This window comes from Actinomadura meridiana, from assembly GCF_039537545.1.
GTDB classification, from domain to species: domain Bacteria; phylum Actinomycetota; class Actinomycetes; order Streptosporangiales; family Streptosporangiaceae; genus Spirillospora; species Spirillospora meridiana.
The window spans coordinates 345,679-401,272 of record NZ_BAABAS010000004.1 but is presented as its reverse complement, the minus strand read 5'-3'; the positions used below and the strand labels follow the sequence as shown (position 1 = coordinate 401,272).

The window sequence follows — 55,594 nt, the reverse complement described above, 5'->3', positions numbered from 1 at the left end:
GTCCGTGGTCGCTGGTGCTGTCCTGGTCGCCGATGTAGCGGCCCTGCTCGTCACGGTCCGCCGGGTCGTATTTGGTGACCCGGTACCCGAAACGCAGCACGTTGGTCATCGTGTCACGGTGGTCGGGGCTGTGGTGCGGCATGCGGGAAGTCTCGGACGGTGAAGTGCCTAAGCCCGTCGAACGCTGTGGACGCGAGCTTCTCGGCGTGCTCGTTCGTAAGGTCGTTGTGGCTGATGCGCCTGCGGAAGATGGGGGGCGAAGGTGTCGTCCGCGTCGGTGTCGGGTGAGGATCATCCGGCGGGACGTCCCTGGACGAGGTCAGTGTCGCTGTCAGCCGTTGTTCGCGGGCACTTCGTTTGAAGGGGTGGTCGCGTCTGGATCGGTGGAACGGCGCGGCGTCGCTGGCTTGGACGTCGCCAGCCACAGGCCGGTGAGCACGGCGGTGGCCAAGGTGATGACGCCGGCCGCGACGAAGGCGCTGTTGAGGCCGTTCTCGAAGGAGGCGCCGCCGGACTGCCGGGTGCGGACGATGGCTCCGAGTATCGCCACGCCGAGCACCGCGCCGATCTGCCGGGTGGTGCTGCTGATGCCCGACGCGAGGCCGCCTTCCTGCGAGCTGACCGCCTGGATGGCGGCTCCCGTCAGCGGGGACATGGTCAGGGCGAAGCCGACGCCGATCACTCCCAGCCGCCACCACACGTTCGCGTAGCCGGTGTCGGCGTGGACCATGCCGAGCGCCAGCAGTCCCAGACCGGCCAAGGTCAGGCCGGTGGTGACCACGATTCGGAAGCCGTACCGGGCGGCGAGCCGAGCCGCGTACGGGCTGACGACCACCATGGCGAGGGACGCGGGCAGGGTCTGTAGTCCGGCACGCAGGATCGAGCTGCCCTGGATGTACACGAAGAACTGGGAGAAGAAGAACGACGAACCCATGAGCGCGAACCCCACCACGACCATCGCGGTGTTGGACACGGTGAACAGCCGCTGCCGGAACAGCCGCAGCGGCAGCATCGGTGCGGAACGGCGCGCTTCGACGGCGACGAAGGCCGCGAGAAGAATTACGGCGACAGTGAAGCTGCCCAGGATCAACGGCGACGTCCAGCCACGCGCGCCACCCTCGATCAGCCCGTAGGTCAGCGCCCCCACCCCCAGAACGGACAGAACCGTCCCCGGCGTGTCGATCGCGGGAGCGTTCGGATTGCGGGAATCCCCCAGGACGCGCAGACCGACCAGCAGAAGAACCACACCGATGGGCAGATTGACCAGGAAGATGGCGGGCCAGCCGAAGGCATCCGTCAGCACGCCGCCCGCGACGGGACCCGCGGCCACACCGATTCCGCTGAATCCGGCCCACAACCCGATCGCCTTGATTCGTTCGTGCGGGACGGGATAGGCGGCGACGAGCAGGGCCAGCGAGGCGGGGCTCAGCGCAGCGGCTCCGATGCCTTGCAGCACCCGGCCAGCGATCAACCAGCCGACCGAGGGCGCGAGGCTGCACAGCACCGATGCGGCGGTGAACACCGCCACGCCGGACAGGTACACCCGCTTGCGGCCGAACCGGTCGGCGAAGATGCCGCCCGACAGCAGCAGCATGGCGACCAGCAGGACGTACGCGTCGACGATCCACTGGAGACCGGTCAGCTGAGTGTGCAGCCGGTGCTGCATGTCGGGCAGTGCCGCTCCAACAACCGTGTTGTCGAGCAGCACCATGAACTGGCCCACGCAGGTCACCGCGAGCAGCACGGCCCGGTTCGCTCGGCTGCCTACGTCCGCAGGCGATGCGGCCATGGGGGTTCCTCTCGATCAGTGGTGGCGCCGCTTCATGGCCGACGCGGTCAGCCTCCGGGCACCCTAATGCAGTCATCGACTGCGTTAATCGACTGTAAGGAGGTTCGTTCCATAAACGCAAGTCGCTACTGCGTTAAGGTGAGGGCATGGACGAACGGCAGCGAGCCCGGCGACCCGGCGGGCGCGGCGCCCGTGTCGGCGCGGCGGTGCACCAGGCCGTCACCGACCTGATCAGCGAACGCGGCTACGGCAAGTTCTCCGTCGGCGACGTCGCGGACCGCGCGGGCGTGGCCGACAGCAGCATCTACCGCCGGTGGGGCAGCCTGGAAACCCTGCTCACCGACGTGGCGCTCACCCGCCTCAACGCGCGGTCACCGATGCCGGACACCGGGAGTCTGGCCGGCGACCTGCGCACTTACGCGGCGACCGTGGCCCGAGAGATCACCGGACCCGACGGCCTGGCGTTGCTGCGCCTGGCCGTCGCCCTGTCGAGCAACGGTCAGCAGGGACTTCGGGCGCGGGACGACCTCCTCGCCGAACGCGCCCGGCAACTACAGTCCATGCTCGATCGCGCCAGCGAACGCGGCGAGAACGCGCCCGACGCGTCCGACGTGCTGGATCACGTGCTGGCGCCGATGTACGTCCGCGTCCTGCTCGGCCTGGACCCGCTCACCCCGGACTACGTCGACGGGCTGGTCGACCGCCTGCTGTGACCACGACCTGATCCGCGGGATCAGAGCGGGATCAGAGCACGAAGGCCCCGACGAGTCCGGCGTGAATCGCCGATTCCAACTGGTCGCGGGCGTCGGGCCGTCCGACCTCCTGCTCCGCGTCGGTCAGCTCCTCCAACGTCCGGAGGTGGGCGCAGCCGTGGACGCACTCCGGATATCCGGGGCGGGGACGCAAGCTTGGCCGCAGCCAGGCTTGCGTGGCTGCGACGGGTGCTGGGCCTGCGGGTTGTCAGGCCGTGTCGGGTTGGGTGCGGCGGGCGTAGGCGCGGGCGGCGCGGGCTCGGTCGCCGCAGCGGGTGGAGCACCAGTGGCGGCGGCCGTGGCGGAGGAGGTAGCGGTTGCAAGGGGTCGAACCGCAGGCGGTGAGGCGCTCGGCATCGGGCCCGGTCAGGAGGTCGGCCGCGTTGGCCGCGAGGGTGGCGAGGGCGCGGTCGAGGATCTCGTTGGTGGGGCACGGGGTCGCGCGGTAGGGGCCGTTCTTGTCGTCCCATTGCAGGAGGGCGGCCGTGGGAGCGCCGCTCAACGCGTCGTTGACGGCGGACAGGGCCGCGGGCAAGGCGGGCAGCCCGGCGACATGGGCGTCGAACAACGACTTGAGGTGTTCGCGCAGCGAACGCAGCTGCGCCGCGCACATCTCGCGGACTCCGGCGTCGGCCAGGGCGAGGCCGCGTTCGGTGAGCCACTCGTTCGCCGACGCGGGGGTGCTGAGGAGATCGACGAGGTGCCCCCCGGGGAGCGCGATGGCGCTGTTCACGAAGTCGAGGGCGAGATAGTCCGCCGCCCCCGGCGCGGGCGGAAGCGCGGACTCGGTGGCCAGGGTCTCACTCATGGCTCTCATGGTACGACTTGCGCTCTTCCGTGAGAAATCGCTACCGTCGTTCACGGATAAATCACTACTCATCCGTGAGGTGGCTGGATGTCCGGCAGCAGAGCGACCATCGAGCAGATCCCCGTCCGCGTCCTCGGCGGGCCGACCGCGTTCTTCGAGTACGGAGGTGTGCGGATCCTGACCGACCCGACGTTCGACTCTCCCCGCGAGTACGTCGTGCCGGGCGGTCAGTTGACCAAGCTGACGCCCTCCACCGCCGCACCGGACGACCTCGGACGTATCGACGTGGTGTTGCTCTCTCACGACGAGCACCCGGACAACCTCGACGAGTCCGGCCGGGCGCTGCTCGCCGACGTGCCGCTCACCCTCACCACGCCCGGTGGCGAGCAGCGTCTGGGGAACGGGGCCAAGGGACTGGCCGACTGGGAGTCGATCGAACTGGACCGGCCCGGCGGCGGCACGATCACCGTGACGGGCGTCCCCGCCATCCACGGGCCCGGCGCGCGCGAGGACGTCGAACCGGTCACCGGGCCGGTCGTCGGTTTCGTCCTGACCGGAGAGGGCCTGCCGACGATCTACGTCAGCGGCGACAACGCCTCACTCGACCTGGTCAGGCAGATCGCCGAACGCTTCGGCCCGGTGGACACCGCGATCCTGTTCGCCGGGGCGCCCCGCATCGCCGTCCTGTTCGACAACGCGCCCATCGTCCTGGACAGCGTCCAGGCCGCCGAGGCCGCCGGGATCCTCGGCGCCCGCCGGGTGGTTCCCGTCCACTACGACGGCTGGGGGCACTTCACCGAGGGCCGCGACGACCTGGTGGCCGCCTTCACCGACGCCGGGCTGGTCGACCGCCTGGACTTCGGCGGCCTCAACTGACCGCGCAGATCGCGCAGACCGGACGCGGGCCTGTCCGGTCAGCCGGTTCGCAGCCGCGACGGGTTCGGCCTGCCGCGCCAGACGATCACGGGGCCTTGAGCCCGGGGGCTCGGTCCGTTGACGCCGACCGGACCCGGGCCCACCCCTGGGATGACCTCGCACTTCGGTGCTTGTCTACTGTTGTCCGCGCTCGTTGAAGCTGCGCCGATGGGGCTGTTCGGGCGGTCCGCGCCTATCGAAAGAACTCTCTCGTGACGAAAACCGTGTCCGCCCGGACCGAGGGCCCCTCGCGTGCCGAGGTTCAGCGTCGCATCCTGATCGTCCTGGTCGGCGCCCAGGTCCTCAGCGGTGCCGGACTGGCGGCCGGGGTGACCGTCGGTGCCCTGCTCGCGCAGGACATGCTCAGCTCCACCAGCCTCGCCGGTCTGCCCAGCGCGCTGGGCACGGCCGGTTCCGCGCTGGCGGCACTGGCGGTTGGGCGCGTCTCGCAGGCTCGCGGCCGCCGTCCCGGTCTTGCCGCCGGGTATCTGACCGGTGCCGTCGGCAGCGCGGGTGTTATCGCTGCGGCCGTCGTCGGCAACGCCGTCCTGCTTTTCCTCTCGCTGTTCATCTATGGCGCCGGGACGGCCACGAACCTGCAAGCGCGCTATGCCGGAGCCGATCTGGCGTCTCCGGCGCGCCGAGCCAGCGCTGTGTCCACCGTGCTCGTCGCGACGACCCTGGGCGGTGTGGTCGGACCCAATCTCGCCGCCCCCACCGGCGATCTTGCTCATGCCCTCGGCGTCCCCCATCTGGCCGGGCCGTTCCTGCTGGCGGGCGCCGCCTACGCGATGGCCGCCTTGATCCTGGCCATCTGGCTGCGTCCTGACCCGTTGCTGCTGGCCAGTGCGCTGGAAGCCGAACGCACCGCTGTGGTGAACGCGCAGCCGGGGGACGCCACCGGGCGACCGGACGCGGCGGTCGAAGGGAATCGGTCCCGCCTGGTGGTCGGTGCGCTGGTCATGGTGCTCATCCAGCTGGTCATGGTCGCGATCATGACGATGACGCCCGTCCACATGCACGATCACGGCCACGGCACCGGCGCGTCCGGCTTCGTCATAGCCGTCCATATCGGCGCGATGTACCTGCCCTCGCCCCTGACCGGCTGGCTCGTCGACCGCTATGGCCGCCTCACGATCGCCGCCACGTCCGGGCTGACGCTGCTCGCCTCCGGGATCATCGCCGCCAGCGCCCCCGCCGACTCCGTCGCCCCGCTCGTGGTGGCCCTCGCGCTGCTGGGCCTGGGCTGGAACTTCGGACTGATCACCGGCACCGCGATCACCACCGACGCCGTCCCGCTGGCCACCCGTGCCAAGACCCAGGGCATGGTGGACGTCGCCATCTCCATCGCTGGCGCCACCGGCGGCATGGCTTCGGGCCTCGTCGTCGCCGCAGCCAGCTACCCGCTCCTGGCCATCGGCGGCGGAATCCTGGCGCTGGCCATCGTCCCGGCGGTCGTCGTCACCGCGCGCAGCCAGTGATCAACCGACACGGACGCCTTGATCGTCATCCTCGGACGACGGTCAGCTGGTGGTGGTCGGGGTGGGCTGGTAGCAGAAGCGGACCATGCCCGACGGGAAGGTCGTGGTGTCGTGGTGTTGTCGAGTTCCGGGCTTGAGGAACCAGCGGACAGCCGTCAACGCTGAGAATGATCTTGCGATGGTGTTCCGTCTGGGGACCCCCCAACGGACACCGCGACCGTCGCGGCGGCGTCCCGCCGGGGCGTCCGCGACCACAACTGCAACGCGTTCGCGACCCCGCCCCAGGCAGCCCGGTCGCGCGCCCCCCGAGGACGAGTTGCCCGCCCCTGGGGGGCGTGGTCAGTCCGCCCGGTGCGGGGTCGCCAGCGCCCGGGCGACCTCGGCGATATCGGCAGCGACAGGGGAGGCCGGCCGCTCGTCCAGCCAGGCCCTGGCCAGACGGACGGCGGCGAGGCGGCCGGGTTCTCCCGCGCCTGGCCCTCTCACAGCGTCAGCACATTGTCCTGGTCGGTGTCTGTATGGTCGATGGATCTTGCTGGTTCGGCGGAGGCGGTGGTCGTGATGTTGGGCTTTGGACGCAAGCGAGGGCTGGAATGGGCCGCCAGCGAGTTGGGTGCTCAGGTGGGAGAGACGGGCACCCGGCCCCCGTTCGGAACGCTCACCGGGCCCTACACGGGGGCGATCGAGACGCCCGCCGAGTGGTTCGCGGTGACCCACCGGGGCTGCCAGGTCGTCGCCTTCAGTTGCGAGCAGAAGTCGGGCCCGTTCTCGTCCAAGGGCTGGAACTACCTCGTGCAGGTGCGCACGCCGTGGGTGCCCGAGACCCGGGTACTGCCCTACACCCAGCAGGTCCAGCAGGTATACGAGCAGCTCATCCGGCCGGACATGCCGATGTTCGTCCCCGACCACGCGCCGAACATCATGGTCTACTCGGCGGACCCCCAGCAGTCCAAGGCCGTCCTCACCGCGGAGTTCCTCAAGGCAATCGACCATGACCGCCGGCCGCGACCGAAGATCATCCCGCCGGTCTCGTTCAACGAGGGCGTCCTCAACCACCAGTCGCGCGGACGCGTCGACCCCCAGAAGACGCTCGACATCGCCGACGGGCTCATCGACCTCCTCCTGCTCATCCCGGCCACGGCCTGGCCGGGCGACCCGCAGTCCTGGCCCCCCGGCCCCTGGCTGCCCAGCTGACACCAGTTGTTCGGGAAGACTTGAGCCGATACCTCCAGGCGCTCCAGCCTGGACGGCTGGAGGACCCCGGCCGAGGCCGACGATCGAGACGCCGTGATCGACACCCGGCCCGGACGGCGCCCCCTGTCGGGGTATCGTCCAGAAAGAAGAACCGCTCCAGCTCCGGCCGGGTCGGCTCCTCGTTGAACTTGCCGTACGACGCCGCCTGCTCATCGGTCAGGAATTCCACTGGCATGGACGCGACGCTATCGGCGCCCGCAGCTGCTCCGAGATCTTCCGCCGAACCTCGCCGCCGGGCCCTGTCACCTGTGGTGGGCGCCATGATCACCGGCTTAGCGTTAACCGCTGTACCGATGTTCCCGTGGCCGAGGTCGTAGCCGCGGACCTGGTTGGTGATCAGTGATCCGGCGACCCGGGTCATGTCCGCCCACCGGGTGTGTGGATCCTGTGGCGGTTGATCTTGTTGCGGGCGATCACCTCTAGCGGGCCGTAGCCGGGGCCGATGCCATCGGGCAGGTCGGCGGGCGTCCACCAGTGGGACAGCAGGGTGGGCTCGGTCAGATGCCGCCAGAGACCGTGTCGGGACGTCCCACCAGCGACCGGTGGAACTCGAACGAGCGGCCGTCGGCCCATCCCGAACGCTTCGGCGGCGCGCCGTTCCCGGGGTTGAGGAATCCAGGAACAGCCGTTGGCGCTGAGAATGATCTTGGGTGGTTGTGGGCGGTTGGAACGTTCGCTTTGTAACTTGTCGATCGCTGCGGGTTGGTTACTGGTGGGGACCTGGAGAAGTTCTTCTTCCTCGATGCGTTCGATCGGGATGTGATCGCACAGTCGCGGGATCTCGACAGCCAGCACGCCCAGGGTTTCCCTTCTCGGGGCCGGGGCCGGGGTGAATCGGAACTGTGATGGTTGGGGTGTCGGTTTAGCGGGACGGTGTGATGAGTCGGTGTTCGTAGGCGAGGATGACGAGTTGGACGCGGTCGCGGGCGCCGAGCTTGGTGAGCAGGTTGGCGACGTGGGTCTTGGCGGTGCCCGGGCTGATGTGGAGTTCGGCGGCCAGTTCGGCGTTGGACAGGCCCCGTCCGACCAGGGTGAGGACCTGGCGTTCGCGATCGGTGACGCCCGGAAGACTCGCGGGTGTCAGAGCGGGCTCGGGGCGACTGGCGAATTCGGCGATCAGCCGGCGCGTGACGCCGGGGGCGATCAGCGCGTCCCCGGCGGCGACGACGACCCGAATGGCGGTGATCATGTCGTCCAGGGCCATGTCCTTGACCAGGAAGCCGCTGGCTCCGGCGCGGAGCGAGGCGTAGACGTTGGTGTCGTCGTCGTAGGTGGTGAGCATGACGACGCGTGCCGTCGCCTCGGCGGCGATCATCTGGGTGGCCTCGATTCCGTCCATGCCGGGCATCCGGATGTCCATGACGACCACCTCGGGACGCAGGCGGCGGACCAGCCGGACCGCCTGCGTTCCGGTTTCGGCCTCGCCGACGACTTGGAGGTCCGGGGCCGCGTCGATGACCATGCGCAGCCCGGTGCGGATGAGTTCCTGGTCGTCGGCGAGGACGACGCGGATCGTCATCGTGCCCTGATCGACTGGGACGGGCCGGGGGCGGTGGCGGGGATCGGGAGCCGTGCGCTGACCGCGAAGCCGCAGTCGGGACGGGGGCCGGCGGTAAGGTGCCCGTTCAGCAGCGCGACGCGTTCACGCATGCCGGAGATGCCGTAACCGAGTCCGGTGGCGGACGCGCTGCCCGGGCCGTCGTCGGTGATCTGGACGAGCAGTTCGCCGGGCCGGTGCTCGATCGTCACCTGGCAGCGGGAGGTGCCGGCGTGGCGGACCACGTTGGTCACCGATTCCTGGACGATCCGGAACGCGGCGTGGTCGATGGTCGGTGGCAGCGGGGCCGGGGTTCCGCGCCGGCGCACCTGGCATCTGGACACCGGCGTCGGCCGTGGACGCGGCCAGCCGATCAAGGGCGGCCAGTCCGGCGAGCGGTTCTGTGCCCGCTGGTGTTGCCGGGTCTGGTTCGGCCTGGCGGAGGATGCCGAGCATGCGCCGCAGTTCCGACAGTGTCCGGCGGCTGGTGTCCTCGATAGCGTCCAGCGCGTCCCGGGTCTGCTCGGGTGCGGTGTCGATGACCCGGCTGCCCGCGCCGGCCTGGATCGCGATCACGCCGATGCTGTGGGCGATCATGTCGTGCAGGTCGCGGGCGATGCGCAGGCGCTCGGCGGTCACCGCCTCGGCGGTGGCGTGCCCGTGCAGGGCCTGCTCGTACTCGCGGCGCTGGCGGATCAGCGTCCCGGCCAGCCAGGCCGCCAGGACGCTCAACGCCAGGAGCACCGTCAGCTCGAGGAACCCCGGGGCCAGCACGCGCCTCCAGCCGCCCTCGGCGAACAGGCTCGCCTGCCAGGCGATCTGCTGGACGGTGAGGGTGAGGGCCGCCGCAGCGACTCCCGCCCGGGGTGTGCGGGTGGCGGTGATGAGCGCGACCAGCAGGCCCGCCACCAGCAGGAGCGGCCAGAGCTGTTCCAGCCCCGACCCCAGCGCCGCTGCGGCGACGGTCATCTCGGCCAGCAGCACCGCCAAGACCGGCCACGGCCGGTGGCGCGCCCACGCGACAGGCGATGCCAGGGCCACGGCCATCGGGACCAAGAGCCCGCCCCATCGCTCCCCAGTAGTGCCATGCCCGTTACCGCTGGTGAGCGTGGCGCACAGCGCCAGTGCCAGAGCGGCCACGCCGCACCCGGCCAGTGCTGCCCGGGCGAGGAGGGGCAGGCGTTGCGGAAGCGGGGGGAAGGCAGTGGGCGCGGTCTGATCCACAGGCGTGATCGTAGAAGCCGGAGTGGGCACCGCGCGTCAGCCCTGAGGCATATCCCCACAGGCGTATGCCCGCAGGCAGATCCGGCGCCGGCGATTCCCGCCACCAGACCGATGTGGCGCACTCCGGTGCTCGGGCAGCGTGGGCCGGGTGATCGAAGTCAACGGATTGACCAAGCGCTACGGGGACGTCCTGGCCGTCAACGACCTGTCCTTCACGGTGCCGCCCGGTCAGGTCACCGGATTCCTGGGCCCCAACGGCGCGGGCAAGAGCACCACGATGCGCATGATCTTGGGCCTGAACCGGCCCACGGCCGGAACCGCCACCGTCCAGGGGCGCCCGTTCGGGCAGCGCCGCGCCGGGCTGCACGGTACTCGTGGAGACCGCCAGTACACGCGGAGTCCGGCCGAAGCTGCGGGCCGTCGTGGACGCGCTCAAGCCGGGCGACACGCTGGTGATCTACAAGCCGGACCGGATCGCCCGGTCCATGAAGGAGCTCCTGGTGCTCCTGGAAGACGAACTGCACGCTCGGAAGGTCAACCTGGAGATCCTGACCGGGATCTGCGCGGGGATGCACAAACCGAACGGGCAGACCATCGCAGACAAGATGTTGTTCACGGTGGCCGCGATGGCCGCTGAGATGGAACGCGACCTCATCCACGAGCGCACGATGGACGGCCTGGCCGCGGCAAACGCGCAAGGCCGCTACGGCGGCCGGCCTCCCTCGGTCGACGAGGACACCCTGGCCATCGCCCGCGCCCGGCAGGCCCGCGGGGAGTCAGTGACCTCGATCGCTCGGCACCTGGGCGTCGGCCGGTCCACGCTTTACCGCGCCCTGGCCGATGCCGATACCCCGACAGGCTGACCGCACGGCACCACCGCGCCAGAAGATCGAACCACATCCACCATCAAGATCATTCTCAGCGCCAACGGCTGTTCCTGGATTCCTCGACCCCGCATCCCGAACGCTTCGGCGGCGCGCCGTTCCGCGTCGAGGCTGGCCGCATGACGGGCGTGGGTCTCGCGTGGGCCGCCGGGCCGGTCCGCGGTGTCGGCGAGCTGGTCGCTGCCAGGTCCTACAGGGGGCCGGGCTGGAGCGTGTAGAGGCGGTGTTGACCGTGCGCTGGGAGGTGGCGGCTCCGGCGCGTTCGAGGGTTTGCAGGTGTTTCGTCTGGGGTTGGCGCGCCTCTCGTCAGGGGCTCGGGGGGCTCGGCCGGGACATTTGTCGGACGCGGTCCGGCGCGTGGTTGGGGGTCGGGGCGGTCGCGGCAGCGGTCTGGCGGCGGTCCGGCAGGTGGATGAGGCGCCAGGCGATCGCGGCCCCGGCGATGTAGGCGGCCCCGACCAGGAGGAACGAGAGGGCCGCGCCGCTCGTCCAGTCGGAGGTGACGGCCAGGACGGCGCCGATCGAGCCGATGCCGACCAGGGAACCGACCTGCCTGTTGGCGTTGAGGACCGAACCGGCGGTGTTGGCGTGCCGGGCGCCCGCCGAGTTCACCGTGGCGGCCGTCATGGCGGGCGCGATGAGGCCGCCCGCGATGCTGGTCAGGCCGAGGGCGACGGCGAACATCCAGTACGGGGTGGACGGCGACAGCCCGACCAGGGCCAGCGACGCCGCCCCCGAGACCAGGAGCGAGACGGTGAGCAGCGGACCGACCGCGACGCGCCCGGAGACGCGGGCGAAGACGATGTTGCTGACCGGAAGGAAGATCGTCAAAGGCATGATCTCCAGCCCCGCCCGGACCGGGCTCGCGCCACGGGCGTGCTGGACGTACAGGCCGATCATGAACAGCGCGCCGTAGAACGCGGCGTTGAACAGGAACCCCACGGCGTTGGCACCGGCGAATCGGGCGCCGCGGAACAGCGCCCAGGGCATCACCTGGTTGTCGGTACGGCGCTCGCGGACGACGAGCAGCACGGCGGCCAGGCCCGCGGCGGTGACGACGCCGATCATCGGGGCCGAGGTCCAGCCGAGCTGCGGGCCCTCGATCAGCGCGAAGCTGAGCCCGGCCAGCCCGACGATGACGGCGGCGTGTCCGGAGACCGCCAGCGGCCTGCCGTCGCCGGCCGTCCCGGTGATGTACCGGCGGGTCAGGAGCATGCCCGCGACGCAGATCGGCAGGTTGATCAGGAAGACGCTCGGCCAGCCGAACGCGCCGACCATGATGCCGCCGACCGTCGGGCCGAGGGCCATGGACGGGGTGACGATCGCCGACCAGACGCCCAGTGCCCTGGTGCGTTCGCGCGCGTCCGGGAAGGAGCGCACCAGCAACGCGAGCGAGCTCGGCATGAACAGCGCCGCCCCGACCCCCTGGAGGAGCCGCGCCCCGATCAGGATCCCGACGCCCGGTGCCAGCGCGCACGCCAGCGACGCGCCGCCGAAGATCGCCATGCCCCACATGTAGACCCGTTTGGCGCCGACCCGGTTCGCCAGGCCGCCGGCCAGCATCAGCAGTGCGGCGAAGGTGAGGACGTAGCCGTCCACGGCCCAGGTGAGCTGCGAGAGGGAGGCGTGCAGGCGTTCCTGGATCGTGGCTCCGGCGACCTGCATCACCGTGGTGTCCAGGCTCGCCATGGCGAACCCGGTGGCCAGCGCCATGATCTTCAACCTGCCGGACGCTGCCTGGGACATGATCGACCTCCGCTCCCCCGCCAACCGGACGCAGCACGTCCGGATCAAGACGCTAGTGCAATCGGACGCCTTGCGTCCACTTAAATCGGACTGGAACCGTCCGCTTATTGCTAGGGTGGGCCCATGACGGCGACAGCACCCGCGGTGGACCGGCTCCTGGACGACGGTTCGGGCCGACGCCCGCGCGCCGACGCACGGCGCAACGTGGAACGGCTCGTCGTCGCCGCCCGTCAGGCCACCGCCGAGGGCGGCGAGATCACCGCCCACGACATCGCGCGCCGCGCCGGTGTGGGCATCGGCACGTTCTACCGCCGGGTCGGCTCCCTGGAGGCCCTGCTGGAGGCGGTCCTCGGCGAGGTGCTGGGAGAGATCACCGTCAAGGGCGACGAGGGCATGGCCGATCCCGACCCCTGGTCGGGCTTCGCGCGGTTCGCCCAGTCCTACATTCGCCTGCGCAACGAGCTGTGCGACGTCAACAGGCGGCTCGGCGACGTTCTGGGCCCGTCCCGCGCCGAACTGCGCGACCGGATCCGGCTCCTGGTGGAGCGAGCCCAGCGCGCCGGAGTCATGCGCGAGGACGTGACCTGGGAGGACGTGGCGTTCCTCATGGTCGCCGCGTCGTCCAGCATGTCCCACACCCTGGGCCTCCAGGCGGGCGCGAGCCAGTGGGACCGCAACCTCCAGGTCGTCCTGGACGGCCTGCGCACCCCCGACCCGAGCACCCTCCCCGGCGAACCACCCGCCCTGGCGCTCTAACCGACAAGCCCCCTACAACGGACGGGCCAGGCCACTGGACAGGCGCGGAGCGGTAGGCCCGTTCAGCGGAGGCGCATACCCGGTACCGAAACGTCTTGTGCCGGGACGTCGTCGGTGGACGGGAACGGGAGTTTGTCGACGGCGTTGCGGCGGCGCCGTTCGGGACGCCGGTCGTAGCGGGCCGTGGTGGCCGGGGAGGCGTGCCCGACCAGCTGCTGCACCGTCGCCAGGTCGACGCCCTGGTCGAGAAGGTCGCCGATGAACGTGCGGCGGAAGTCGTGCGGCGTCATCGACGGGAGCGCCGCCTGCCTGCGACGCTTGACGACCGCGTTGCGCACGGCCGCGTCGCTCATCGGACGTTGCTGGACGGCGCCCGAGCGGTGCACCGGCTTGAACAGCGGACCGGACGGGCGGTCGTCCAGCGCCAGCCACGCGCCCAGCAGCACGGCGGCGCCCTCGTGGACGTACTCCAGCCGCTCCTTGTCGCCCTTGCCGGTGATCCGCAGCGACCGCTCCCCCGGGTCGTAGTCCTCGCGGCGCAGCCCGGCGACCTCGGCGCGGCGGGCGCCCGTGGTGTAGAGGACGGCGAGCAGCGCCGCGTCCCGGATGCCCGCCGGTGACCGGTCGGCGGCGCAGACCCGGAGCAGCGCGGTGAACTCGGCGGCGTGGACGCTGCGTCCGGCGGGCAACCGCGTCCCACGGAAGTTCCGCACCGCCGCGGCCCGCTGGTAGTCGTCGGTGGTCATCTCGCCCAGCCGCCATGCCGTCCGCAGAACGCCGCGCAGCGCGGACAGGTGCAGGTTCCGGTAGGAGGGCGACCACGGCTCTGGCTGTCCCTGCGGTCCGTCGGTCACCTGACGGTCGACCAGTGCGCGCAGCGCGGTCGTGTGTTCGGTGCGCAGCTGCGCCCATGGGAAGTCCTCCCCCGGCGCCGGGCCGGGTTCGCGGCCCGCCGCCGTGTGGAGCATCGCGGCCAGGCGGTGCAGGCACGCGCTCATCGACCGCCGCGACCGCGGACTCTCCAGCGACGCGACGTAGACCAGGAACGGGCTGCGGTCGGCCGGTGCGGTGCGCCGCACCGCGGGCGTCGCGGCGCGCGGCTGGAGATCGTCCATGGGACGGCAGCGTAGCGGAGCCAGCTTCTGAGAATCAGCATTGTCGTTAGTTAGGATCAATGTTTTTTAGAAGCTCTCGTTTTCTGGAAATAAAAAATCTAAAAGTCTAGGCTGGTGGGGTGACCATGAGTGAAGAGGTGGCGGTGGCCGCCGAACGCGCCTGCCGGTACTGCGGACGTCCCGTGCCCCAGCGCGAGGGGCGCGGCCGTCCCCGCGAGTACTGCCTGGACGGCGACTGCCAGGCACGCGCCAAACGGGAACGGGAACTCAGACGCGGCACACCCGGCCTGGAAGGCGCACTCGCGCGCGCCGAGGACCTCTACGAGCGCATGGAACAGGGCCTGACCGCCGCACTGGCCCCGCTCGCACAGGCGCTGGACTCCGAGCTGTCCCCTCGCGGCGTCGAGGCGCGGATCAGCGCCGTCCGCGCGGAGGCCCAGCAGGCCGTGGCCGCCGCCCTCGCCGACCGCGAGGACGCGACGGGACGCGCCGCCCGCGCCGAGCAGTCCGCGGAGAAGGCCGCCGAAGACGCTCGCTCGGCCCGTCGCCGCGCCCGGGAGGCCGAGCGTGAACGCGACGACGCCGTCCACGCCGCCGAACAGGCCCGTTCCGAAGCGGACGCCGCCGTGCGGACCGTCCAGGACGAGGCGGAGCACACGATCCAGGCTGTGCGCGCGGAGGCGGACCAACTCGTCCAGCAGGCCCGGCTGGAGGCAGACCGCGTGATCGCCGAAGCACGCGCGCAGGCCGAGCAGGCCCGCCTGGACGCCCAGGACGCCCGATCACAGGCCGCCGAGGCCCGCCGTGCCGCCGAGACCGCCCGCCACGACGCGCAGCAGGCCCGCGCGGAGGCCACCGAAGCACGGGAGGCCCAGTCCCGGGCCGAAGGACAGCGGGCGGCCGAGGAGGCACGCGCCCAGGCCGCCGAGCAGTCCCGCGAACGCGCCGACCACCGGGCCTACGCGGCGCGGCAGTCCCGCGCCGAGGCGGTCACCGCGCTGGAGGCCGCCCGGTCCGAGAACGAGCGATACCGCCAGGCCGCTGACCAGGCTCAGGAGCTGGCCGAGGCGGCACGCGATGAGGCAGCCGCACTACGCGCCGACAGCGAACGGCTCCGTGAGCAACTCGCCGAGGCCCGCCTGGACCTGCGCGCCGAGCAGGCCCGCTCCACAGAACTGGCCCGCGACCGCGACACCGCCCGAGCCGACGCCACCGCCCAACGCGAACGCGCCATCGCCGCCGAACTAGCCACAAACAAACCTGACGCCCCATAACCCGCACCGCTGGGGGCTGGCCTTCTTGTTTGGTTGTCGACGTCCACCTGAATTCCGCGACCGCGTGCCTCTGGCAGCCTGACACTCACGCGATATCGCCGCTCCCATGCTGGAACCCCAGTGCGCAATCGCCCAATCCGAAGGTTTCTGGCTCGTGGCTACTGAAACGGCCGCCGCCGTAGCCGGTAGCCGGTTCGTCCAGGAACACCTCGTCTTCGGTGTTTCGACGGCGGATAGAGCACCAGGCGGGTTCGGAGAGGTTGGCTTGTCCGCGCTCGAGCCCACCGATCCTCCTGACCAGCGCCACTCCAGAGGAGATTTTCAGGCCGATCAGGTCATGGGTTGTCTTCGATCTCCAGCTGCCAGAGTTGGATGGCCTTGGCGTATCCGGCGCTGGCCAGCAGCTTTCCATCTGGGCTGAACGCCACGCTGCCCACCCCGTTCAATGCGGGAGTGTGGACGATCTTGAGGAGCTCGGTTCCCGTTCTGAGGTCCCACACCCGTGCCGTGTTGTCCTCGCTGGCAGTGGCGAGCAACCGGCCGTCCGGGCTGAAGGCCACATCTCTCACCATTCCTCTGTTGCTGAACTGCTCCGACGGACCGTAGTCGTAGACGAGTTCGCCGCGACCACCGCCTGTTGTGGCGTATACGGGTTTGTCTCCGACATCGTCACCTGGGGAGATGTAGGGCTTGTGTATTTCGGGTAGGCCGGGGTCCCATTCGTGGACGACGGTGAGAATGTTGTTACCGGTTGTTGTGTCCCATATTCGTGCGGAGCGGTCTCGTCCCCCGGTGGTGAGCAGAGTCCCGTCCGGGCTGAGGGCAACGGCGTTGACGCGATCACTATGGGTGATGGTGAGGATTTCAGAGCCGGTCGCGGTGTCCCAGATCCGTGCCGTGCCCGTGTGGTCGGCCGTCGCGAGCCGCGTTCCGTCGGCGCTGAACACCAGGCCGCTGATGTAACCGCTGTGGGGCAGCGCCAACAGTTCGGCCCCGACTCGGCTGTCCCAGATGTGTACGGCGTCATAGCGGCCAAAAGCGAGCCATTGCCCGTCGGGGCTGAATGCCACGCTACCAGCGCCGTTAAGGCCCGTTTCGGTGGGCTCGGGTTGCCCTTCGCGAACGTCCCAGATCCAGGTGCCCTGGTCAGTGGCAGACGCGAGACGACGACCATCTGATGCGACAGCCAGGTCGCGGATGAAGGGGCCGGAGAAGAGTCTGCCTCTGCGCTGTTGAACCCTGGCGTTCACCCAACCGGTGAGGCTCAACAGTTCGACGCGTTTCCCGCAGGCGATCGCGAGTCCGGTGCCATCCTCGATGAAGGTCACCGCGTAGACGAAGGCCTCTTTCGTCAGCGTTCGCAGGTGTCGTCCGGTCAAGGAGACCGGAGGCGCCTGTACAGGCTCCTCGGAACTGACGCCGAATGCTCGGTTGTAGACGAGGACGAGCTGACCTGCGGTGTTACGGATTCTGCGTTGAGGCAGCGGTCGTCGCTTGGCGCGCAGGGATGCCTCCACCTCGTGATAGATGCTGTCGAGATCGAGGTGGGGTCCTCGCCCGGCGAGCCCTTCGCGGAGAACGGTGAGGAGTTCAGCGGTGAACGCGGTGTGGGGTTCGCCAGGAACGGAGAGCGCAGTCTTGGTCTCGGCGGCCGCCGCGATCAGATAGGTGCCCTCGGTCACCGCTTCGTCGGCTACGGCTCCTGCCGCGCCGCCACCGCTCATGCGGCCCAGCGCGCGGCCGCCATAACAGCAGTCCAGAATGACGATGTGCCGTTTAGCGCGCCCGCCGTTCAGTGCTTCCCGGATCAGATCGTAGGGAACAGCGGTGTAGTAGGCGGTCAGCATCTCGGAGCCTGAAAGGGCCAGATGCAGCTCCCCCGCCTGCCGCGAGATCAGCCCGTGCCCGGCGTAGTACACCAGCAGGGTGTCCGTGGCCTCGGCAGCGGCTTGGACGATCGGTTCGATCATTTCCGTGATGCTGGTCGGATTGTGGATGACGGCGCAGTTGCGCGTGGGCAGGCCCCACACGTCCGACATGCCGAAGGTCTCAGCGAGCGCTGCGAGATTCGTCGCGACCGCGGGAAGGTCGTCCAGGGAACCGGAGTACTCGCTGGTCCCGATGAGCACCAGGCGAGACGCGGACGGGTCAGGGACGGTACTCATTCTTCAAGCGCACATGATTCGGGCGACGGCTTCGGCATCGCTCTCGTTGTCTCGGACGTCCGGCTCGTCCCGTGGCCACTGCCAGAACGAACGGACACCGGTTTCCGCGTCGGCGACACTGACTCGAATCTCATTCGGCACGAGCGCCCTCCCCTGTGCACATGTAGTCGGCAACCTAGCCGACAAGGAAACGTGCTTAGGATTGTGATGCGTCCCGCAGGACGTCGCAGCCGGACAGTGGAAGGTCTCACCGATAAGCGCGCAGATCTCTTAATCCTGCGGTGTCACATGCCGCCGCTGGGCTCGGTGATGAGGTGGGCTCAGGTTTGGGGATCGAGGAATACTCTCCCGAGAGGCCGGTCTTCGACGACGCGCCTTTGGGCCTCGGCGGCTTGGTCCAGCGGATAGACGCGGTCTGTCGCGGGTGTGGACGGCGAGATGTCCCAGCAGGGTGCGGTAGGCGTCGGCGAGTTCCTCCTGGGTGAAAGCGGCGAACAGGAAGCCCTCCATCCGCGCGGTTTTCCAGATGAGGTCGGTGACATCGATGGCGGCCTTCGTTCCGGCGGTGTAGCCGATGCTGACCAGGACTCCCCCGCGCTTGAGTGTGCCGAGTGCAGGTCCGGTGAGGTCGCCGCCCAGGCCGTCGAGGACGACGTCCGCTCCTGCGCCGTCCGTCAACCGCGTGACCCCGGCGCTGAGCGTTTCCTGCTCCAGGTCAACCACCGCGAGGTTGCCAGTTCGTGGGGGTGGCCCGGCGGGACGGCCGCCAGCTCCCGCCACGTGCCGTCGCGTGTCGTCCCGTAGCCCCAACCGCACAGCAGGACGCGCGCACCGACCGCATGCCCGGACGCGCCGGGACCCTCGAAAGCGTATGGCGCGCATCAGGCCAGCCTTTGCGCGTTCAGCCAGACGGTGCCGGGGTTGACCCGGTCCGGATAGCGGCGGGTCATCTCGTCGAAGAACGTTTGCGGCGTGGGCTTTTCGGCGAGCACTTGGCGTGCGGTGCGCAGGTATTCGGCGGTCTCGTCGAGGATGCGTGGATCGTCGTCGCGGGTCACGTCCTTGTGGCCAGCGACCACGGCGTCCGGCCGCAGGGCCCGCACCGCGTCGATGGCGCGGAGCCAGGCGTCGATGCCGCCGTCGAGCCCTCCGTCGGCGAGGTACTGGTGGACGTTGTTGTAGGCGACGTCTCCGGCGACGACCAGTCCGAGCGCCGGTACGTGCAGCACCGTGGAGTCATCGCAGTCGCTGTGTCCGACCTCGATCGCATGCAGCGGGTGCCCCTCCAGGGTGATCCCGTCGTCCGGGAGCACTTGGGCGGACACCTGGATGTCGGGGAGCTGCCCCGGGAACAGGTCGTCCCAGAACGCCTTCCGTCGCCCGGTCGCCGAGGCGCGCATGAGCCGGATGGTGCCCTCGGTGGCGTGAACCAGCACCCCGGGAAACCGTTCGACCATGACGCACAAGCTCCTGTCGCAACGGTTGAAGGACCTTGAGGCCGACGGGCTCATCGAGCGCAGCGTGGAGCCCACCACTCCCGTGCGGATCGACTACCGGCTGACCGAGAAGGGCGCCGCGCTGGGCAAGGTCCTCCTCGACCTCAACCAGTGGGCCCTGGAGTGGATCGACCTTCCGGCCGAGCCCTGATCCCTCAGCCTCATCCACCATCCCCCAGGACCTGGGACGCGCGTAAGTTCATGGTCCGGACTGTCCGCCTCCGCCGTGGTGACGTCAACGTCTGATTCCTGCCAGCATCGCCGCGCCGATGCTTTCTACGGTTAATGCGTGAAAACTGATCCTGCGGTTGTCGGTCGGCGCCATGAATTGTCTGATCCTGTCGTCTGGTTCATGTCGCTTGCTGCTGCGCTCGGGACGGCGACGATCTATCCGTTGCAGCCTGCGATCGCCGATGTGGCGAATTCGTTGGACGCCTCGCTGGCCGCCGTCGGAGTAGCGCTCGCGGGCGGGCCACTGGGGTACATGGTCGGGCTCGGCGTGCTTGTCCCTTTGGTGGATCGATTTTATCCGGGGCGGGTACTGTCGATCCAGGTCGGTATTCTGTCGGCTGCCCTGTTCTTGAGCGCTGTTGTCGGTGACGCGTGGACGTTGGGCGCGGCGACCGGCGTGATCGGGGCCTGTTCGGCGGTAGGCGCGGGACTCAGTTCGGTGGTCGGTCGGCTGGCGTCACCTGATCGGCGAGCGGCGACACTGGGAATCGTGACGGCCGGGATCTCGGCGGGAATTCTCCTCGGTCGGATCGTCGGCGGCTGGCTCGCCGAGGTGATCGGCTGGCGTGGCATGCTCATGGTGTTCGCCGTGGCCTGCGCGGTTGTCGCGGTGGCCTTGCCACTGGTGGTTCCGAAGACTCGGGGACGCGCCGAGCGCGGTTATCTCGACACGCTGCGATCGCTTCCGGGCCTGTTCGTCCGCTATCCGGCGCTGCGGTTGGCGGCTGCCCGTGGCGCCCTGTGGTTCTTCGCGTTCTGTGCGCTGTGGGCTGGGCTGGCGGTGGCGCTCTCGGAGCCGCCCTACTCATTTTCGGCAGAGCGAATCGGCATGTACGCATTCGCTGGGCTCCTCGGCATTCCCGCCACCCGCGTCTCCGGCGCGTATACCGACCGCGTAGGCGCGCACCGCGTGATCCTCGCAGGTCTGTTGATCGCCGGAGCCGCAGCGGCACTAGTCGGGTTCGCCCTCCCAAGCGCTGCCGCGGCCTTGGCCTGTCTAGCACTATTCGACGCGGGATTGTTCGCCGCCCAAGTCGCGAATCAAAGCACCGTCCTCGCGATCGATCCCGCGGCACCCGCGCGGTTCAACAGCGCCTGCATGCTCGTCTACTTCGTCGGCGGAAGCCTCGGAACGGCATTCGGAGCTTCAGCCGTCGAACAGTTCGGATGGTCTGCTACAACGGCGATCACCGCAGCCGCAATCGCCATTGCCGCAGCCATCACGCTGGGCGCGGAGCGGAATTGCCGGACGTCGTCCGCGCACGGCGGACGACGCATCGATCGGTATCAGCCGTAGCGGCGGGTGGCTTTCAGGTAGACAACGCAAAGCATGGCGAGTCCGGCGCAGGCCCTCAGTGCCAGAGCCGCGCTGAGGGACAGGAGGAGACCGCCGAGCGCGGTGCCCAACGCGATCCCGCCGTACAGAGCGGCGGCGTTCAGGCCGATGACCACGGCGGTGTCCTCGGGAGCAGCGTTGATCAGCCGGACCTGCTGGGCCGGGGTCTGGAACCAGGTGGCGGCGCCCCAGGCCACCATCAGCAGCGCGGTCAACGGCGACCAGTGCACGCCCATGCCCGCCGACCACCATGGCCAGGGCACGGGCCCGTTGGGCGGGCGCGACCAGGGCGGAGGCGACCGCTCCGGCGTTCGGGGTGAAGGCGGCCGCGCCCGCGGCGGCCACCACGCGGGTCGCCATCAACGTGGTGAAGTTCGGGGCGAGCGCCGAGCCCAGATTGGCCACGGCCAGTATGACCAGCGCGCCGACCAGCAGCGCCCGGCGCGGCACCCGGGCCAGCACCGTCGCCAGGACCGGGGAAAGCAGGGCGTAGGTGATGGCGAACACCGTGGCCGACTGCCCGGCGGCGGTCTCCGAGATGTGCAGCGAACGTGCCATCGCGGGCAGGAAACCGGCCACCACGTAGGCGTCGGTGCCCACCGCGAAGGTGCCCAGCGCCAGGATCCCGGTGGCGCCCAGCCCACGCGGCGCCGCCTCCGGCCGGTCACGGGCGGGTCCCCCAGCATTTGACTCACGAGCTATCGGGATGTTCTTCATCCCTGTTCCTTTCCTGGAAGAACCTGATCAGGGAAGCGTTCAGAGGAGGGAGGGGAGGGTTCGGCGCTGGATCAGATGAGGGGCGTCAGCTGGCCATGCGCTGGTAGTTGCGGCGGGCGCGTTCGGCGCCCTCGGGGCTGCGTGCCATCAGATCGGCGATGGTGTGGGCGGCCAACTCGCGCCGCCAGGCCAGTTCGGCGCGACGCATCACCGCGGAGATCCCGCAGGGACGGGCGAACTCCGACCCCGCGCCTTCGCTGCCCACTCCGTGTTGGCGGACCTCGGTGCAGGAGAAGAGGTCGAGGCCGTCCTCAAGTGCCGCGACCACCTCCATCGTGGTGATCCGCTCGGGTGGACGGGCCAGCGACCAGCCGCCCCGCGCACCCGGACTCGACGTCAGGATTCCGGCCCTGCTCAATGCCTGGAGACGCTTTTTGAGGTACTCCTGCGGAAGTTCGAACCAGGCGGCCAACCGGCGGATCGACACCGGGGCCTGGTCGTCCAGCCAGCCCAGCAGGACGCAGCAGTGCAACCCCCACTCCACGCCCTCGCTCATGCGCATAATCGGGACTTTGCATGTCCCGATTGTCCCCTTCCCCCGCCCTCCCCCTGCGTCACCTCAACGTCTGACCGCGACCGCTTGGCGGGTTTCCTCGGCGATCAGGTCGGCGTTGATCTGGGCCGCAGCGACGGCGCCCGCGGCGGCGGCCGTGCCGACCTGGGCGGACGGGTCGGTGACGTTGCCCGCGACCCAGACGCCGGGGACGTCGGTGCACCCGGTCGCATCGGAGGGGACGTGCTCGCCGACGCCGGCGGGATGTTCGGCGGCACGCAGTCCGAGCCCGTCGAAGAAGGCGGCGCGTACCGTCGCGCGCGGCGCGACCACCAGCGCCTCAAGGGCGATCGTCGTGCCGTCGTTCAGCCGCGCTCCCGTGAGACGGCCGTCGGTGATCTCCAGGGACGTGACCTCACCGTCCAGCACCCGGATGCCGCGAGCGGCCAGGTTCTCGGCGTCCTCCCCGGTCGGCGGCGGCGCGGTGTGGGAGAGGAACACGACGTCGTCGCTCAACTGCCGGAACAGCAACGCTTGGTGCACCGACATCGGGCCGCTCGCCAGCACTCCGATGGTCTGGTCGCGGACCTCCCAGCCGTGGCAGTACGGGCAGTGGAGGACTTCATGGCCCCACCTGTCCCGCAGAGCGGGCACGTCGGGCAGCTCGTCGACCAGTCCGGTGGTCACCAGAATCCGCCGCCCACGGACGCGGGCGCCGTCCGACAGCGTCACGGTGAACCCGTCGTCGTCGCGGACGGCATCGGTGACCTGCCCGGTCACCACGTGTCCGCCGTAGTGGCGGACCTCGGCCCGGCCGCGCTCCAGCAACTCCGCCGGGCTGGTCCCCTCCCGGCCGAGGAGCCCGTGCACGCCCGCCGCAGGCGCGTTGCGCGGCTCACCGGCGTCGATCACGACGACCGAGCGCCGTGACCGTGCCAGCATCAGCGCCCCGTTCAACCCGGCGGCACCGCCGCCGACCACCACCACGTCATAGCCGTCTCTCAGCTGGTCTGTCACCGTGACCACCTCCACGGCCCACCATGCGCGGCCTCGCCTCAGACAGGCAAACCTCTTTGCCAGATCAGCAATCTATCGCTGACGTCCACGCCAACGAGCACGGCGAGCCAGGCTCCCCCACCGGGGGCCGAACGAGGTCGCGTCGAGATGGCGTGGGCCTCCGCCGCACCAGAAGGGGCGGTGTTCCCGGTGTGGTGGCGGCGGGACGTGGTCACAGGAAGTGGCCGCTGGCCAGGTAGGGGGCGGGTGGGTCTATGCCGCGGACTGCCAGGAAGCCCTCCTAGGCGAGGTGGAGACGGGCGGCGAGTCCGACGTCCACGGCCCAGTGGTTGGGGGTGGTGATGCAGTTCACGAGCGTCTCGTCCTGGGTGGAGGCGAGGGCCTCCCACAGCAGGAGCCGGGCGGTTTCGGGGTGAGCGGCGGCCAGGAGCGGGGCCCAGCCCGCGGTGTCGTTGATGTAGACGTATCCGGGACGATCGCGCGAGTCGTGGACGACCAGTCGCAGGGTGTTCAGCATGTAGCGGTGGTCGGGGCCGTGGCCCGCGCCGCGCAGGTCGGCGTCCAAGCGGTCCATCCACTCCAGGTCGTTGTCGTCGTTGTCCTCGGCCACCCAGCAGCCTTCGGGGTCGACGGTGAGGAAGAACCGCATCCGGTCAATCCAACGTCGCGAGACATCCGGAGTGGGCGGTTCGGGTTCGGGGTCCCCTACGCGCATGGCGAGGCGGTCGCTGTCCAGGAACGTCACCGTCGAGGCGCGTTCGGCATCGTGCAGGTCGTCCTCGGTCATGAGCCTGATCCGCGCCGCGTTCATACCGCTCATGATCATGACTGGGACGCGCGTCGCGCAAACGGATTTCCCCGCGTCCCGGATGCCTCCGCCGCCCAGATGGGATAAGCGTCTAACCCCTGGTGAAGGGAAGTGGGCAGGTGGGCTCGGCCGCGCAGATCTCCAGGTCGTCGCAGCCTGCGGCCAGTGCGGCTCGCAGCGTGGCGGCGACGGTGTTCAGCTCGTCGATTCTCGTTTCGATGTCGGTGAGCTTGGCGCGCGCCTGGTCGGCGAGGCCCGTCTCCGTCCCACCGCGTGACGGGGGGCCGTGCTGGGCGCTGGTCAGCAGGGCGGCCGTCTCGTCGAGGGTGAAGCCGAGCCGCTGCGCCGCCTTGATCATGTGGATCCGGGTGACGGCCTCCGGCGGGTACACGCGGTGTCCGCCAGGCGTGCGGGCGGGGTCGTCGAGGAGCCCGCGCCGTTCGTAGTACCGCAGGGTCTGCCGGTTGACCCCGGCGGCGTCCGCGACCTGGCCGCTGCGCAGGCCCGCCGCGTCGGCGCGCGGAGTGCGGTCCCGGCCCTCGTCGACGTGCATGCCTCGACGGTATCCGCTGTTTTCCGCTCGCCCGGAACACCGGTTGCGTTAGCCCGGCTGCCGAACGTCCGACCCCCAGGCGCTTCCCCGCGATCGTTCGAGCCAGATCGAAACGTTCCGGCAGCACCGTGGAGGCATGAAGCCGCCAACCCGCGAATCGCACGTGTCCCCCGAGACCCGGAACGCCGCCGGGCCGGTGCCTCGGCGGGCCGTGACGCTCGCGGTGCTGTGCGCCGGGATGTTCCTGGTGCTGCTGGACGTCACGATCGTCAACGTCGCGCTCCCCGGCATCGGCAGGGCCCTGGGCGCCGGACCGGCCGGGTTGCAGGGCGTCGTGGACGGATACGCCGTCGCCATCGCCGGGCTGCTACTCGGCGGCGGTGCCCTCGCCGACCGGGTCGGGCACCGCGCGACGACGCTCCTGGGCCTCGGCCTGTTCGGGGTGGCGTCCCTGGCGTGCGGGGCGGCGCCGGGCGCGGGGGCGTTGATCGCGGCGCGGGCGGTGCAGGGCGCGGGCGCGGCGCTGTTCCTGCCCGGCAGCCTCGCGCTCATCGCCGCGATGTATCCGGGGCGGGCCGAGCAGGCGCGGGCGCTGGGGATGTGGGCGGGCGTGTCCTCGACCGCGTTGCCCGCCGGGCCGCTGCTGGGCGGGGCGCTGGTCGACTCGGCCGGGTGGCGGTGGATCTTCCTGTTGAACGCGCCGATCGTGGCGGCGGCGGTCGCCGGTGTGCTGGTGCTGGTCCGCGATCCCGGGACGCGCCGCGGTGGGGCGCCGTTGGACCGGGCCGGGATGATGCTGGCGCCCCTCGCCTTGGGCGGCCTGGTGTGGACGGTCATCGCCGCAGGTCACGGCCACGCCCGCACGGCCACGGTCGCGGCCGTCGTGGCGGTGGCGGCGGGTGCGGCGTTCGCGGTGGCGGAGCGACGGGCGGCGGCGCCGATGCTGCCGGGCGGGCTGTTGCGGGCCCCGGCGTTCCTCGGCGCCAACGGCATCGCGTTGATCATGAATCTGGTCACCAACGGGGTGTTGTTCGTCGCGACGCTGCTGCTCCAGCAGGCGGGCGGCCGGTCGGCGTTCACGGCCGGGGCGATGCTGCTGCCGATGGCGGTCCCGCTGGCGTTGCTGGCGCCCGTCGGGGGCCGTCTGACCGCTCGCTTCGGCCCCCGCCTCCCGCTGGTGGCGGGCACCGCGATCGCCGCCGCCGGATGCCTGTCGCTCCTGCGGGTCGGAGCCGCGTCCCACGCCACCTCGTACGGGGCGCTGCTGCCCACGCTGGCGGCCATCGGGATCGGTGACGGGCTGATCGTCACGGCGGTGGTCGCCGCCGCGATGCGCACGGCCCCGCCCGGCCGCGCGGGTCTGGCGGGTGGGTTCAACAACACCGCCCGCCAGGTCGGCACGGCTCTCGGCGTCGCGGTGTACGGGTCGGTGGCGGGGTCGGCGCTGCGGCCCGAGCGGTTCGCCTCCGGGCTGCACGCGCTGGCCTGGGTGAGTGTCGCGCTGTGGGTGGCCGCGCTGGCCCTGACCTGGCTCGTCCCGGCGCCGTCCCCGCGCCGTCGCCGGGACGCGGCAACGTTTAGGCGGCGAACTGAGGGAACGGCTTTGAGCAGGCTTCGATGAAGCATGACTCGCGGAGGGAGCCCGAGGCTATGAGCATCGTGCGGCCGACACATGACGGCGAGACCGACGCCGGAGCCGGGACCATGGGCGCCCACCGGCACGACCAGGGGCGCGCCCCCGAGTTCGACGGGCGACGCCACGAGGCCGGGACGGGTGAGCTGGTCAAGCAGGCGGCGCAGCAGGCGTCGGGGCTGATGCGCGCCGAGTTGCGGCTGGCGGTCGCCGAGCTGAAGGACAAGGCCCGCCACGCCGGTACCGGCGCCGGGATGTTCGGCGGCGCCGCGCTGGTGGCGCTGTACGGGGTGGCGGTGCTGCTGGCGGCGGCGGTCGCCGGGATCGCGGTGACCCTGCCGGTCTGGGCCGCCGCGCTGATCATCGGCGGGTTCCTGATGCTGGTGGCGGGCGTCCTGGCGATGCTGGGACGCGCGCAGGTCCGGCGCGCCACGCCGCCCAAACCGGAGCGGGCCATGGTGGGGGCCAAGCAGACCGTGGCCGAGTTGAAGGAGAGGGCGACGCACCGATGACGACGCAGGGCAAGCACGGCGCCGACGCGGGTACCGAGGAGTTGCGTCAGGAGGTCGACCGGGCGCGTCACGACCTGGGCGACACGGTGGAGCAGCTCGCGGCCAAGGCCGACGTGAAGGCCATGGCCAAGGAGAAGATCGCGCGGGTTCGGGGCAGGGCGCGGGAGACCGCGTCGTCGACCCGGGACGCGGCCGCGCGCGCCCGCGGCGACGGCTCCGCCGAACAGGCCAAACGGGGCGGTGTCGCGGTCGCGTCGGTGGGCGCCCTCGCACTGGGCGCTCTGGTGGTATGGCGCCATCACTCCTCCAGCTCCGGGACGGGGTTGCGGCAGGGCATGAAGACGCGGATGCCGTCCCCCGCGTCACGGCACAGCACGTCCCGGCACAGCACGCCCTGGCGCGGCAAGTCCCGGCATGGCTGGTCGCGGCATGGCAGGTCACGACGGGGCAAGTCACGGTGGGCCACGATGGTGCCCGCGCGAGGCCGGACGCGTCCATGGCAGCGGCGCACCAGCCGGGGCCGCCGCCGCACGTTCCTGTGAAGGGACGATCGTGGCCGCCCCCGCCGCACCCACCGATCTGACACCGTCCTCGTGGTGGCAGGCCCTCAAACGCGCGGTCGGCGGATACCAGCGCGACAACCTGTCGGACTGGGCCGCCGCGCTGACGTACTACTCGATCCTGTCGATCTTCCCGGCGATGCTGGTGGTGGTGTCGCTGGTGGGCTTGGCGGGCCAGTCGGCGACGCAGGACCTGATCGACAGCGTCGCCGACGTCGCGCCCGGGTCGGTGAAGCACCTCCTCGTCAGCTCCCTCACCGAGTTGCAGGGCAGCCGGGGCGGCGCGGGAGTCGTCGCGCTGCTGGGCCTGGCGGGCGCGATCTGGTCGTCGTCGGGGTACGTGGGGGCGTTCATGCGCGCGTCCAACGTCGTGTACGACGTCCAGGAGGGCCGCCCGTTCTGGACGACCCTGCCGTTGCGGGTCCTGCTCACGTTGGTGACGTTGACGCTGATGTCGGCGTCGGTGATCGCGGTGGTGGTGTCGGGCTCGTTGGCGCGCGAGGCCGGTGACCTGCTCGGTCTCGGGTCCCAGGCGGTGACCGTCTGGAACATCGCCAAGTGGCCGGTGATGTTCCTGGTCGTGGCGTTCGTGTTCTCGCTGCTGTACTGGGCGGGTCCCAACGCCAGGCGCAAGTTCCGGTGGGTCACGCCCGGCGGTGTCCTGGCGATCGTGTTGTGGTTGGTGGCGTCGGGCCTGTTCGCGTTGTACGTGTCGGGGTTCTCCTCCTACAACAAGACCTACGGCAGCCTGGCCGGGATCGTGGTGTTCCTGGTGTGGTTGTGGATCACGAACCTGGCGATCCTGCTGGGCGCGGAACTGAACGCCGAACTGGAACGCGGCCGCGCGATCGAGGCGGGTCACCGTCCCGACGACGAACCGTACGTGGAGCCCCGCGACACCCGCGGATTCGACGACAAGAACGACGGCGGCGGCTGAGACGGGCCGCATAAATGGTCGCCCAATTCCGGACATGGTGGATAGGCTCACCGTATGCTCCGTCCCGCTTACCCGATCGAGACCGAGCGGTTGACCCTGCGGGGGTTCCGCGACAGTGACCTGGGCGGCCTGTACGCCTACCAGTCGTTGCCCGAGGTGGCGCGTTTCCTGTACTGGGAGCCCCGGAATCTGGAGGAGTCGCGGGCCTTCCTGAAGGAGAAGATCAGCGCGTCCACCGTGGAGAAGGAGGGCGACTGGCTCGTCCTGGCGGTGATCTGGCGCGAGACGGGCGACCTGATCGGCGAGGTGAACTTGCAGTGGCGCAGCAGGGAGCACCAGCAGGGCGAGATCGGCTACATCTTCAACCCGGCCTACCACGGCAAGGGCTTCGCGACCGAGGCCGCCGAGGTGGTCCTGCGGCTCGGGTTCGACGGCCTCGGCCTGCACCGGGTGTGCGGACGGTTGGACGGCCGCAACGCCGCGTCCGCCCGCGTCCTGGAACGCCTGGGCATGCGCCGTGAGGCGCACCTCGTCCAGAACGAGATCGTCAAGGGCGAGTGGAGCGACGAGGTCATCTACGCCATGCTGCGCCACGAGTGGGACGCCCGCCCCCAACCCCGCCCCTGACCCGGCACCTGACCAGCGCGTCACGCCGACAGCGCCGCGTTCACGGCCAACCCCCCGACGATCAGGCTGGACACGAGTCCGGTCGCGAGTCGCCCGCGGCGTCCCGTGACGAACCGTCCCAGCGTGGCGCCGCCGATCGCCAGCAGGACGAACCAGCTCACCGACGCGGTGAAGATGGCCGCGATGTAGCCGCCGTTGGTGGTGGCGGTGACGTCGGTGGTGTCCTGGCGGCTGAGCACGAGGCTGGTGAAGTAGAGGATCGTGTACGGGTTGAGCAGGGTCATCCCAAGAAACCCGGTGTAGGCGCCCGCCGAACGGGTCAGGACACGCGGGTGCGCGGAGGCCGGGTCGTCGTCCGCCCGGCGGCGCCGGATCGTGGTGAGGGCGATGCGGGCGGCCAGGACGGCGAGCACGAGCGCGGCCAGCCATCGCAGGGGTCGGGTGAAGGGCTCGACGAGGTCGGCGGCGGCCGCGCCGCCGAGCACGGCCACGACCGCGTACAGGCCGTCGGCGGTGGCGATGCCCAGGGCTGCGGCGATGCCCACGCGGAGTGAGGTGTGTGCGGCGATGCTCACCATCAACGCGGCGATGGCCCCGATGGGCATGGCGAGCGCGTACCCGGCCACGAGGCCGGAAAGGACAGTTTCGGTCATGTTCGGCACGCGGTCCTTTGTCGATCCCACCGCGGGCCGGGAGGTCAGCGGGTGGGCGAGGCGAAGGGGTCGGCGTCTGGTGCGCATACCGAGGCGCACCGCATGGCTGCGGTGTTCACCAGCAGCGCCTCCAACTCTTCGCCGGGAAGACCCACCCGGCACCTGCCGTCAGTGTCACCCACGTCCCGGCGACCTTCAACCCCCGGGCGCGGCGGCGAAGACGGTGGCACGGCGCGCCGCCGTTCATGCGGACAGGTTCTGTCCTGAACGGGTCGTAGTGTGAGGGCGCTTCGACGGTGGAAGGACGGTTGACATGGCGACGTTCGTGCTGGTCCCCGGGCATTGGCTGGGCGCGTGGGTGTGGGACGAGGTGGCCGCGCCGCTGCGCGCGGCGGGTCACGACGTGCACGCGGTGTCGTTGACGGGGGTGGCGGAGCGGGCCGGTGAGGCGTCACCGGACGTGGACGTCGACACCCACGCCGACGACACCGTCCGGGTCATCGAGGACGGGGACCTGACCGACGTGGTGCTGGTCGTGCACAGCGGCGGGAACATGGCGGCCACGGCGGCGGCCGACCGTGTACCCGGGCGGATCGCCCGCGTCGTGTACGTCGACTCGGGGCCGATGCCGACGGGGCTGGCGGGCATCGACTTCCATGATCCGGAGACGCGGGCGGCGCTGGAGCGGCGGGTCGCCGAGGACGGTGACGGGTGGATGATCCCGGTGCCGCCGTTCGACCCGTCCGCCGACCCGGTCAACCTGGAGGGGCTGTCGCCGGAGCAGTTGGCCGCCATGCGGAGGCGCGGCACGCCGCAGCCGTTCGGCACGGCGACGCAGCGGGCGGCGCGTCCCGTCCCGATCCCGGACACGCCGCGCGCGCTGATCGCCAGCACGATCCCGTTGGGGGTGGTCCGGCAGGCCGCCGAGGCCGGTGACCCGATGTTCGCGCTGATGGCCGGGCCCGGCTGGACCTACCGGGAGCTGCCGACCGGGCACTGGCCGATGCTGTCGCGGCCGCGTGACCTGGCCGCGCTCCTGGACGAGCTGTCGGCCCCCGCCTGACGCGAGACGACAGCGGGGGGGGGGACGCCGCCGGTCAGGGGTGGTAGCGGAGGCCGTGTCCGAACGGGTAGAGGACGGTGCCGGGGTCGTCGCGGGCGGGGATGGTGACGGGGAGCCGCCCGCGCGGGTTCACCTCGCCGAACAGGACCTTGGCGGCCGACCGCACCGCCTCGGCGGTGGCGGAGTAGGTCGCCAGGTAGGTGGTGGCGTCGGGGAACCAGGCGATGTCGTAGGGGTCGCGGGCGGCGACGACGATGACGGGGGTTCCGGTCGCGACGAGCGCGTTGACGAGGGCGGCCTGACCGGGCCCGTTGTGGCCGGGTTCGTCCTTGACGTCCCAGGCGCGGTTGGTGACGGCGACGACGAGGTCCTGGTCGCGGGCGGCGGCGACGGCCTGGTCGATCTGGGCGCGGCCGGGGCTGAGTCCGGTCTGCCGGACGGTGGCGGTGCCGCCGCGGCGGGCGATCTCGGTGCCGAGTATCGCGGTGGTGGCGGCGCCCCAGCCGGTGACCAGCACCTTGCGGGGTCCGGGTCGCAGCGGCAGGACTCCGGCGGCGTTCTTCACCAGCGTGGTGGTGCGGTCGGTGGCGCGTTGCGCGGCGGCCAGGTGCGGCGCCGTCCCGACCACGTCCCCGATCTTGGATTCGTCGGCGTAGGGGTCGCGGAACAGGCCGCGCCGCTGTTTGAGCTCCAGGATCCGGTAGACCGACTCGTCGAGGCGTTCCTCGGTGAGTTCCCCGGATTGGACGGCGGCGACCACGGCGGCGAGCTGCCGGGGGAACACGCCGGTCCCGTCGTCGTCCACGGGCGGTTTGAGCAGGACGTCCGCGCCCGCCTTCAGGGCCAGGACGGGGATGCGTTCGTCGCCGTACTTGGCGCGGACTCCGGCCATGTCGAGGGCGTCGGTGACGACGACGCCCCGGTAGTGCAGCCGGTCGCGCAGGATGCCGGTGAGGATGGGCCGGGACAGGGTGGCGGGGTCGCCGGAGGGGTCCAGCGATTTCACGACGATGTGCGCGGTCATGATCGATTCGGCGCCGTGGGCGATGGCGGCGCGGAACGGCGGCAGGTCGAGGCGCTCCCATTCCGCGCGGGTGTGGTCGATCTCGGGGACGCCGGTGTGGCTGTCGGTGGTGGTGTCGCCGTGACCGGGGAAATGTTTGACGGTCGGGGTGACGCCGCCCGCGCGGTAGCCGCCGATCTGCGCGGTGACCATGGACGCGACCAGGGCGGGGTCGGATCCGAAGGACCGGACGCCGATGACGGGATTGGCGGGGTCGACATTGACGTCGGCGTCGGGCGCGTAGTCCTGGTTGACGCCGATGGCGCGCAACTCTGAACCGGTGACGCGGGCGAGGGCGCGGGCGTCGCCGGTGCGGCGTCCGGCGGCCAGCGCCATCGCGCCGGGCGACTGGGTGGCGGGTGGTTGGACGCGGGCGACGATGCCGCCTTCCTGGTCGACGGCGATCGTCGCGGGGATCCGGTGCGGGGTGGCCATCGCGGCGCGCTGGATGCCGTTGGAGAACGCGGCGAGCTGGTGGGGGTCGGTGACGTTCTCGCCGTAGTAGATGAAACCGCCGGGGTGCCAGCGGGCCATGACCTGCGCGGCGTTGTCGGCGCCGTACAGCCCCCGGTTGGCTGCGACGGCGGCGGGGTCGGTGGTGTCGGCGCTGGTGCCGTGGATCTGTAGGACGAACAGTTGCGCGGCCTTGTCCCGCAGCGTCATCGACCGCAGGACGCGCATGAGCCGTGGGTCCTTGCCGTGCCCGTCGGCGGGCGCGTCACCGTGGGCGGGTGCGGTGAGCGCGGTCAGGCAGGCGGCGGTCAGGCAGGTCGCGGTGAGCGCCGCGAGCCCTGGCCGACGGTGCGGCTTGAAATGCGGCTTGAGGTGGGGCCTGGGGTGGGGTTTGTGGGGGCGGTGCATGTGGGTTCCCTTCCGCCCCCGAATGTCGTCCCGGCGATTGGGGTTCCTTGTCCGGACGTTAGCGCCGTGGGACGGGGCCGTCCACGGGCGGTGGTGGTCATTTGCGGCTCAGCCGCCGCCAGATCGCTCCGGCGGGGGCGTCGGGCCGGGTGAGGGGGTGTTCCTCGATCTCGTAGCGCCGCACGTACGCGGACGCGAACGCCTGGATGCTGGCGCCCGCGGGGAGGGCGAGCACGACCCCGATGGGGCCGACGACGGCGGCTCCGGCCAGGATCAGCCCGAACGCGACGGCAGGATGCATGTCCAGGGTGCGGGCGGTGATGCGGGGTTGCAGCAGGAGGTTCTCGAGCTGCTGGTAGCCGACGACGAACAGCAGCATCCACAGGGCGGTGGACGGCGCGACGGTCAGCGCGATGAGGACGGGCACCGCGCCCGCCAGGTACGTCCCGACGGCGGGGATGAACTGGGACACCACGCCGACCCACAGGGCGAGCGTCGCGGCGTTGGGGACGCCGAGCAGCGCCATCGCGGCGTAGTGGGCGATGCCGGAGATGAGGGCGAGCAGCGCGCGGGAGTAGATGTAGCCGCCGGTCTTGTCGACGGCGATCTCCCACGCCCACAGGACCTGCCGTTGCCGCCGCGGGGGCAGCAGGGAGCACATGGTGCGGCGGAACTGGGGGCCTTCGGCGGACAGGTAGAAGGTGAACAGCAGCACCCCGAGCCCTTTGAAGATGACGCCGAAGGCGGTGGCGCCGATGCCCCAGGCGTTCTGGGCGACGTCGGACAGGTGCCGCGACAGGGTGTCGGTGACGGTGGGCAGCCGTTGGAACAGGGTGTCCTGTGACAGGTTCGTCCCGAAGGTGGAGTTGATCCATCCGATGAGGTGCTGGACGTAGCCGGGGAACCCGTCGATGACGTTGGTGGTCTGGGTGGCCAGCAGCGACCCGATGCCGCCGAGGAACCCGCCCGCGAGGGCGCCGACGACCAGGAACATCAGCGCGGTGGCGGGGCCGCGCCGCCAGCCGCGCCGGGCCAGCCAGTTGACGGCGGGTTCGATCGCGAACGCCAGGAACAGGGAGATGAGCAGGAGCAGCAGCAGTTCCCTGAGCTGGCGCAGGAGCCACAGTCCGCCCAGGAACAGCAGGACGATCGCGCCCGCGAGCAGGAACGCCTTGGGCAGCCAGCGCGGCATCGGGTGCGTCGTGGCGCCGTCCCGCGTCCCGCCGTTGGGTTCTCCGTTGGTGCCGGGCCGTCGCGTGCCGGGGGGTTCGGCGGCGGCGTCGGGCGGGAGGTCGGCGGGCGCGTAGGCGGCGCTGTCGCCCGGCGTCTGCGGCATTTCCGCACGGTAACCGCGCCGGGCGGCCGGTCCGCGAGTGCGCGCACCGGCCCGCGCCGGACTTTTGCCGAGACTTCACCCGCCCACGAGACTCGCCGCCGCCACCGACCGGCGGGGCCCGGACGGCGGCGGGGCGGGGCGGCCGGGTCAGGGGGTGAGGGCGGCGGCGAGTTCGGTGAGCAGTTCGGAGACGCCGACCGGGCCCAGGATCTCGGTGCCCTGGATCCAGACGGACACGGTGATCCGCTCGGCGGCGTCGCGGTGGCCGATCGGGACGCCGGGGTCGAACGCGATGTGGGCGGCGGCGCCGCCGGGCAGGCCGCGGGTCATGCCGCCGACGATCCCTGCGTCGCCGACGTGTTCGGGTTCCCAGCCGCGCCGTTCCAGGCCGAGGAGCCGCCCGAGCGGGACGGTGGCGCCCTCGTGGCGGTCCAGGTTCTCGGTGCGGTGTTCGTCGGCGGTGAGGGCGTCGACGGGCCGCTCGAGCTGCGGGAACGGTTGCGCGATCTCGTAGTCGGCGAACACCGGCGCCCACGGGGTGAGCGCGCCGGGCGGGTCCAGGGGGTGGACGATGCGGACCCGCGCGGTGTCGGGCAGGTCGTAGACGTCGTCGTTCGAGTCGGCGAACGTGCCGTCCTCGGCGACGCGGAACGTGGTGTCGTCGCCGGTGGCCCAGACGAGACGGCGGGCCAGGTGTCGCATCAGCGGGTGGGCTGCGAGGTACCGGCGGAAGTCGGCGGCGGACCAGGTGCGGCGTTCGGTCATCGCGGACTCCAGGCGTCCGAGCTGGTCGGTCGCGACGGTCCGGACGTCGGTGCGCAGCGCCGCGAACCGCCGGTACGCGGCGGGCGCGAGGGCGGGGTCGTCGGCGGCGCCGGGTTTCGGGAGTGTCTTCCGGGGTTTGCCGTGTTGGTCGCGGACGACGGGGCGGAGGAGTTCGTCGAACCCGGCGGTGAACCGGCGTGGCCCGTAGTCCAGGACGAGGGTGCCGTGGGCGTCGAGGCCGAAGTCGGGGACGAGCCGGTCGGCGAGTTCGTCGCGGGTGAGTCCGAGGTCGTCGGCGACCTGCCGGATCGCGGCGCGGGCCCGTCGCCGCAGCGCCGGGTAGCGGCGGGTGCGGGAGATGGCGTGCAGGTGGGTGAGGGCGAGGTCGGTGCCGATCTCGGTGAGGACGTCGAGTCCGGTGGCGGCGTTGGCGTGGCGGCCGTGTCCCGGCCACGCCTTGATGAGCGGGGTGAGGCGGCGGGCGGCGGGGTCGCCGCCGAGCAGGCCGAGTTGGGTGAGGGCCCAGCCGTCCTTGGCGGGATGCCCGGCGGCGTCCCACCGCTGGAACACGTCCCAGGAGAACGCGGCGAGCGATTCGGCGTCGCAGGCGCGCACGACGTCGGACACGTCGGGGCGCGCGCCGCCGGGCAGCGGCAGCGCCAGGGTGGTCAGCAGCGTGTGGACGGCGTCGGCGGGCAGTGCCCGATCGCGGCCTTCGAGCAGCACGCGCGGCAGGAGCGCCGGGTCTGCCCAGGCGCCGATGGTGGGGACGCGGACGGGCGGCAGCCGGTCCGCGCCGGGTTCCAGGAGCTTGGTGACGGCGGCCGCGGCGTCGGCGCCGTAGATGTGGGCGGCGCCGACGACCGCCGCGTCGCCTTCGTTGTCGGCGATGTGCAGGAGCGCGAACTCGGCGGCGCTCCGGGCGCGGCAGTGCGGGCCGAGCGCGGTGGGGACGAGTTGCACGGCGGCGCCGATGCGGTGCCGCGCGAACCAGTCGTGGGCGATGGGCCGCGCCGTTTTGAGGCGGACAGCCCAGTCGGCCATCAGCGCGGCGACCCGTTCGGTCAGGAACGGCAGGAGGGTCTCGCCGAACTCGGCGGGGGCCGTGGCGGCGGCGTCGGCGATCATCGGGACGGCGTCCAGTTCGTACCGGGCGGCCAGGGGTTGCAGCGCGAAACCGCATCCCGGGTCGGTGGCGGCCCATGCGGCGAACAGTGGCCGCACCTGTTCCAGGGGCCCGTCGCGGAACAGTTCGACGGTCTCCCAGGAGCTGAGGCGTCCGGTCTGGTGGGCGGCGATCTGCTGGTCCCATTCCCGGTCCGGCGGCGGGTAGGGGCGTCCCCTCCACAGTTCGCGTTCGCCGTCGGCCCACCGCACCGCGTCGCCGTCGGGTGCGACCAGCCCGTCGATGACGGGTCCGGGCGGGCGGGTGTCGCTGCTCCACGGCGGGTCGATGAGTGAGGCGGGCACGTCCCGCGGCGCCGCGGCCGGTATCGCCTTCGGGGCGCTCGGCGACGGCGGGGTCGCGTGGACGGCCCGGTGGTCTTTCAGGAGCTCGGCGGCGATCGTGGCGGTGGGGCCCGTCCCGGACGCGGCGTCGCCGAGCAGCCGGGCGGCGCGGTCGGGGAACCGTCGCATGGCCGCCGCCAACGCGGGCCGCACCCTGTCCTTGCCAGACCTGCCCGCCTTGCCGTTTGCCGCCTTGCCGTTTGCCGCGCCGTCCTTTCCGGTGCGGTCGAGGAGGGCTTGGAACGCCTCGTCGGTCGGCAGGATCGCCAGCAGTTCGGCGGACACCCTGCGTGCCTCCGCGCGGTGCGCGGCGTCGTAGGCGCGGGCCAGCAGCGGCGCCATCGCGGCGCCGACCGCCTCGACGGCGGTGGTGGCCACGGCGGCGTCGGTCGGGACCCGGTCCGCGTCGCTCAGGGCCACGGCTTGGTCGGGGGTCTGGACGCAGCACCACAGCATCCAGGATCTGCCGGGTTGGACACCGTCCAGGGCTTCGGTGACGCATTCGTCCACCCAGTCCTGGCGGGTGGGCATCAGGTAGGCGGCGAGGAGCCGAGTCAAGGGGTCCTCGCGGTACTCCCCCAGCAGGTCGGCGGCCCGCCGGTATTCGGTGTCGTCGGCGGCGGCGAGGACGGCCCGCGTCCGGCGCAGCGTGTCCCGTATCGCCCACCAGGGCCCGTAGGGCTCGCCGGGGTCGCGGGGCCGCAGCCACGCCTCGCTGACCCTGCCGGGCTCGATCCATTCCCAGGTGGCCTCGGCGTGCCCGAGCCCGGCGACGGCGGCGGCGGTGAACGCGGCGCCGTGCCGGGCGCACCAGGCGTCCACGAGCCCGGCCAGCGAGTCGGGTTGGTCGCGGTCGCGGCGGACGGCGATCAGCCCGGTCACCGTCGCGCCGAGCGGGTCGTCGTGCCCGTCCAGGTACCGGCGCGCGGCCGTGGCCAGCCGCGGGTCGCTTCGGGGGTGGCCGATGACGTCCTGGACGTCGCGGGCCTGGTCGTCGAGCCTGCGGCGCAGTGTGGTGGCGGCGGCCGGGTCGATCGCGGTGGCGGGGCCGGGGGTTCCGCCGCGCCGCGGGTGCAGGCGGCGCCGCCAGGGCGCCGGGATCGTCAGGGTGTCCTCGTCCATGCCGCCACACCGTAGGGCGGCGCACCGACAGTCATGATCGGGTCAGCGGGTTCGGTCAGCGTGCTCGATCAGGGGGCGGGGCGTCCAGCAGGTCGGTGATGGTCCTGGTGACGCGGGCCGCGCGTCCGGCGGGGGTGCGGGTCTTCAGCAGCGGCAGGATGATCTGGTAGCGGGCGGTCTTGTCGAGGCGGTCGAACCGGGCGGCGGCCTCGGGGTGCGCGGCGAGCGCCTCGACGAGGTCGGGTGGGACGGTCACGTCGCGTTGCGCGGCGTAGGCGGCGTCCCAGCGTCCGTCGGCGCGGGCGGCGGTGATCTCGGCGAGGCCGGGCGGCCGCATCCGCCCGGCGGCGATCAGCGTCTCGGCGCGTTCGACGTTGATCCGCGACCAGGGGCCGCCCCTGCGGCGCCGCGAGTACCGCTGGAGGTAGAAGTGGGCGTCCAGGGCTTTGCGCTGGCTGTCGATCCAGCCGTAGCACAACGCGACCTCCAGCGCGTCCACGATGGTGAGGGACGTGACGGGGGCGCCCTTCTTGGCGATCTTCAGCCAGGCGCCGTCGCTGGTGTCGTGGTTGTCGGCGAGCCAGGTCTCCCAGTGGGCGGCGTCGGCGAAGTGCATCATCGTCCCAGCATCATGCACGGTCGCCCCTGCTCAGGCCATCGGGACGGCCGGGTCCGAGTCGGCGGAGTCCGGGACGACGGGGTCCAGCACGGCGAGGTCGAGGCGGGCCAGGCGGGCGGGGTCGCCGATCACCTCGTAGGCGGTGACGCGGCCGTCGTCGCCGACGGTGATGGCCAGCGCGACCCGGAGCCTGCCGTGGGGCGCGACGACGGCGCCGACCGTGCCGTCGATCAGGGCGAGCGCGGCGTGGCGGGCGCCGCGGCCGAACAGCCGCACCTCCCGCGCGACGGTGTCGGCGCCGCGCGCGACGGCGGCGCCGCCCGGGGGCAGGAACGCGGGGTCGGCGCGGCGGATGACGTCGGGCGCCAGCACGGCCAGCAGCGCGTCGAGGTCGCCGTCGCGGGCGGCGGCCAGGAACGCCTCGACGGCGCGGCGACGGCGGGCGAGTTCGGCGGCGGGAAGGGCGGGGGCGCCACCGGCGCGGCCGTGGACGCGGCGGCGGGCGCGGCTGGCGAGTTTCTTGGCGGCGACGGGCGTCCGGTCGAGGATCGCGGCGATCTCGGCGAACGGGACGGCGAACACGTCGTGCAGGACGAACGCGACACGTTCGGCGGGGCCGAGGGTGTCCAGGACGACGAGCATGGCGCGGCCGACCTGGTCGAGGAGTTCGGTCTCGTGTTCGGGATCGCCGTCGCGGGCCACCAGGGGCGCGTGCGCGTCGTAGGGGTCCTCGCGGCGGGACGCGCGGGAGCGCAGCATGTCCAGGCACAGGCGGGACACGACGGTCCGCAGCCACGCCTCCAGGTTGTCGATGCCGCCGGGGTCGGTGCGGGTCAGCCGCAGCCAGGCCTCCTGGACGGCGTCGTCGGCCTCACCGGCCGAGCCCAGCATGCGGTAGGCCGCCCCGCGCAGCCGCGCGCGGTGCGTCTCGAACTGCTCGGCCAGCTCGTCGGCCGGGGCGCCGTGCTCGTCCATCGGTCACCTTTCCTCGTCGCGATCCGTCTGCGTCGTGGTGATGGCGATGAACGGCGAGAAGGGGAGGCGGGCCGGGGATCCGACGGGAACGCCACGAGCGTCGATGAGCCGACTATGGGCAGCCTACCGGCATGACCGGGCGGGGTTCAGGCGTCTCCGCCGCTGGTCGGGGCGGTGAACTCGGGCTGGTCCAGGGCGCGGAGCCAGCTGCCGTCGGGTTGGCGGCGCACGACCTGCGCGCGGGCTCCGGCGCCGTCGCGGGGCGGGGTGGAGGTGAGGGCGAGGTCGCCGTTGACGAGGGTGGGCAGCGGTTCCTCGGGTTCGAAGTGGGGGCGGTCGGCCAGCACCTTCTCCCACAGCGCCTGGATCGCGGCGCGTCCCACGGTCTGGGAGCCGGGCGGGTAGGCGAGGACCGCGTCGGGTTCGTAGAGCGCGGCGACTCCGGCGGCGTCTCCGGCGTTGGAGCGTTCGACGAACAGCCGGGTGATGTCCTCGGGCCGCATGGCCCTCTCGTGGCCTGTCATGGTCGTCCCCCCTGCGTCGCGGTCGCTGTCCCTTCCATGGTGAACGCCCTATTACGAGAAGTCCAAGAGATGTTTCTGCTCAGACCCAGAACCCACAGTTATGGACCGGCCCGGGGTCAGTGGGGCAGGGCTCCGGCGATGACGGTGGTGACCGTCCGGTGGACGGACGCGGCGTCGGGCGGCCCGGACCCGCGGTCGGCGAACAGCAGGTGCCCGGCCCCGATCAGCGTGGCGGCGAGGGTGGCGACGTCGGCGTCCGCGGCGATGCGGCCGAGGTCGCGTTCGGCGTCCAGATAGCGGGCGATCATGTCGGCGGCCTCGGTCACGACGGGCACGCCGCCGGTGGTCCTGGCCTGCCGCAGCCGGACGCGCAACTCGTCGCGGAAGGTGACGAGCGCGACGATCGCGACGGCGACCGACTCGAACACGATGGTGAGCGCGTCGGTGAGGTTGCCGGTGACGGTGCCGGTCCCGGCGGCGGCGCGCAGCTCGGCGGCCTGCGCGTCCATCCGGTGGATGCGGTCCAGGACGAGGTCGGTGAGGAAGGCGTCGAAGTCGGGGAAGTGCCGGTGCAGGACGCCTTTGGCGCAGCCCGCCTCGGTGGTGACGGCCCGGCTGGTCAGGGCGCTGGGCCCGTCCCGTAGCAGGACGCGCTCGGCGGCAGCGAACAGTTGCTCGCGCGCGTCGCGGATGTGCACCCCGGTCGGCACCGTCGCGTCCCTTCCCGTCCAGCCCGTCCCGTGTGTCCTCCGATCGGGGCATCCGGGTGGGCGAACGCCCACTCTATCCACGGGCGGGACGGCGTGCGGGGGGCAGGCGGCCCTGTCCGTGGCCAGGCGGCCGTGTGGGGGTCAGGCGGCTACGTCGGTGGTCAGGCCGTCGGCCTGCCGGTCGAGGGCGTCCAGGTGGGCGCGAAGGACGGCGCGCGGCCACGGGGTGCCGTTGTGCCCGAACGTCCAGGGCGGCGGCGGTTCGGCGTGGCCGTCCGGGGCGGGGGCGGCGTCCACCGGCAGGACGGGTTCGTCCGGCAGTCCCCCGGCGGTGGCCTCGGTCGATTCGGCGGTGTAGAGAGCGCGGACGCGGGCGGACACGGCTGCCGACAGGGCGTCGGGCTCGTCGGCGGGCGCGGTGAGGAACCGCAGCAGGCGGCGCCGCAGGTAGTCCGAGGCGACGTCGCCGTCGTTGATGCGGCGGGCGCAGCCGCGGGCGGTGGCGGTGCCCAGGGCGTGCTCGAAGCAGTCCAGCAGTGGGCGGCGGCGCGCGGCGATGAGCGTGTCGGCGGCGGGATGTTCCAGGACGAACCGCAGCACAGCGCGGGTGGTGTGCTTGTGGTTGGCGCGCAACCGCCGCAGCGCGAGCAGCGCGGTGATGACGTGCGCGGGCGGCACGCCCAGCGTCAGGACGCGGGCGGACCGGGCCAGCACGTCGCGGGTGGGGGCGTCCAGCCCGGCCTGGGAGGCGGCCAGGATCTGCAGCAGCACGCGGGCGCGCTGCCAGTGCCGCACGCCGGGCGCCAGGCACAGCAGCGCGTACCCCTCGGCGTCGGTGGTGTGGGCGGCGCGGTGCACGTCGGCGTCGTCCCACCGCAGGGACCCTCCCCGTGGCAGGGCGAGGGCGGTGTCGTGGGTCCGCAGATGGGTGAGCAGTGTGGGGGTGTCCATGATTCGCCTCCGCAATCATGGAGTGTAGAAATCTCCGCGGCGGCCCGGACACCCCTTTTCCGGTGGCGTCGGCCACTCCGCCCGGGACGGCGCCCAGGCGGGGGCCGGGGTTGTGTCGGTACGTGCCGGTCGGTTCGCCTTGGGCGACTACTATCGCCGGATGAGCTGGCAGGCGGCCGGGGCGGGGCCCGGCGCAACCGGAGGCGGCCCGAGCGGGGACCTGTTCGCGTCGGTCGAGGGCAATGTGCGCGAGCTGGTCGCCTCCCCCTGGTGGCAGACCGCGCCGCCCGCCGACCGCGCCGCCCAGATCGCCGCGCGGATGCTGTGGGGCGCCGGGGAGTGGTGGCTGTACGGGGCGTGGGGCCGCTGGTACCGGTGCGGGCTGGACGGCGCGTGGCATCCGTGCCCGCCGCCCGCCGACCCCGAGGACCGCCGGGTCGCGGTGCCCGCGCCGCGCGGGGCGGGGACGCCGCCCGTCCCGCCGCAGATGTACCCGACCGGCCCGGACCTGTCGGCCGGGCGGGTCGCGCCGCTGGGGTTCCTCGGGCCCGTCCCCGACACCGCGGTCGTGGCGCGCATCGCCCAGGCCCTCACGACCGCGCTGGCCGTCGACCCGCAGCAGTTCACGCAACGCGACCCGATGTTCCAGCCGGGCACCCCGTCGACGGTCGCCGCCGCGTGGGGCGCGCTGCTGTGGTGCGCGGGGTCGCCGGTGGCGTTGACCGAGCATCCGCTGATCGAGTCGTTCATCCCGTTCCTGACGACGTCGGCCGAGCAGCTGCACTGGATGATGCCGCCCGACTTCGCGACGCTGGCCGGGTACTACATTCACCGGCTCGGCGCGGGCGACGGCGGCGGCGCCGCCCACATCGCCCGCGTGATGTACGAGGTCGCCGCCGGGTTGCAGGCCGACCCGCGGTTCCGTCCCGGCGCGGACGCGCTGGCGGCGGTGACGGCGGCGTCGCTGCGGATGGTGAACCAGGACATGGCGACCGTCCGGTACGGGCCGGGCGCGATCGTGCAGGAGTGGCGGCGCCGCTGCCCCGCCGAGTACGCCACGACGATGGTGCGTGACACCGCGCCCGGGGAGTTCCTGCGGCTGGCCCTGTACGACCTGCAACAGGCGGTGGCGGGGTTGACGGGGCCGCGTCCGGCGGTGCCGGGACGCGGGCACGACGAGGTCCGCCGCGCCGGGATCGCGGTGCTGGCCGCCGACCTCCAGGTCGCGCCGGGCGCGGTCCCGGCGCTGCAACGGTGGCTGGACCCCGACAGCGCCCGCACGTTGCAGGCGGTGCTGGCCGACCCGGCGAACCCGCTGCGGTCGCTGTGGCCCCGCGACGGGCGGTTGCCGGACGCGTTGCGCGGCGACGACGCCGACGCGCTGGCCGCGCTCCTGGCGACCACGTACACGTTGGGGTTGACGTGGTGCCGGTTGGCGCAGGTCCCGCCGCCGTCGACGGGGTTCGTGGTGCCGCAGGCGGTGGCGGCGGAGCTGATGTCCCCGGCGCTGCACACGCCGCCGTCGACGGACGAGCTGTCGGCGTGGGACATCATCAAGGCGGCCCGCGAGCATCTGGCGGCCGAGCGCGCCGCGGGCGGCGGCGCCGACCAGCCGGTGGCTCCGGTGCCCGAGCCGAAGCGGGACACGCCTGGCCCGCCGCCCGCCGTCGCGCCCGCCCCGCCGCCGTCGGCTCCGCCGCCCGCCGTGCCGGTGCCGCCGCCGGTGGCACCGGAACCGCCGCCCGTCCAGCCGCCGTACGAGCCGCCCCCCGCGCGACCCGCCGCGCAGCCAGCGGCACAGCCAGCCGCGCAGTCCGCGCCTCCCCCGCCACCGCCGCCTCCTCCCCCGGCGCCGGTGCCCGAGCCGTCGCGTCCGGTGGAGGAGCCGGTGTGGCCCGACGACGCGCGGCGGACGCAGCTGGACACCGACGCGTTCAAGACCCAGCTCGACCGGGGCCCGGCCTGGCCCGGCGCGGACGCGCCACCCCCGCCACCTCCCCCGGCTCCGCCCTCCGTCCCGGCCGCTGCCCCGCTCGTGCCGCCCGGGCCTGAGCCGGTTCCGCACGCGGACTTGCCGCCGCCGCCCGCGCCGGTGCCCGAGCCGCTTCCCCCGCTGCCGCCCGCGCCCGCCCGCGAGCACAGCCCGCAGGTCGCCGAGGCGTACGGGATCCGGTTCCTGTGCGGCGCCGACGACATCGAACGGGTCGTGACGGAGGTGCGGCGGCGCGGCAAGTGGGCGCGGCGGTTGCGCGGGCAGCAGGTGTCCAGCGCGTCGGCGCCCGCGTTGCTGCTGATCGGGACGCCGTCCAGCGGTCAGCGGCGGCTGGCGCGGATGGTCGCGGCCGCGTTGGCGGAGGTGGAGGCCTCCAGCGGCGAGGTGCACGCCGCCCACGCCGAGGACCTGCGCGAGGGCGGCCCGGAGGGGCTGCGCGCGGTGCTGGACGAGCACGCCGGGCACGTCCTGCTGCTGGACGGCCTGGACAGCCTGATCCTGGACGAGGCGCAGGGCCCGTCGTACGCGTCGGCGCTGTACCGGACGCGGTTGGAGGGCGTCAACGACACGGCGCTGCTGGGCACGTGCGAGCCGGACCGGGTGGGTGAGTTGTCGGCGGCGTCCCCGGAGCTGGTGACCGATCTGCGGGCGGTGCGGCTGCCGGACCTGGGTGAGGCGGCGGCGCGGTCGGCGCTGGTGGGTCTGCTGGCCGAGGAGCGGCGGCTGCGGCTGGGGTCGGACGCCTGGACGGTGGTGAACCGCGAGGTGGGGACGTTGCGCCCGCGGGGCCGCCTGACCGGCGCGCGGCTGGTGGAGGCGTATCTGGACCGGGCGGCGACGCGGCATCTGGGCAGCGCGGAGGCGACGCAGGCGATCGGGAGCGCGTTGTCGCTGACGGCCGCCGACTTCGAGGGCCTGGCCGCCGAGCTGGCGGGCCGCTGAACCAAGGGCGGCGGCGGGGTTTCCGTGGGGCCCGATTCCCCTTGCCCGTAGGGGATTTGGGCCCCCGGCGGGACGCCGGAATGTCGGTGGGCGCGGTCACGATGGACACGTGGATCGTGTCGACCGGTTGCTGGCGCTCGTCGCCGAGCTCCGCGCGGCCTCACCCGACCCGCTGGACGCGGCGGCGCTGGCGGGGCGGCTCGGGGTCAGCGAACGGACGGTCCGCCGTGACGTGGAGTTACTGACGCACGGCGGGTTGCCGGTGCGGTCGCGGCCGGGACGCGGGTACGCGCTACCCGAGGCCGCTCCCGGGCCCGCGCCGTTGACCGAGGCGGAGTCGTTGACGGGCCCGGTCCGCGACACCCTCACCGAGGCCGTCCGGACGCGCCGCGTGGTGCGGTTGTCCTACACCGACCAGGCGGGGGCGCGCAGCGTCCGCGACGTGGAGGCCCACGGCCTGGTCGTCGCCCCCTACGGCGAGTACCTGGTGGGGTGGTGCCGGATGCGGGACGGGCCGCGAATGTTCCGGCTGGACCGGATCGGCGCGGCGTTCCTGTCGGGCCGCTCCGCGCACGTCCGTGACCTGGACGACCTGATGGCGGCGTTGCGGGTGCCGACCCCGCGTCCCACCGCCGGACCGGGAGGCGGGGCAGGGCCGCGGGGCCCGGCGGGCGCGGCGCGGGCGCGGTTGTGGACGTTGGACCGGTTGGCGCATGTGCGGTCGCGGCTGCGGGACGCGGCGGCCGAGGCCGTCCCGTCCGGGTCGGGTGCGGCGGCGTTGCGCGGGGTGCTGGGGCATCTGGCGGAGTGGACGCGGTGGCAGGCGGCGGCGGTCCGGTCGGCGGCGACCGGGGAGGAGCCGGTGCTGGCGGGGCGCCGCCCGTGGTTCCCGCCCGAGTTCGACCGGGAGCTGCCCTACGACGCGCGGGAGCGGATGATCCAGGACGCGATGGCGCTGCGGTCGCTGGGCGAGGTGGCCCGTGATCTGGAGGACGTGCTGTCGTCGGTGGCGCACTGGGCGGCCGACTGCGACGACGCGCTGTGGGAGGACGAGCTGCCCGACCCGCGCCTGTACGGGCCGCCGGGGCCGCCGCGTCCGCTGGCGGATCTGCTGGCGGGGTGGCGGGGCCCGCTGGCGCACATCGAGTGGCATCTGGACCGGTTGACCGACGAGCCGCCGCCGTCCCCGCCGGGGGATGATGAGGAGATGTGGGTGGTGGATCGCTGCCCGTTGCAGGCCTGACCGGCGTGTCCGGGTGGGGGTGGGCGGGAACACCGCCGCGGAGACGTTACAGTGGATACGTCGGTGTGGCATGTGTCCCCCGGGCTCTACCTGACGCCTTCGGGGAATACCGCCGGTCCCATGCGGTCCGGGCTGGAGCTTCGTTGTGCCTTTCGCCGTGAGGCGACCACCACACCGGCTTGAACGCCGATGCCCCGGCGAGGATGTCCTCGCCGGGGCATCGGCGTTCGCGTCCCCACGGACAACAACCACCTCACGCGCGCAGCAGTTGCCGGATCCGCGCCGCCTCCCGCGTGAGGTGGTTGCGCTCGGGGACGCTGGTGGCGACACGGGCCGCGTCGGCGTAGAGGTCGGCGGCCTGTTCCAGGTCACCGGCGCGTTCCCGCAGGTACGCGGTCACCGCGGTGTGGCGGGGCAGGTCGGGGTCGACGCCGGTGAGCGCGGCGAGCCCGGCGCGTGGCCCGTCGGCCTCTCCGACGGCGACCGCGCGGTTGAGTCGCACGACGGGGCTGCCGGTGAGGGCCAGCAGTTCGTCGTACCATTCGACGATCTGCACCCAGTCGGTCTCGGCGGCGGTGCGGGCGTCGGCGTGCAAGGCGGCGATCGCGGCCTGCGCCTGGTATTCGCCGAGCCGGTCGCGGGCCAGCGTGGCCTGAAGGATCATGACACCCTCGGCGATCAGGGCGGTGTCCCAACGGGACCGGTCCTGCTCGCCGAGCGGGATCAGCCGCCCGTCCGGGCCGGTGCGGGAGGCGCGCCGCGCGTGGTGCAGCAGCATGAGCGCGAGCAGCCCGGTGACCTCGGGTTCGTCGGTGAGGGCGACGAGCTGGCGGGTGAGGCGGATCGCCTCGGCGGCCAGGTCGACGTCTCCGCCGTATCCCTCGTTGAAGACGAGGTAGAGGACGCGCAGCACCGTCGCGAGGTCGCCGGGCTGGTCGAGGGGCAGGCCCGCGATCCGCCGTTTGGCGCGGCTGATCCGCTGCGCCATCGTCGCGTCGGGGACCAGGTGCGCCGCCGCGATCTGCCGTGTGGTCAGTCCGCCGACCGCCCGCAGTGTCAGCGCGACGGCGGCGGCGGGCGGCAGGGTGGGGTGCGCGCACAGGAAGTAGAGCCGCAGCGTGTCGTCGGCGGCGGGCGCCGTTCCGGCGGGCGGTTCGGCGTGCACGGCGAGTTCGCGTCCGGCCCGCGCGGTGTCGGCGCGGGCGGCGTCGAGGAACCGGCGCCACGCGACGGCGACGAGCCACGCCTTGGGGTCGCGGGGCGGGTCGTCCGGCCAGGTGTCCAGGGCTCGGATGAGGGCTTCCTGCACGGCGTCCTCGGCCGACGCGAAGTCGGCTCCGCGGCGGACGAGGACGCCGATCACCGCGGGCACCAGTTCCCGCAGCGGTGGCTCGTTCACTCGGTGACCGTGGGCGGCTCGGTGAGGAACGGCCGGACCTCGAGCCATTCGTAGATGGGTTCGCCGCGCGGCCCGGGCGCGGCCGACAGTTCCCCGGCGAGTTGGACGGCGCGGTCCCAGGACTCGACGTCGATGGCGAACCACCCGGCGATGAGGTCCTTGGTCTCGGCGAAGGGGCCGTCGGTCACGGGTGGGCGTCCCTCGCCGTCGTACCGGACGAACGCGCCCTCGGGTGCCAGGGCCTGGCCGTCGACGAACTCACCGGTCTCTTCGAGGCGGGCGGCGAAGTCGCGCATGAACCGCATGTGCGCGTCGATCTCGTCGGGCGTCCACTGGTCCATCGTCCCGAAGTCGACGGTCGGGGCCGGGCCGCCTCGGTAGTGCTTCAGCAGCAGGTATTTCATCGTGGTTCTCCTTCGTCGTGGCGGCCGGTCGTGGCCGCTGATGCCCCTGGGACGGAGCCGACACCACGTTTTCGACACCCGGGACGAAAAATTAGCGAGAAATCATCCCGCCACCCAAACCCGCTCCCCGACCACGACGAAACACGACAACCACGCCCCAGGGCGTCACACCGAGACCGACCGCCGGACGACCCACACCAACAACTCAAGACGGGAACGGCGCCGCCCGCACACGCGGGCATGGCGGGCGGCACCGTCCACCGAAGAAACGACCGACAACCGTGGCGTCACCTGGGCCGAGGCACGGAAAGAACCAACCAGGGCCGCCGTGTCCAGGATCTAGAGGCGGCGGGTCATAGGACGGCCGCGGCGGTGGCGGCGCCGATCGCGGCGAGGACGATGATGATGGCGGCCGCCGCGAGGATGATGGTGCGTGTTCGGCGGCGGGGGGCGCCGAGTCGGGCGAGGCGATGGGCCAGCCGTGGTTCGTCCTCGCTCAGGCGGACCTCGATCTGCGTGAGGATCCGCTGCTCCTCCATCGACAGCGCCATGCTGATACCTCCGGGGGTCAGATGTCTGCATCCTCCCCGCTGAGCATGATCATTATCCCTATCGCTGGGGGGCGGTGACGGTGGCGCCGCGTCCGGGTCCGCTCTGGTGGTGGAGGCGGTCCAGGGCGGTGACGTAGTAGGTGTAGGTGCGGCCGGGTTCGGCGGCGGTGTCGACGACGCCGGGGCCGCGGGCGCCGGTGACGAGCCGGTCGGGGTCGGGGGCTGCGCAGCCGGGGTGTTCGCCGTCCACCCGGTACACCGCGTAGGACGCGGCGCCCTGCGCGGGCCGCCAGGTGACCTTCACGCCGCCGCCAGAAGCGGTGGCGGCGGTGTTCTGGACGGCGGGTGGCGCGCCGGTGGACGGGTCGCCCTTCGTCCCGGCGGGGTCGGCGGCGGGCGGGATGGCGGGGTGGGCGTAGTGGTCCTTGCGGAGCCGGTCGGCGAACCCGCGGCGGTTCTTGGCGAGGTCGGACGCGCTGAAGAACACGTCACCACGGACCTGCGGGTATTTGGCGTTCAGGGTGAGGTGGCGGGACAGTTCGGCGGGTTTGTTCCACGGGCCGCCGGTGCCGACGCGGTAGGCGCCCTGCCCGATGGTCAGGTGCACGCTGGTGCCCTTGACCTGGTCGGCCCACCAGCGGACGAGTTCGGCGTAGTCGGCGCGGGGGTCGCCGATCGGCCAGTACAGCTGGGGGGTGACGTAGTCGATCCAGCCCTTCTTGATCCAGCCGCGGGTGTCGGCGTAGATGTCGTCGTAGCTCTGGAGGGCCCGGGTGGGTGACCCTGCGGGGTCGGTGCTGGCGTTGCGCCACACGCCGAAGGGGCTGATCCCGAACCGCACCCACGGTTTGGCGGCGTGGATCTTCTCCGACAGGGACTGGACGAGGGTGTCGACGTTGCGGCGGCGCCAGTCGCCCTTGTCCAGGCCGCCGCCGTGGGCCTTGTAGGTGGCCTTGTCGGGGAACTCGCCGCCCTCGGGGTAGGGGTAGAAGTAGTCGTCGAAGTGGACGGCGTCGACGTCGTACTTGTCGACGACGTCCATGACGGCGCGGGTGGCCAGGTCACGGACCTGCGGGAGGCCCGGGTCGTACCACAGGCCGGTGCCGTACTTGCGGACCCAGTCGGGGTGCTGGCGGGCGGGGCTGGTGGGGGCGAGCTTCTTCAGGTCGTCCTGGCGGGAGACGCGGTAGGGGTTGAACCAGGCGTGGAACTCCAGGTTCCGGGCGTGGGCCTCCTTGAGCATGAACGCCAGGACGTCGTAGCCGGGGTCCTTGCCCTGCGTCCCGGTGATCCACTGTGACCACGGCTCGTACGGGGACGGGTAGAAGGCGTCGGAGTTGGGGCGGATCTGGACGACCACCGCGTTCATGTTCATCCTGGTGGCGGTGTCGAGGAGCCGGACGAACTGGGCGCGCTGCTCGGCGGCGGTGTCGTCGGTGTCCTTGGGCCAGTCGATCCCGGCGACGGTGGCGATCCACATCGCGCGCACCTGCCGGTCCCGCTCGCCGCCCGGCGCCGCCACACCCGGGCACTCGGCCTTGGCGCCGGGCGGGACGGGCCCGCCCGAGCGGCGGCCGCCCTCGCCGCCGAGCGCGCTGATGCCGCAGCCGGCGACCGCGCCCGCCGAGATTCCCGCCAGCAGGGCGGCGGCCACCGTCCGGATCCTGGATCGCGATGCCATAGCGGCCCATTGTTACGCACCCGTTGCGATGCCACGTACGAAACGCCACCACACCCAGGACACCCGTGTCCTCCCCTTTCGTCCCGTTTCACCTGCCCCCACCTTGCGATCTTCGAACATGCGTTCCATACTGGCCGGGCGATTCATCGCTCACATGTTCGAAGGAGGTCGGGGGTGCGCTGGGACCATCTGCGGCTGGACGGCGACCCCGGCCCGGCGCCGCCGCTGATCGAGCGGGGCGCCGCGGCGCCGGCTGGGGGTGTGCGCGACGCTGAACGCGGCGGGCATCGACTGCGGTGTCCTGATGGGCCCGGTCATCCCGTACCTGTCGGACTCCCCCGCCCAGCTCGACGCGGCCGTCCGGGCGATCGCCGAGGCGGGCGCGACCTGGGTGTCGCCGATCACGCTGCACCTGCGGCCCGGCGCCCGCGAATGGTTCCTGGGGTGGCTGCGCGCGCACCACCCGCACCTCGTCGTCCCCTACGCGCGCCTGTACGGGAACGGCGCCTACGCGCCCAAGGAGTACCAGGACGGCATCTCCCAGCAGGTCGCCGACCTGGCGTCCCGTTACGGCGTCGCCGACCGCGCCGCCCGCCGTCCCACCCTCGCGCGCCCCACTCCCGAGCCGCCGCCCGAACCCCCACGGCAGCTGTCACTGCTGTGACCCCGCGCCGTGACCCCGGTCGTGATCCCGCGCGGGACCCGCGCGGGGGGGCTCTTCCAGGTTCGTGGCCTCTCCGCCGGGTCCGTGGCCCTCCGCCCGCCCGACGGGGGTGCGCGGCGGGCGGAGGGGTCAGGGGGTGAGGGTGGAGAGGTGGTGGCACAGGTCCCAGACGGTGTCGCAGGCGCGTTCGTCCAGGACGGAGGCGGGCCAGGGGACGCGGCGGGTCTGGGCGTTGACGTAGACGCCGGTGACGCCGTCCATGGCGGGGTCGGCGGCCAGGTAGAGGGAGGAGCGGGTGGCTCGGGCGGCGTCGCCCATCAGGCGGGGGCCGAGCAGGCGCAGCAGCGGCACCAGCGGGCGGTACACGTAGGGGAACGCGGACATGGGCAGGGTCCGGTTGCCGGGGGTGTAGGCGTGGCCGGGGTAAGCGACGTTCACCGTGACGCCGGGTGAACCGTTGCTGGCCAGGGACGCGGCCAGGTGGCGGCTCATCGCCATCAGGGCGGTCTTGGCGTGGTTGTACTGGGAGAACCTCCACCCGAGGTAGGTCTTCTCGCCCTGGAGGTTGCCCAGGTCCAGGGGGCCGCCGGGGATGCCGCCGGTCAGGTTGACGACGCGGGCCGTCCCGGCGGCGCGCAACAGCGGCAGAAGCCGGCAGGTCAGGGCGTAGGGGGCCAGAACGTTGGTGGCGAAGGTGGCCTCGACGCCGTCGGCGGTGAGGACGCGGCGGGGGTGCGCGCCGCCGAGGTTGTTGACCAGGACGTCGAGCCGGTCGTGGTCGGCGGCGACCCGCTCGGCCAGGACGCGCGCGCCGTCCAGGGTGGTCAGGTCGGCGGTGAGGGCCGTGACCCCCGCCCCCGGGGTCGCCGTCGCCGTCGAGTCGCGGGTCAGGTCGTGGACGGCGGCCTCGGCGCGGGCGGGGTCGCGGCCGACCACGATCACGTGGGCGCCGAGCGCGGCCAGGCCCCGCGCCGTCTCCTTGCCGATCCCGCCGGTGCCGCCCGTCACCAGCGCCGTCCTGCCCCGCAACTCCACCGCCGACCTCCTAAATGGCACTCAGTGCCACAAACAGTACCAGGTGCCGTAACGTATCCTCGATGCGTGACGAATGGGGACGGATCGGGGCTGCGGGCACGGACCCGGCGCGCGGTACGGGCCGAACTGGCGGCCACGGCGATCGGCCTGTTCGTCGAACGGGGCTTCGACGACACGACCGTCGACGACATCGCCGCCGCGGCGGGCGTGTCACGGCGCAGCTTCTTCCGCTACTTCCCGTCCAAGGAGGACGCTGTGTTCGGCGACGCCGAGGACGTCGCCGGTCGTGTCGCCGACGCCGTCACCGCCCGCCCGGCGGGCGAACCGCCGTGGGAGTGCCTGCGCGCGGTCCTGCACGACTGGCGGGAACCGATCCGCGCCGCGCACCCCGACCCGGCGCTGCTACGGCTGATCGAGACGACCCCGGCGCTGCGGGCACGGCTGCACGTCAAACGGGAGCAGATGCGCGAGCGGATCGCGGCGGCGCTGCTGGCCCGCGGCGGGCTGGACGCCTTCACCGCCGACCTGCTGACCGGCGCGGCGGGCGCGGCGCTGGACGCCGCCAACCGCGCGTGGCTGCGCTCGGACGGCGCCCTCGACCACGCCGAACTGCTCGACCGCGCGTTCACCGCCCTGCGCCCGCAAAGCTGAACGCCTGACGGTCAGGCGCGTTCGGCGTTCAGTTCGACGGGCGCGGCGATCACGTCGACCATCGCGTCGTTGCGCAGCACCGTGATGGGCAGCGGACGACCGATCGCCTCGGCGAACATCAGCCGCTGCACCGACTGCGCGGTCGACACCGGCGCGCCGCCCGCCGTCAGCACCAGGTCGCCGCGGCGCAGCCCGGCCCGGTCGGCGGGGCTGCCCGGCACGACCTCGGCCACCCGCAACGCCTCGTCCTGCCCGACCCTCGGCCGCAGCGCCGCCGGGACCGGGACCGGCGCGGCGACCAGCCCGAGGAACGCGCGGCGGACCCGGCCGTCGCGGATCAGCGCGCCGATGATGCGGCGCGTCGTCGCGTTGATCGGCACCGCCAGGCCCAGCCCGAACCCGGCGACGGCGGTGTTGACGCCGACGACCCGGCCGTGGGAGTCGGCGAGCGCGCCCCCGGAGTTGCCCGGGTTGAGGGCCGCGTCGGTCTGGATGACGTCCTCGATGACGCGGGCGACGGTGCCGGTGCGGGTGGGCTGCGAGGCGGGCAGGGACCGGCCGAGCGCCGACACCACGCCCGCCGTCACCGACCCCGACAGGCCGAGCGGGTTCCCGACGGCCACGACCAGTTGCCCGACGACCAGGGCGTCGCTGTCGCCGAGGGTGACCGGGTCGGGGACGGGCCCGTCGGCGCGGACCACCGCCAGGTCCGACAGCGGGTCGGTGCCGACGACGGTGAACGCGGCGCTCGCCCCGTCGGCGAACGCGACCTGCCCGCCCGACGCGTCGCCCACCACGTGCGCGTTGGTGAGCAGGAACCCGTCGCCGGTGAACGACACCGCCGACCCGGCGCCCTCGCCGCGCCGGTGCCGCACCCGCAGCGCCGCCACCCGCGGGGTCAGCTCCCGCGCGACGGCGGACACGACACGGGAGTAGGCGTCCAGCGGCGCGCCGTCCTGGGGGTCGGAGACCATGACACCTCCCGAATGATTACACCATTACACGGTAACCCCGGGTGGGGGGAAGGTGTTCCCGCCCGGTGGCATCTCGTGCCGCAGGACGCTGTACAGGACCTCGTCGCGGTACCCGCCGCCCAGGAACGCGTAGCCGCGGATGACGCCCTCCCGCGTGAACCCCGCCTTCTCCAGGGCGCGCTGCTCGGCGATGTTGTCGACGTCGGTCTCGGCCTGGACCCGGTGCGCCAGGGTGTAGACGAACAGGTACTCCACCAGCGTCCGCTGCGCCCGCGCGCCGATCCCCCGGCCGCGCGCCTCGGGCATCAGCGAGATCCCGATGCTCCAGCACCACGCGACCCCGGCCATCGTGATCCGCCGGTACGACACGACACCGATCGGGTCGGTGTCGGCGGTCACCACGAGCGTGGCGGTGTCGGCGCCGAGCCAGCCGTCCTGCTCCCAGCGGCGGCGGAACCGCCGGGGGTCGCGCCAGCCGTCCCACAGGAACGGCCCGGCCAGGTCCGGGTCGGTGCGCAGCCGCTCGACGAACGGGAGGTCCGCCTCGGCCATCGCGCGCAACTCCACATGATCGTCCACGGGGCCACGGTAGGTCCGGGCCGCTCCCGCCCGCCACCGATCTGCCGCCGATGTGCCGCGACGGCGGTACCGCCCGGGACGCCGTAGGGTGCGGGGCATGCGTGGGGTTTCTGGGACGGCCGCCGGGCCCGTGGTGGTGGAACGCGCGGACGGTGTCGGCGGCGAGCTGGTACTGCGCCGCGACGGCGCCGACTACGAGATCATCAGCAACGGGGTGTTCCTCATGGACACCCGCAACGGCGAGTCCGAACGGCTCCTGGTCCGCACGGCGGTCGACACAGCGGTCGACACGCCGGTCGACACGCCGGTCGACACGGGCGGCGACGCCGCGGTGGGCGGGGCCGGTGGGGCGGTGCGGGTGTTGATCGGTGGGTTGGGTGTCGGGTTCTCGCTGGCCGAGGCTCTCGCCCTGCCGCGCGTCGACCGTGTGACTGTGGTGGAGCGTGAACCGGCGGTGGTCGGCTGGCACCGTACTGTTCTGCGGCCCTGGTCGCGGGGGGCGGTCGATGATTCCCGTGTCACCGTCGAGGTCGCCGACCTGCTCGACGTCCTCGCCCGTCCCGACGGGGAACGGTACGACGCGGTGTGCCTGGACATCGACAACGGGCCCGGCTGGACCGTCACGCCCGGCAACGCCCGCCTCTACGACCCTTCCGGGCTCGACCTGGTGACCGCGCGCCTCGCGCCGGGCGGGGTGCTGGCGGTGTGGAGCGCGAACGCGGCGCCGGAGTTCGAGACGTTGTTGCGGCGACGGTTCGGGTGGGTCGAGGTGCGGGCCGTGCCGGTGCCGCGCGGCGAGCCCGACGTCATCTACCTCGCCCGCGAACCCGACCCCCGCTGAGGACGTCAAGGGACGGACCCGGCAAAACCGGGTCGCCCGTTTCTGTCACCCACCTGATCCTCCCCACGAGCGCCGTTCGCTACCTTTTGGCCTGACACACCATGTTTGGGAGGATCTGTGGCCACTGCCCACGCAACCCGGCGTCCCGCCGTCCTGGGCGACCTGCTGCCCGGGGCCCTCGCCCGCGACGTCGCGCTCATCGTCGGCGCCGCCGCGTTCACCGGCCTGGCCGCGCAACTGTCGGTCCCCGTGCCCGGCACCCCCGTGCCCGTCACCGGGCAGACCTTCGCGGTCCTGCTCGCCGGGGCCGCGCTCGGACCCGTCCGCGCCGCCCTCGGCATGCTGCTGTACCTGCTCGCCGGGGCCGCGGGCGTCTCCTGGTACACCGACGGCGAGTCCGGGACCGGCATCCACACCCTCGGCTACGTCATCGGCTTCGTCGTCGCCGCCGCCGTCGTCGGGCGTCTCGCGCAACGCGGCGGCGACCGCACCCCGGCCCGCACGGGCGTGACCATGCTCGCCGGAACCGTGATCATCTACGCGGTCGGCGTCCCCTACCTGATGGCGTCCCTGCACGTCAGCCTGGGCCGCGCCGTCGAACTCGGGATGACCCCGTTCCTGGCGGGCGACGCCCTGAAGGTCCTGCTGGCCGCCTGCGTGCTGCCCGCCGCGTGGAAACTCACCGGCACCGGAACCGGCAGCACCCGGGACCGCTGACCCGCATAGGACCGGGACGGGCGGGCACACCGCCCCTGTGGTGAACGCCTCAGCGTCCACGTCACCCCCCACCGTTTGAACAGGTTCAAATCTGTCGTACAGTGGGGCCGTGAAGCTCGCCGCGACCGCACAGGACCACCTCACCGTCCGCACCGTCCCGGTTCCCGACCCAGGCGACCTCATCGCGCACCTCCCCCACCCCGACGCGCTCGCCTGGATCCGCCACGGCGACGGTCTCGTCGGCTGGGGCGAGGCCACCCGCGTCACCCTGCCCGCCGGGCCCGACCGCATCGCCGCCGCCGCCCACATCCTGCGCGACCTGTTCGACGCCGCCGACGTCCACGACCCCATCGCCGCGCCCGGCACCGGACCCGTCGCGTTCGGCACCTTCACCTTCGACCCCGCCTCCACCGGGTCCACCCTCATCGTGCCCCGCCGCGTCCTCGGCCGCCGCGACGGCACCGCCTGGCTCACCACCATCGGCCCCCACGCCGCCGACACCCCAGGCCCCCACACCCGCACCACCCCGCCCCGCACCCCCACCGGCCTGCGCTGGGACGACGGCGCCCTCCCCGAACACGCCTGGAAGCAGGCCGTCGCCACCGCCGTCGACCACATCCACCATGGCCACCTCGGCAAAGTCGTCCTCGCCCGCGACCTCACCGCCCACGCCGACGCCCCCATCGACACCCGCGTCCTGCTCCGCCGCCTCGCCCACCGCTTCCCCCGCTGCTACACCTTCTCCTGCGACGGCATGGTCGGCGCCACCCCCGAACTCCTCATCCGCCGCACCGGCGGCGACATCGAATCCCTCGTCCTCGCCGGCACCACCGCCCGCGGCACCGACCCCGCCGACGACCACGCCCGCGCCACCCGCCTGTTCACCTCCGCCAAAGACCGCGAAGAACACCGCTACGCCGCCGACATGGTCCGCGACGCCCTCACCCCCCTCTGCCACCACCTCACCGTCCCCGCCGAACCCGAACTCCTCACCCTCCCCAACCTCACCCACCTCGCCTCCCCCGTCCGCGGCCGCCTCACCGCCGACCGGTCCGTCCTCGACGTCGTCGCCGCCCTGCACCCCCCCCC

55 protein-coding genes and 3 pseudogenes (1 of these 58 cut by a window edge) are annotated in these 55,594 nt (G+C 72.3%); 23 read left to right on the top strand and 35 right to left on the bottom strand.

The genetic code is table 11. The annotated features are described in order from the left end of the window. Nucleotides 1-142, bottom strand: partial view of an RNA-binding protein gene (locus ABD808_RS05820; RefSeq protein ID WP_344890963.1) — the 5' portion only. It extends 881 nt beyond the left edge of the window; 142 of the gene's 1,023 nt are visible here — the first part of the coding sequence; the start codon lies at nt 140-142; its stop codon lies off the left edge, out of view. 189 nt (nt 143-331) lie between these two features. Next, nucleotides 332-1,789, bottom strand: a complete 1,458-nt coding sequence (locus ABD808_RS05815; protein WP_344890960.1) for an MFS transporter — start codon at nt 1,787-1,789, stop codon at nt 332-334. Between the two features lie 146 nt (nt 1,790-1,935). Between ABD808_RS05815 and ABD808_RS05810 the strand changes: the two genes are divergently transcribed. Further along, nucleotides 1,936-2,502, top strand: a complete 567-nt coding sequence (locus tag ABD808_RS05810; RefSeq protein WP_344890957.1) for a TetR/AcrR family transcriptional regulator — start codon at nt 1,936-1,938, stop codon at nt 2,500-2,502. A 247-nt stretch (nt 2,503-2,749) separates the two neighbouring features. Here ABD808_RS05810 and ABD808_RS05805 read toward each other — a convergent pair whose 3' ends face one another. Further along, nucleotides 2,750-3,349 carry a CGNR zinc finger domain-containing protein gene (locus ABD808_RS05805; protein WP_344890954.1) on the bottom strand — a complete coding sequence of 200 codons (600 nt, stop codon included), beginning with the start codon at nt 3,347-3,349 and terminating at the stop codon, nt 2,750-2,752. Nucleotides 3,350-3,436: 87 nt separating this feature from the next. Between ABD808_RS05805 and ABD808_RS05800 the strand changes: the two genes are divergently transcribed. The 3 genes from ABD808_RS05800 (at nt 3,437) to ABD808_RS05790 (ending at nt 6,939) form a co-directional block, all read left to right on the top strand. Then, entirely contained in the window at nt 3,437-4,225 is a 789-nt protein-coding gene (locus tag ABD808_RS05800) for an MBL fold metallo-hydrolase (protein WP_344890951.1), read from the top strand. A 251-nt stretch (nt 4,226-4,476) separates the two neighbouring features. Next, nucleotides 4,477-5,745, top strand: a complete 1,269-nt coding sequence (locus ABD808_RS05795; RefSeq protein WP_344890948.1) for an MFS transporter — start codon at nt 4,477-4,479, stop codon at nt 5,743-5,745. Nucleotides 5,746-6,303: 558 nt separating this feature from the next. Then, nucleotides 6,304-6,939: a hypothetical protein gene (locus tag ABD808_RS05790; RefSeq protein ID WP_344890945.1), complete on the top strand. Its 636-nt coding sequence runs from the start codon at nt 6,304-6,306 to the stop codon at nt 6,937-6,939. Nucleotides 6,940-7,356: 417 nt separating this feature from the next. Here ABD808_RS05790 and ABD808_RS05785 read toward each other — a convergent pair whose 3' ends face one another. From ABD808_RS05785 to ABD808_RS05770, 4 genes and pseudogenes are all read right to left on the bottom strand, one after another. After that, a complete protein-coding gene (locus ABD808_RS05785) occupies nt 7,357-7,794 on the bottom strand; it encodes a hypothetical protein (RefSeq protein WP_344890943.1) in 438 nt (145 codons plus the stop codon). A gap of 67 nt (nt 7,795-7,861) precedes the next feature. Beyond that, nucleotides 7,862-8,518, bottom strand: a complete 657-nt coding sequence (locus ABD808_RS05780) for a response regulator (RefSeq protein ID WP_344890940.1) — start codon at nt 8,516-8,518, stop codon at nt 7,862-7,864. After that, nucleotides 8,515-8,781: a sensor histidine kinase gene (locus ABD808_RS05775; protein WP_344890936.1), complete on the bottom strand. Its 267-nt coding sequence runs from the start codon at nt 8,779-8,781 to the stop codon at nt 8,515-8,517. Before ABD808_RS05775 ends, ABD808_RS05780 begins: the two co-directional genes overlap by 4 nt. A gap of 199 nt (nt 8,782-8,980) precedes the next feature. Then, nucleotides 8,981-9,505: pseudogene (locus tag ABD808_RS05770) on the bottom strand (sensor histidine kinase); the annotation flags it as partial. 403 nt (nt 9,506-9,908) lie between these two features. On the opposite strand from ABD808_RS05770, the pseudogene ABD808_RS05765 reads away from it, so the two are divergent. After that, nucleotides 9,909-10,115: pseudogene (locus ABD808_RS05765) on the top strand (ATP-binding cassette domain-containing protein); the annotation flags it as partial. A gap of 67 nt (nt 10,116-10,182) precedes the next feature. Continuing rightward, nucleotides 10,183-10,623, top strand: coding sequence for a recombinase family protein (locus ABD808_RS05760; protein WP_425548889.1), 441 nt, complete (start codon nt 10,183-10,185; stop codon nt 10,621-10,623). Nucleotides 10,624-10,950: 327 nt separating this feature from the next. Here ABD808_RS05760 and ABD808_RS05755 read toward each other — a convergent pair whose 3' ends face one another. After that, nucleotides 10,951-12,390 carry an MFS transporter gene (locus ABD808_RS05755; RefSeq protein WP_344890930.1) on the bottom strand — a complete coding sequence of 480 codons (1,440 nt, stop codon included), beginning with the start codon at nt 12,388-12,390 and terminating at the stop codon, nt 10,951-10,953. A gap of 123 nt (nt 12,391-12,513) precedes the next feature. Between ABD808_RS05755 and ABD808_RS05750 the strand changes: the two genes are divergently transcribed. Continuing rightward, nucleotides 12,514-13,146 (top strand): TetR/AcrR family transcriptional regulator, encoded by a 633-nt coding sequence (locus ABD808_RS05750; protein ID WP_344890927.1) that lies wholly within the window; start codon nt 12,514-12,516, stop codon nt 13,144-13,146. Between the two features lie 62 nt (nt 13,147-13,208). On the opposite strand, the gene ABD808_RS05745 is transcribed toward ABD808_RS05750, so the two are convergent. After that, complete coding sequence (locus ABD808_RS05745) at nt 13,209-14,261, bottom strand: tyrosine-type recombinase/integrase (RefSeq protein WP_344890924.1); 1,053 nt, start codon at nt 14,259-14,261, stop codon at nt 13,209-13,211. A gap of 125 nt (nt 14,262-14,386) precedes the next feature. Here ABD808_RS05745 and ABD808_RS05740 point away from each other — a divergent pair, with 125 nt between their 5' ends. Beyond that, complete coding sequence (locus ABD808_RS05740; protein WP_344890920.1) at nt 14,387-15,535, top strand: coiled-coil domain-containing protein; 1,149 nt, start codon at nt 14,387-14,389, stop codon at nt 15,533-15,535. An 85-nt stretch (nt 15,536-15,620) separates the two neighbouring features. On the opposite strand, the gene ABD808_RS05735 is transcribed toward ABD808_RS05740, so the two are convergent. From ABD808_RS05735 to ABD808_RS05720, 4 genes are all read right to left on the bottom strand, one after another. Next, nucleotides 15,621-15,842 carry a hypothetical protein gene (locus ABD808_RS05735; RefSeq protein ID WP_344890917.1) on the bottom strand — a complete coding sequence of 74 codons (222 nt, stop codon included), beginning with the start codon at nt 15,840-15,842 and terminating at the stop codon, nt 15,621-15,623. A 28-nt stretch (nt 15,843-15,870) separates the two neighbouring features. After that, nucleotides 15,871-17,664 (bottom strand): caspase, EACC1-associated type, encoded by a 1,794-nt coding sequence (locus ABD808_RS05730; RefSeq protein ID WP_344890914.1) that lies wholly within the window; start codon nt 17,662-17,664, stop codon nt 15,871-15,873. 306 nt (nt 17,665-17,970) lie between these two features. Continuing rightward, nucleotides 17,971-18,423: a zinc-binding dehydrogenase gene (locus tag ABD808_RS05725; protein ID WP_344890911.1), complete on the bottom strand. Its 453-nt coding sequence runs from the start codon at nt 18,421-18,423 to the stop codon at nt 17,971-17,973. A gap of 158 nt (nt 18,424-18,581) precedes the next feature. Further along, the gene (locus ABD808_RS05720; RefSeq protein ID WP_344890908.1) at nt 18,582-19,157 is read right to left on the bottom strand and encodes an MBL fold metallo-hydrolase; all 576 of its coding nucleotides are present in this window, start codon (nt 19,155-19,157) and stop codon (nt 18,582-18,584) included. Between ABD808_RS05720 and ABD808_RS05715 the strand changes: the two genes are divergently transcribed. Both ABD808_RS05715 and ABD808_RS05710 read left to right on the top strand, forming a co-directional pair. After that, nucleotides 19,156-19,347, top strand: a complete 192-nt coding sequence (locus ABD808_RS05715; RefSeq protein ID WP_344890906.1) for a winged helix-turn-helix transcriptional regulator — start codon at nt 19,156-19,158, stop codon at nt 19,345-19,347. The two genes, ABD808_RS05720 and ABD808_RS05715, sit on opposite strands and share 2 nt — an antisense overlap. 138 nt (nt 19,348-19,485) lie before the next feature. After that, entirely contained in the window at nt 19,486-20,724 is a 1,239-nt protein-coding gene (locus ABD808_RS05710) for an MFS transporter (RefSeq protein WP_344890903.1), read from the top strand. On the opposite strand, the gene ABD808_RS05705 is transcribed toward ABD808_RS05710, so the two are convergent. The 6 genes and pseudogenes from ABD808_RS05705 to ABD808_RS05680 all read right to left on the bottom strand — a co-directional run bounded on the left by ABD808_RS05705 (nt 20,715) and on the right by ABD808_RS05680 (nt 24,411). Then, nucleotides 20,715-20,999 carry a hypothetical protein gene (locus ABD808_RS05705; protein ID WP_344890900.1) on the bottom strand — a complete coding sequence of 95 codons (285 nt, stop codon included), beginning with the start codon at nt 20,997-20,999 and terminating at the stop codon, nt 20,715-20,717. The two genes, ABD808_RS05710 and ABD808_RS05705, sit on opposite strands and share 10 nt — an antisense overlap. A 55-nt stretch (nt 21,000-21,054) precedes the next feature. Then, a pseudogene (locus ABD808_RS38460) lies at nt 21,055-21,480 on the bottom strand (MFS transporter); the annotation flags it as partial. An 85-nt stretch (nt 21,481-21,565) separates the two neighbouring features. Then, complete coding sequence (locus tag ABD808_RS05695) at nt 21,566-22,036, bottom strand: RrF2 family transcriptional regulator (protein WP_344890895.1); 471 nt, start codon at nt 22,034-22,036, stop codon at nt 21,566-21,568. Between the two features lie 63 nt (nt 22,037-22,099). After that, nucleotides 22,100-23,050, bottom strand: coding sequence for an NAD(P)/FAD-dependent oxidoreductase (locus ABD808_RS05690; RefSeq protein ID WP_344890893.1), 951 nt, complete (start codon nt 23,048-23,050; stop codon nt 22,100-22,102). A 280-nt stretch (nt 23,051-23,330) separates the two neighbouring features. Then, nucleotides 23,331-23,870, bottom strand: a complete 540-nt coding sequence (locus tag ABD808_RS05685) for a hypothetical protein (RefSeq protein WP_344890890.1) — start codon at nt 23,868-23,870, stop codon at nt 23,331-23,333. Nucleotides 23,871-23,949: 79 nt separating this feature from the next. Then, nucleotides 23,950-24,411, bottom strand: a complete 462-nt coding sequence (locus ABD808_RS05680; RefSeq protein WP_344890887.1) for a MerR family transcriptional regulator — start codon at nt 24,409-24,411, stop codon at nt 23,950-23,952. Between the two features lie 136 nt (nt 24,412-24,547). On the opposite strand from ABD808_RS05680, the gene ABD808_RS05675 reads away from it, so the two are divergent. From ABD808_RS05675 to ABD808_RS05655, 5 genes are read left to right on the top strand one after another with little or no spacing between them, the layout of a single operon-like run. Then, complete coding sequence (locus ABD808_RS05675; RefSeq protein WP_344890884.1) at nt 24,548-26,032, top strand: MFS transporter; 1,485 nt, start codon at nt 24,548-24,550, stop codon at nt 26,030-26,032. 29 nt (nt 26,033-26,061) lie between these two features. Further along, nucleotides 26,062-26,556, top strand: coding sequence for a phage holin family protein (locus ABD808_RS05670; protein ID WP_344890881.1), 495 nt, complete (start codon nt 26,062-26,064; stop codon nt 26,554-26,556). After that, on the top strand, nt 26,553-27,098 hold the full coding sequence (locus tag ABD808_RS05665) for a DUF3618 domain-containing protein (RefSeq protein WP_344890878.1): 546 nt from the start codon (nt 26,553-26,555) through the stop codon (nt 27,096-27,098). Before ABD808_RS05670 ends, ABD808_RS05665 begins: the two co-directional genes overlap by 4 nt. Nucleotides 27,099-27,108: 10 nt before the next feature. After that, a complete protein-coding gene (locus ABD808_RS05660; protein ID WP_344890876.1) occupies nt 27,109-28,053 on the top strand; it encodes a YihY/virulence factor BrkB family protein in 945 nt (314 codons plus the stop codon). A 54-nt stretch (nt 28,054-28,107) separates the two neighbouring features. Then, the gene (locus ABD808_RS05655) at nt 28,108-28,680 is read left to right on the top strand and encodes a GNAT family N-acetyltransferase (protein WP_344890873.1); all 573 of its coding nucleotides are present in this window, start codon (nt 28,108-28,110) and stop codon (nt 28,678-28,680) included. A gap of 20 nt (nt 28,681-28,700) precedes the next feature. Here ABD808_RS05655 and ABD808_RS05650 read toward each other — a convergent pair whose 3' ends face one another. Next, entirely contained in the window at nt 28,701-29,333 is a 633-nt protein-coding gene (locus ABD808_RS05650; protein WP_344890871.1) for a LysE family transporter, read from the bottom strand. A gap of 313 nt (nt 29,334-29,646) precedes the next feature. Between ABD808_RS05650 and ABD808_RS05645 the strand changes: the two genes are divergently transcribed. Next, complete coding sequence (locus ABD808_RS05645; protein ID WP_344890868.1) at nt 29,647-30,396, top strand: alpha/beta fold hydrolase; 750 nt, start codon at nt 29,647-29,649, stop codon at nt 30,394-30,396. A 34-nt stretch (nt 30,397-30,430) separates the two neighbouring features. Here the strand turns inward: ABD808_RS05645 and ABD808_RS05640 are convergent, their stop codons facing one another. The 8 genes from ABD808_RS05640 to ABD808_RS05605 form a co-directional block, all read right to left on the bottom strand. Beyond that, on the bottom strand, nt 30,431-32,320 hold the full coding sequence (locus ABD808_RS05640; RefSeq protein ID WP_344890865.1) for a glycoside hydrolase family 3 protein: 1,890 nt from the start codon (nt 32,318-32,320) through the stop codon (nt 30,431-30,433). 97 nt (nt 32,321-32,417) lie between these two features. Further along, nucleotides 32,418-33,656: an AI-2E family transporter gene (locus ABD808_RS05635; RefSeq protein WP_344890862.1), complete on the bottom strand. Its 1,239-nt coding sequence runs from the start codon at nt 33,654-33,656 to the stop codon at nt 32,418-32,420. A 147-nt stretch (nt 33,657-33,803) separates the two neighbouring features. Then, nucleotides 33,804-37,052, bottom strand: a complete 3,249-nt coding sequence (locus ABD808_RS05630) for a DUF4132 domain-containing protein (protein ID WP_344890859.1) — start codon at nt 37,050-37,052, stop codon at nt 33,804-33,806. Nucleotides 37,053-37,107: 55 nt separating this feature from the next. Next, nucleotides 37,108-37,671: a YdeI/OmpD-associated family protein gene (locus ABD808_RS05625; protein WP_344890857.1), complete on the bottom strand. Its 564-nt coding sequence runs from the start codon at nt 37,669-37,671 to the stop codon at nt 37,108-37,110. 30 nt (nt 37,672-37,701) lie between these two features. Then, a complete protein-coding gene (locus ABD808_RS05620; RefSeq protein ID WP_344890854.1) occupies nt 37,702-38,646 on the bottom strand; it encodes a sigma-70 family RNA polymerase sigma factor in 945 nt (314 codons plus the stop codon). A 146-nt stretch (nt 38,647-38,792) separates the two neighbouring features. Continuing rightward, a complete protein-coding gene (locus ABD808_RS05615; RefSeq protein ID WP_344890851.1) occupies nt 38,793-39,170 on the bottom strand; it encodes a YybH family protein in 378 nt (125 codons plus the stop codon). 116 nt (nt 39,171-39,286) lie between these two features. Beyond that, complete coding sequence (locus tag ABD808_RS05610; RefSeq protein ID WP_344890848.1) at nt 39,287-39,880, bottom strand: TetR/AcrR family transcriptional regulator; 594 nt, start codon at nt 39,878-39,880, stop codon at nt 39,287-39,289. Between the two features lie 141 nt (nt 39,881-40,021). After that, the gene (locus tag ABD808_RS05605; protein WP_344890845.1) at nt 40,022-40,831 is read right to left on the bottom strand and encodes a hypothetical protein; all 810 of its coding nucleotides are present in this window, start codon (nt 40,829-40,831) and stop codon (nt 40,022-40,024) included. 160 nt (nt 40,832-40,991) lie between these two features. On the opposite strand from ABD808_RS05605, the gene ABD808_RS05600 reads away from it, so the two are divergent. After that, the gene (locus tag ABD808_RS05600; protein WP_344890842.1) at nt 40,992-43,766 is read left to right on the top strand and encodes a hypothetical protein; all 2,775 of its coding nucleotides are present in this window, start codon (nt 40,992-40,994) and stop codon (nt 43,764-43,766) included. A 109-nt stretch (nt 43,767-43,875) separates the two neighbouring features. Then, nucleotides 43,876-45,009 carry a helix-turn-helix transcriptional regulator gene (locus ABD808_RS05595; RefSeq protein WP_344890839.1) on the top strand — a complete coding sequence of 378 codons (1,134 nt, stop codon included), beginning with the start codon at nt 43,876-43,878 and terminating at the stop codon, nt 45,007-45,009. Between the two features lie 253 nt (nt 45,010-45,262). Here ABD808_RS05595 and ABD808_RS05590 read toward each other — a convergent pair whose 3' ends face one another. The 4 genes from ABD808_RS05590 to ABD808_RS05575 all read right to left on the bottom strand — a co-directional run bounded on the left by ABD808_RS05590 (nt 45,263) and on the right by ABD808_RS05575 (nt 49,044). Then, nucleotides 45,263-46,408, bottom strand: coding sequence for an RNA polymerase sigma factor (locus tag ABD808_RS05590; RefSeq protein WP_344890836.1), 1,146 nt, complete (start codon nt 46,406-46,408; stop codon nt 45,263-45,265). Further along, nucleotides 46,405-46,812, bottom strand: coding sequence for a YciI family protein (locus tag ABD808_RS05585; RefSeq protein WP_344890833.1), 408 nt, complete (start codon nt 46,810-46,812; stop codon nt 46,405-46,407). Before ABD808_RS05585 ends, ABD808_RS05590 begins: the two co-directional genes overlap by 4 nt. 353 nt (nt 46,813-47,165) lie before the next feature. Then, complete coding sequence (locus tag ABD808_RS05580) at nt 47,166-47,363, bottom strand: DUF3040 domain-containing protein (RefSeq protein ID WP_344890831.1); 198 nt, start codon at nt 47,361-47,363, stop codon at nt 47,166-47,168. A gap of 58 nt (nt 47,364-47,421) precedes the next feature. Continuing rightward, nucleotides 47,422-49,044, bottom strand: a complete 1,623-nt coding sequence (locus ABD808_RS05575; protein WP_344890828.1) for a glycoside hydrolase family 10-like protein — start codon at nt 49,042-49,044, stop codon at nt 47,422-47,424. A 259-nt stretch (nt 49,045-49,303) separates the two neighbouring features. On the opposite strand from ABD808_RS05575, the gene ABD808_RS05570 reads away from it, so the two are divergent. Continuing rightward, nucleotides 49,304-49,708 carry a radical SAM family protein gene (locus tag ABD808_RS05570; RefSeq protein ID WP_344890825.1) on the top strand — a complete coding sequence of 135 codons (405 nt, stop codon included), beginning with the start codon at nt 49,304-49,306 and terminating at the stop codon, nt 49,706-49,708. A 129-nt stretch (nt 49,709-49,837) separates the two neighbouring features. Here ABD808_RS05570 and ABD808_RS05565 read toward each other — a convergent pair whose 3' ends face one another. Further along, entirely contained in the window at nt 49,838-50,743 is a 906-nt protein-coding gene (locus ABD808_RS05565; protein WP_344890822.1) for an SDR family NAD(P)-dependent oxidoreductase, read from the bottom strand. Nucleotides 50,744-50,809: 66 nt separating this feature from the next. Between ABD808_RS05565 and ABD808_RS05560 the strand changes: the two genes are divergently transcribed. Further along, nucleotides 50,810-51,394, top strand: coding sequence for a TetR family transcriptional regulator (locus ABD808_RS05560; RefSeq protein ID WP_344890819.1), 585 nt, complete (start codon nt 50,810-50,812; stop codon nt 51,392-51,394). 11 nt (nt 51,395-51,405) lie between these two features. Here the strand turns inward: ABD808_RS05560 and ABD808_RS05555 are convergent, their stop codons facing one another. Next, a complete protein-coding gene (locus ABD808_RS05555; protein WP_344890816.1) occupies nt 51,406-52,368 on the bottom strand; it encodes a S1C family serine protease in 963 nt (320 codons plus the stop codon). A 24-nt stretch (nt 52,369-52,392) separates the two neighbouring features. Continuing rightward, entirely contained in the window at nt 52,393-52,947 is a 555-nt protein-coding gene (locus ABD808_RS05550; protein WP_344890813.1) for a GNAT family N-acetyltransferase, read from the bottom strand. Nucleotides 52,948-53,044: 97 nt separating this feature from the next. On the opposite strand from ABD808_RS05550, the gene ABD808_RS05545 reads away from it, so the two are divergent. From ABD808_RS05545 to ABD808_RS05535, 3 genes are all read left to right on the top strand, one after another. After that, nucleotides 53,045-53,788 (top strand): spermine/spermidine synthase domain-containing protein, encoded by a 744-nt coding sequence (locus tag ABD808_RS05545; protein ID WP_344890810.1) that lies wholly within the window; start codon nt 53,045-53,047, stop codon nt 53,786-53,788. Between the two features lie 117 nt (nt 53,789-53,905). After that, nucleotides 53,906-54,505, top strand: a complete 600-nt coding sequence (locus ABD808_RS05540) for a biotin transporter BioY (RefSeq protein WP_344890807.1) — start codon at nt 53,906-53,908, stop codon at nt 54,503-54,505. 109 nt (nt 54,506-54,614) lie between these two features. Next, the coding region (locus ABD808_RS05535) for an isochorismate synthase (protein WP_344890804.1) at nt 54,615-55,594 on the top strand (980 nt) is incomplete at its 3' end.

Excerpts from the sequence above, each read along its gene's own strand:
- ABD808_RS05625 (WP_344890857.1), bottom strand. The coding sequence starts at position 37,671 with ATGATGCACTTCGCCGACGCCGCCCACTGGGAGACCTGGCTCGCCGAC.
- ABD808_RS05800 (WP_344890951.1), top strand. The coding sequence starts at position 3,437 with ATGTCCGGCAGCAGAGCGACCATCGAGCAGATCCCCGTCCGCGTCCTC.
- ABD808_RS05545 (WP_344890810.1), top strand. The coding sequence starts at position 53,045 with ATGCGTGGGGTTTCTGGGACGGCCGCCGGGCCCGTGGTGGTGGAACGC.
- ABD808_RS05740 (WP_344890920.1), top strand. The coding sequence starts at position 14,387 with ATGAGTGAAGAGGTGGCGGTGGCCGCCGAACGCGCCTGCCGGTACTGC.
- ABD808_RS05605 (WP_344890845.1), bottom strand. The coding sequence starts at position 40,831 with ATGGACACCCCCACACTGCTCACCCATCTGCGGACCCACGACACCGCC.
- ABD808_RS05750 (WP_344890927.1), top strand. The coding sequence starts at position 12,514 with ATGACGGCGACAGCACCCGCGGTGGACCGGCTCCTGGACGACGGTTCG.
- ABD808_RS05620 (WP_344890854.1), bottom strand. The coding sequence starts at position 38,646 with ATGGACGAGCACGGCGCCCCGGCCGACGAGCTGGCCGAGCAGTTCGAG.
- ABD808_RS05635 (WP_344890862.1), bottom strand. The coding sequence starts at position 33,656 with ATGCCGCAGACGCCGGGCGACAGCGCCGCCTACGCGCCCGCCGACCTC.
- ABD808_RS05600 (WP_344890842.1), top strand. The coding sequence starts at position 40,992 with ATGAGCTGGCAGGCGGCCGGGGCGGGGCCCGGCGCAACCGGAGGCGGC.
- ABD808_RS05655 (WP_344890873.1), top strand. The coding sequence starts at position 28,108 with ATGCTCCGTCCCGCTTACCCGATCGAGACCGAGCGGTTGACCCTGCGG.
- ABD808_RS05805 (WP_344890954.1), bottom strand. The coding sequence starts at position 3,349 with ATGAGTGAGACCCTGGCCACCGAGTCCGCGCTTCCGCCCGCGCCGGGG.
- ABD808_RS05645 (WP_344890868.1), top strand. The coding sequence starts at position 29,647 with ATGGCGACGTTCGTGCTGGTCCCCGGGCATTGGCTGGGCGCGTGGGTG.
- ABD808_RS05555 (WP_344890816.1), bottom strand. The coding sequence starts at position 52,368 with ATGGTCTCCGACCCCCAGGACGGCGCGCCGCTGGACGCCTACTCCCGT.
- ABD808_RS05615 (WP_344890851.1), bottom strand. The coding sequence starts at position 39,170 with ATGACAGGCCACGAGAGGGCCATGCGGCCCGAGGACATCACCCGGCTG.
- ABD808_RS05705 (WP_344890900.1), bottom strand. The coding sequence starts at position 20,999 with ATGGGCGTGCACTGGTCGCCGTTGACCGCGCTGCTGATGGTGGCCTGG.
- ABD808_RS05630 (WP_344890859.1), bottom strand. The coding sequence starts at position 37,052 with ATGGACGAGGACACCCTGACGATCCCGGCGCCCTGGCGGCGCCGCCTG.
- ABD808_RS05745 (WP_344890924.1), bottom strand. The coding sequence starts at position 14,261 with ATGGACGATCTCCAGCCGCGCGCCGCGACGCCCGCGGTGCGGCGCACC.
- ABD808_RS05720 (WP_344890908.1), bottom strand. The coding sequence starts at position 19,157 with ATGGTCGAACGGTTTCCCGGGGTGCTGGTTCACGCCACCGAGGGCACC.
- ABD808_RS05685 (WP_344890890.1), bottom strand. The coding sequence starts at position 23,870 with ATGAGCGGTATGAACGCGGCGCGGATCAGGCTCATGACCGAGGACGAC.
- ABD808_RS05575 (WP_344890828.1), bottom strand. The coding sequence starts at position 49,044 with ATGGCATCGCGATCCAGGATCCGGACGGTGGCCGCCGCCCTGCTGGCG.
- ABD808_RS05680 (WP_344890887.1), bottom strand. The coding sequence starts at position 24,411 with ATGCACGTCGACGAGGGCCGGGACCGCACTCCGCGCGCCGACGCGGCG.
- ABD808_RS05810 (WP_344890957.1), top strand. The coding sequence starts at position 1,936 with ATGGACGAACGGCAGCGAGCCCGGCGACCCGGCGGGCGCGGCGCCCGT.
- ABD808_RS05695 (WP_344890895.1), bottom strand. The coding sequence starts at position 22,036 with ATGAGCGAGGGCGTGGAGTGGGGGTTGCACTGCTGCGTCCTGCTGGGC.
- ABD808_RS05665 (WP_344890878.1), top strand. The coding sequence starts at position 26,553 with ATGACGACGCAGGGCAAGCACGGCGCCGACGCGGGTACCGAGGAGTTG.
- ABD808_RS05650 (WP_344890871.1), bottom strand. The coding sequence starts at position 29,333 with ATGACCGAAACTGTCCTTTCCGGCCTCGTGGCCGGGTACGCGCTCGCC.
- ABD808_RS05670 (WP_344890881.1), top strand. The coding sequence starts at position 26,062 with ATGAGCATCGTGCGGCCGACACATGACGGCGAGACCGACGCCGGAGCC.
- ABD808_RS05755 (WP_344890930.1), bottom strand. The coding sequence starts at position 12,390 with ATGTCCCAGGCAGCGTCCGGCAGGTTGAAGATCATGGCGCTGGCCACC.
- ABD808_RS05585 (WP_344890833.1), bottom strand. The coding sequence starts at position 46,812 with ATGAAATACCTGCTGCTGAAGCACTACCGAGGCGGCCCGGCCCCGACC.
- ABD808_RS05675 (WP_344890884.1), top strand. The coding sequence starts at position 24,548 with ATGAAGCCGCCAACCCGCGAATCGCACGTGTCCCCCGAGACCCGGAAC.
- ABD808_RS05815 (WP_344890960.1), bottom strand. The coding sequence starts at position 1,789 with ATGGCCGCATCGCCTGCGGACGTAGGCAGCCGAGCGAACCGGGCCGTG.
- ABD808_RS05715 (WP_344890906.1), top strand. The coding sequence starts at position 19,156 with ATGACGCACAAGCTCCTGTCGCAACGGTTGAAGGACCTTGAGGCCGAC.
- ABD808_RS05580 (WP_344890831.1), bottom strand. The coding sequence starts at position 47,363 with ATGGCGCTGTCGATGGAGGAGCAGCGGATCCTCACGCAGATCGAGGTC.
- ABD808_RS05640 (WP_344890865.1), bottom strand. The coding sequence starts at position 32,320 with ATGCACCGCCCCCACAAACCCCACCCCAGGCCCCACCTCAAGCCGCAT.
- ABD808_RS05780 (WP_344890940.1), bottom strand. The coding sequence starts at position 8,518 with ATGACGATCCGCGTCGTCCTCGCCGACGACCAGGAACTCATCCGCACC.